Here is a 56,423-nt window from a genome sequence, read left to right as displayed (position 1 = left end):
GGCGCGCGGCAGGAAATCGTTCAGCCGCTCCCCGGCATCCGTCCCGCCCCGCGCGCCGCACTCGCCCGCGCCGCCGTGGCGCGCCCGCAGGCGGAAAAGGTCGCGAAGGCCGCGCCGGTCGCCGCGCCAAAGGCGTCGCGCGGCAGCTATTATGTCCAGCTCGGCGCCTATGTGAATGCCGGGGTGGCGCAGGATGCGTGGCGCCGCCACGTCCGCAGCGTCCCCGCGCTGGCCAGCACGACGCCGCAAGGGGCGCAGGTCTCGACGCGGGCGGGCAAATTCTATCGCCTGTCGGTCGGCGGCTTCGCGCGCGCCGATGCCGACGCGATGTGCCGCCAGGTCAAGGCCGGCGGCGGCGCCTGCTTCGTGCGCGCACAGGCCGGCGACGCAGTGGCCGCCTGGGTCCGGCGCGGCGGCGCGCAGGTGGCGGCGCGCTGAGGCGCGGGGCCGTCCCCCAAAACACGCCGTCGCCCTGAACTCGTTTCAGGGCCCAACCATCGACGGGCGAAAGTCTCGCCTGTTGCCCGGTGGATGCTGAAACAAGTTCAGCATGACAGATGGGCAGGGCGGCTTTCGCACGTATAGCGGGTCTTTTGTACGGTCACTCGACCGGCGCGCCGCCCTTGTACAGCCCCAGCACCTTGCCCTGCACCGGCAGCCCGTCGAACGGCGTATTGTTCTCGCGCGCGACCATCTGTTCCGCGCGGATCTGCCACGGTGCGCCGGGGTCGAGCACGACCAGGTCGGCGGGCATCCCCACCGCGAGCGTGCCGGCGTTGAGGCCCAGCACCCTGGCCGGGTTCGCCGCCAGCAGCGCGAACAGCCGCTCGATCGGGATCAGCCCGTCGCGCACCAGCCCCAGCGACAGCGCCAGCAGCGTCTCCGCGCCCGACATGCCCGGCGCCGAATCGGCGAAGGGCAGGCGCTTTGCCTCCGGCCCGCGCGGATCGTGGCCCGATGCGATCACGTCGATCGTCCCGTCGCGCACCGCCGCCAGCGCCGCCTGCCGATCGCTTTCGTCGCGCAAGGGCGGGGAGAGGTGGGCAAAGGTGCGGAAATCGCTGGTCGCGATGTCGGAGAGCAGCAGGTGCGCCGGCGTGATGCCGCAGGTGACGGCCACGCCCCGGCGCTTGGCCGCGCGGATCAGGTCGAAACCCGCCGCCGTCGTGACCTGCCGGAAATGGATTCGCGCGCCGGTTTCCTCGGCCAGCATCAGGTCGCGTGCGATCGCCAGCGCCTCGGCAACCGCGGGGGCGGAGGGCAGGCCCAGCCGCGTCGCCGTCTCGCCCGCCGTCGCCACCGCGCCGTCGGTCAGCCCGCCATCCTCGGCATGGGCGATCACGGTCATCCCGCATTCGCGCGCATAGCCCAGCACCTTGCGCATCATCCCCGACGACGCGATCCAGCGCCGCCCGGTCGCGACCGCGCGCGCGCCGGCAGAGGCGTTGATCGCCATCTCGGCAAGGTCCAGCCCCTCCAGCGCGCGGGTGGCAGCGGCCATCGGGTGCACCCACAAGGCGGGCTTGCCGCTCAGCGCCGCGCGGCGGACGATGCCGGGGTCGTCGAGCACCGGCGACTGATCGGGCATCAGCCCGACGCGGGCGATCCCGCCGGCGCGGCACGCCGCCCGGTCCACCGCGAACACGCCCAGATCGATCAGCGCAGGCGCGATCGTCTTGCCGTTCAGGTCGATGCGCTGGGCGTCTGCGGGCACGGCGAACGCGCCGACTGCGGCGATGCGGTCGCCCTCCACCAGCAGCCCGCCGGTGGAGACGCCGCCCTGCGGGCAGACGATCTGCGCGTTGAGGAATGCGGTCTTCATGCCCAGCCCTCCACGCCGCGGCTGGCGCGGGTCAGTACGTCCAGGCACGCCATGCGCACCGCCACGCCCATTTCGACCTGTTCGGTGATCGCGCTGCGCGTCGGATGGTCCGCCACGCTCGAATCGATTTCCACGCCCCGGTTCATCGGACCGGGGTGCATCACCAGCGCATCGTGCTTGGCCCGCGCCAGCCGTTCGGGGGTGAGGCCATAGCGCTGGTGGAATTCGCGCGTCGACGGGATGTACCCGCCCGACATCCGCTCGTTCTGGACGCGCAGCATCATCACCACATCGGCGCCCTCCAGCGCGGCATCGAAATCGGCATAGGGGGTGACGTACATCCGCTCGATCGCGGCGGGCATCAGCGTGGCTGGGGCGACGACGCGGACCTCGGCGGCCAGCGCCGTGAGCGCGAGCATGTTCGATCGGGCGACGCGGCTGTGCAGGATGTCGCCACAGATCACCACGCGCTGTCCCGCCACGCTGCCCCGGCGGCGGCGGATGGTGAGTGCGTCGAGCAGCGCCTGGGTCGGATGTTCGTGCCAGCCATCGCCGGCGTTGAGCACCGGGCAATCGACCTTCTCGGCGATCAGCTCGACTGCGCCCGAGCTCGAGTGGCGGATCACGATCACATCGGCGCGCATCGCGTTGAGCGTCACCGCCGTGTCGATCAGCGTCTCGCCCTTCTTCACCGAGCTTTGCGCGGCGTGCATGTTGACCACATCGGCGCCCAGCCGCTTGCCGGCGATTTCGAACGACAGCAGCGTGCGGGTGCTGTTCTCGAAGAACGCATTGATCTGCGTAAGCCCCTCCAGCCGCTTGTCGCTCTTGGCGCGGGTGCGGTTCGCGTCGACCCATTGTTCCGCCTCGTCGAGGAGGAACGTGATCTCATGGGGCTGGAGGCCCGCAATGCCGGTGAGATGCCGGTGCGGGAAGACGGCGCGGCCGGGAAGCTGCGCCGCGGGACTGTGATCGGAGGGTTGCATTAAAGGCGCGGCCTAATCCCCGATCTCCCACGGCGCAAGCCATGCGCCGCCTATTCCGCCGTGTCGGGCGGCACTGCGGCGGCGGCGAGGGCCTGCAATGCCTTCACATGGCTGGCAAACGCCTTTTTTCCCGCACGGGTCAGCGCCACCCAGGTGCGTTGCCGCCCGCCCAGCGCCGCCTTGCGCAGCTTCACATAGTCCGCCTCTTCCAGCTGCTTGATGTGCTTGGACAGCACCGAGTCGCTGACCTCCAGCATGTCGCGCAGCGTCGCGAACTCGACTTCGTCGGCGGAGGACAGGATGGCGCAGGCCTGAAGCCGGGCAGGGGCGTGGATGACGGGATCGAGGGCCGCCGCGCTCATGCCGCGCGCTCCAGATCGGCCTGATAGGCCTTGTCCCACAGCCAGTCGCCCAGCGCGGCCACGACGAAGGCGAGCAGCGCAGCCTGCCATACGGTCAGGAATTGCCTGGCGGGCTCGGCGACCGGCGCGGTGGTGAACAGGATGGCCACCATCGCCGCGAGTAGTCCCACCGCTACCCAGCGGGTGCGCCCGGCGCGGTATCCGTTGCTCCACCGCCCGGTCGCATTGCGGCGCCAGCGATACAGCATCACGCCCAGCGCCAGCGTTGCAGCGATAATGGCCACGCGCCGCCAGCCGCCAAAGCCGAGCTGGAGGATGATGCCCGCCATCACTGCGCCGAAGCCCAGATGGTAGAGCCAGCCGAGCCGCCCCGTCCGGCCCATCTTGCGGCGGGCGTCGCGAATTGCGTTGAGCGCCGCTTCGGCCTCGTTCGGGTTCAATGTCATCGAGCAGTCCCTTTCACTTTCCAGTGTGGAAAGGGATGCCCATCATTTTCCGATTCGGCAAGTGATAACTTTCCAATATGGAAAATTAGTCGCGTCGGGGTCGCCTCACGCATTCACCAGCGCGTCGATCGCGGCCTGCAGGATGTGCGCGGCGGCCATCTTGTCGATCGCCTCGGCGCGCTTGGCGCGGCTCATGTCCTGTTCGATCAGTACGCGCTCGACTGCGACGGTCGACCAGCGCTCGTCCCACATCAATATGGGGAGCCCCATGTCGATCAGGTTACGGGCAAAGGCGCGGGTGGATTGGGTGCGGGGGCTGTCGGTGCCGTCCAGGTTGAGGGGGAGGCCGACGACCAGCCCCTTTACCTGCTGCGCCGCCATCAGCTCGGCCAGCGCGGCCTTGTCCTTGGTGAATTTGGTGCGGCGGATCAGCAGCGCGGGGCTGGCGAAGCTCCAGCCCGCATCGCACAGCGCGGTGCCGATCGTCTTGGTCCCCACGTCCAGCCCGATCAGCCGCCCGCCATTGGGCAGTTCGGCGCGGAAGGTGGCGGCGTCGCTGGTAATCACTTGGCAAAGGCTCCCAGCCGTCGCGCCGCGTCCTGGCGCAGATTCGCCCAGAACAGGCTGTAGTCGAATACATGGTAGTTGTTGCCCGGCAGCACATATTGCCCGAACTCGGGCGGGTTCGCGCCGATCGACACGAAACCGCGCCCCTCGCAGCGCGCGGGCACCTGGCCCACCACCATCGTCGCGGTGGCGAAATCGCGGCTGGGGACGAGCGTGCCGCGATTGGCCTGTGCGGGCGCGCTGCCCCCGGCGGCCCCGGTCAGCGGATTGGTGCAGACCATCGCCGTGCCCTTGCGCGGCTGTCCGGTGAAGCCGGTGCTGGCGTCGAACGTGTCGAGGATCAGCGACGTGTCGGCGGGCTCGCCGAAGCTCTGCCACGACAGGATACACCCGGCCTGATCAGCGCGCGCGCACGCGGGCAGCCCCATGCGCGGCAGGTCCGCAGTCACCGAGATCGGCCAGCCGACGATATAGGCGGCGACCACGCGCTTCGCGAGCGGCGTGCCGGCAATGCGGTCCACCATCAGCCGCGACAGATGCAGCGCCCCCTGGCTGTGCCCGGCAAGGATAATGGGCCGGTCGCCCGCCTCCTTGATGAACGCATCGAACGCCGCCAGCACGTCGCGATAGGCGAAGTCGAGCGCCTGCTGCGCCTGCTTCTTGCTGGTCAGGAAGGCGCCGAACGTCGCCTGGCGATAGCGCGGCGCCGAGATCGCGCCGACTTCGTTGAACGCGCTCGCCTGTCCGCGCAGGAACAGCGCGGCGCGATCATTGGCATCGGCATTGTCGAGCGGCGCGTTCCACATGCCCGTGTCCAGGAACGAGGTCGGGTGGATGAAGAACACCGCCGCCTTGGCCGCTGCGGCCGGCTTGTACCCGTCGGGGGCCCAGAGCGCGGGGTTGCCCGGCTTGTCGGGCCGCGCGATCCACATGTCGGCGCGCGCATAATCGCCGGCCGCCACGGGCGGCAGCGCCACGATCTCGGCACTGGGCACCATGAACCGGCGCATCAGCTCTATGCCATAGAGGCGATAGGCAAAGACGCCCGCGATCACCAGCACGACCAGGACCGCGACCAGATACAGGAATTTCCGGGCCAAGCCCCATCTCCATCGTGCAGGACCGCAGGATCGTGCGGCGGCAATGCCATTCCCGTGGCCCACGCATGGGGCGGATGCAACCGCATTGACGCGGCGGGCGTGCGATAGGATGGTCGCGGCACAGCGGGGGGAGCATGATGGCAGGCAGCATCTGGAACGAAACGCCGGAGGACCCGGCGCTTGTTGAGCCGGCCCCGCGCGCATGGCCGCTGCGCCCCCTGGTGCTCGGCGCGATCGGGCTGGCGGCGGGGCTGCTGGCGCATGCGATCATCGGCAAGGCCGCGACGCTGAGCGCGTGGCAGGCCAGCCTTTTGCTCGCCGTCACGCTGGGCGCGATGCTGATCGGATTCACGCTGGAGCGGCGGCTATGGTGGGCATCGCTGCTGTTCTCGGCGGGCGTCGGCATGGTCGGCGGCGCCGTGATCTGGTGGAACGGCGCGCCCGGCGGATGGAGCGCGGGCGAGACGTGGCGGATGGTCAGCCTGTTGCTCGCCGCCGCCATTGCCGCCCCGCTGTTTCAGGCGGCGCGTGACCAGGAGCGGCTGCGCGCACCCTATGCGGTGGTGCACGATCATGCCTGGACCAATGTGGTGCTGTTCGGCGCGTGCTGGCTGTTCGTCGGCATCGTCTTTGCGATGGCATGGCTGCTCGCGGCGCTGTTCGGGCTCATCAAGATCGAGTTCGTCCGCGAATTGCTGGAAAAGGACTGGTTCTGGCGGGGACTGATCGGGCTGGCGTTCGGCGCTGGGCTGGGGCTGTTGCGCGAGAATGACCGCGTCGTCCGCCTGCTCCAGCGCGTCGTGGCGACCGTGCTGGCGGTGCTGGCGCCGGTGCTGGCATTGGGACTGGTGCTGTTCCTGCTCGCGCTGCCCTTTACCGGCCTCCAGGCGCTGTGGGACGCGACCAGCGCGACGACGCCGGTGCTGCTCAGTTGCGCGATCGGCGCGCTGATCCTCGCCAACGCCGTGATCGGCAATTCGGCGGCGGAGGAAAAGCGGTTCGCCCCGCTGCGCTTCGGCGCGATGGCGCTGGCGGCGACGATCCTGCCGCTGGCGGTGCTCGCCACGATCGCGGTTTCGCTGCGGACCGGCCAATATGGTTTCACCCCCGAACGGCTCTGGGCCATCGTTTTCGTCGCGCTCGCCTGCCTGTATGGTGCCGCCTATTGGCTCGCACTGGGACTGGGGCGCTTGCGGTGGGCGACGCGGGTGCGCCCGCTGAACCTCGTGCTCGCCTTTGTCGTCTGTGCAGTGGCGCTGGTGCTGGCGACGCCGCTGGTGAGCTTCAACGCGATAGCCACCCGCGATCAGGTCGCGCGGCTCGAATCGGGCCGGCTCACCCCCGACAAGTTCGACTGGCGCGCGCTGGCGTTCGATTTTGGCGCGCCGGGCAAAGCGGCGCTGGCGCGGCTGAAGGCGTCTGCGAATATCGCGATCCGTGAGCGCGCGGCGCAGGCGGGCAGGGCGGAGAGCCGCTGGGATGTGGACGACGTGCCGCGCCCGCGCGCCGAGCTGGTGAAGCACCTGCGCGTGCTGCCTGCCGGATCGCCACCGCTGCCCGATGCGCTGCTCGACCGGCTGGCGCAATCGGGGTGCGGTGCTGCGGACGATGGCGGATGCACCGTAACGATGCTTGCGCCGGACAAAGCGCTTTTGCTGCGCGATTCGTGTTTCGGAAGCCGGTTCGGAAACCTGTGCGACGATACGGACGTGCTTTTGAGAAATGACGGGAAATGGGTGCCGCAAGGCATGCGGGAGATGCGGATCTCCACAGCGCCCACCGACGAGGCAAAGGCCCACGTCGCCGCCCAGCAAAAAGCCTATGCCGCCGGCCAGATCCAGGTCCGCCCCGTCCAGCGCCGCCAGGTATTCGTCGGCGGCCAGCCGGTCGGCGACCCGTTTGAATAAGCAGGCGCTTGAAGGGGCGGGGCGCGGCTGATAGTCGCGGCTCCATGTCCGTAGATACCGCCACCGTGAAAAAGGTCGCGAGCCTAGCCCGCATCGCGATCACCGACGCCGACGCCGAGAAATTGGCGCCGGAGCTGAACAACATCCTCGGCTGGATCGAGCAGCTTGGCGAGGTCGACACATCGTCGGTCGAGCCGATGACCGCCGTGATCCCCAACATCCTGCGCCTGCGCGAGGATGTGGTGACCGAGGGTAACCAGCGCGACGCCATCCTCGCCAATGCGCCGCAGGGCGAACATGGCTTTTTCACCGTCCCCAAGGTGGTCGAATGAGCGCGCTCTTCCTCCACCCCGTTCGGCCTGAGCTTGTCGAAGGCCACTCCACCACGCGCGCTGCCGGGGGCAAGACGCCCTTCGACAAGCTCAGGGCAAACGGAATTTCCTGTGAGTGAACTAACCGATCTGGGCATTGCCGCCCTGCGCGACGGCGTGCGCGCCAAGACCTTTTCCGCGCGCGAAGTCGCCGATGCGTTCATCGTCAAGGTGAGCGCGGCGAAGGCGCTGAACGCCTTCATCGTCGAAACCCCCGAGCATGCGCTGGAAGCCGCCAAGGCTGCCGACGATGCTGTTGCGGCGGGCGATACGCTCAAGCCGCTGGCGGGTGTGCCCATTGGCATGAAGGACCTGTTCGCGACCAAGGGCGTCCAGACCACCGCCGCCAGCCATATCCTGGAGGGGTTCAAGCCCGTCTATGAATCGACTGTCTCGGCCAAGCTGTGGGATGCGGGCGCGGGTATGCTGGGCAAGCTGAACCTCGATCAGTTCGCGATGGGCTCGTCGAACGAGACCAGCTATTTCGGCAATGTCATTTCACCCTGGCGGCGTGGCGGCGGCGACAATGCGCCGCTGGCACCCGGCGGTTCGTCGGGCGGCAGCTCGGCGGCGATCGCGGCGCGGATCGTGCCGGGTGCTACCGGCACTGACACCGGCGGATCGATCCGCCAGCCTGCCGCCTTTACCGGCATTTCGGGCATCAAGCCGACCTATGGCCGCTGCTCGCGCTGGGGCGTGGTCGCCTTCGCCTCGTCGCTCGACCAGGCGGGGCCGATGGCGCGCAGCGTCCAGGATTGCGCGATCCTGCTGGAAAACATGGCGGGCTTCGATCCCAGGGATTCGACCTCGCTCCAGCTGCCCGTGCCCAATTGGGAAGCGGCGCTGAACGCCGATCTGCGCGGCAAGAAAGTGGGCATTCCCGCCGAATACCGCGTCGAGGGCATGCCCGAGGAAATCGCCGCGCTGTGGCAGCAGGGCATCGATTGGATGAAGGACGCAGGCGCCGAGATCGTCGACGTATCGCTGCCCCACACCAAATATGCGCTGCCGGCCTATTACATCATCGCGCCGGCAGAGGCTTCGTCCAACCTCGCCCGCTATGACGGCGTCCGCTATGGCCTGCGCGACTTGCCCGATGGGGCGAACCTGCAGGACATGTACGCCGCGACGCGCGCGGCGGGGTTCGGCGACGAAGTGAAGCGCCGCATCCTGATCGGCACCTATGTCCTGTCGGCGGGCTTCTACGACGCCTATTACACCCAGGCGCAGAAGGTGCGGACGCTGATCGCGCAGGATTTCGAGAATGCGTTCACGTTGTGCGACCTGCTGCTGACCCCGACCGCGCCGAGCGCCGCCTTCGCGCTGGGCGAGAAGACCGATCCGCTGGCGATGTACCTCAACGACGTGTTCACCGTGCCGTCCAGCCTGGCCGGGCTGCCCGCGATGAGCGTGCCGGGCGGGCTCGACAAGGGCGGACTGCCGCTGGGCCTCCAGATCATCGGCAAGCCGCTGGACGAACAGGGCGTGCTGAACGCAGGCCTCGCGATCGAACAGCGCGCAGGGTTCACGGCGCGGCCCGAGGCTTGGTGGTGAGCAATCCGCCTCTATGCTATATGCGAAGGCTGGAGGTCGACTATGAACGCCCCGCATAAGATAGAAATCGGTGAAGTCCGAAGCGATGGCGCGATCGTCATCCCGCAGGCCATGCGCGATGCGATGGGCCTCACGGTGGGTGGCCATTGCCGGCTGGTGATGGAAGACGGGCGAATTGCCATTCTACCGGTCGAGCTGACACCCGAGGAGGTGGCCCGCCGTACAGCGCAGTTCGACGCGGCGCTCGCCGCAGTCGCGGGGAAATATCCGTTCGGCGCCCGAACGGATGACGTGATCCGCGACCTGCGAGGCGACTATACGCCGTGATCCTGGTCGATTCTTGCGTATTGATCGACGTCTTCAATCGCGATCCGGAGTGGTTTGACTGGTCGCGAGGCCAGTTGGCGCGGGCTGCGTCGGGTGCCTATCTCGCCATAAATCCGATCGTAACCGGCGAGATTTGTTGGCGTTTCGAAAGCCTGGATCAGTTTCAGGCAATCACGTCGGCACTGTTGATCGGTTTCGAACCCCTGGACATGCGGGCGGGTTACTTTGCTGGCGTGGCGTTCCGTCGCTACCGCGAGCGCCGCGGTCCGGGTACGCCCAAGCGTCCTCTGCCCGATTTTCTGATCGGCGGCCACGCATTGTTTGCCGGCGCCACCATCCTTACGCGCGATCCCCGATTTTACCGGGCTTATTTCCCGGACGTACCCCTCATCACACCCGAGACAGACCATGGCTGAAACACCCACCTACCGCATCCAGGGCGACACCGGCGAATGGGAGGTCGTGATCGGCCTCGAAGTCCACGCCCAGGTCACTTCCAACGCCAAGCTCTTTTCGGGCGCGGCGACCGAATTCGGCGCGGAGCCGAACAGCCAGGTGTCGCTGATCGACGCGGCGATGCCGGGGATGCTCCCCACGCCGAACAAGGAATGCATCCGCCAGGCGGTGCGCACGGGCATGGCGATCGGCGCGGTCATCAACAAATGGTCGCGCTTCGATCGCAAGAACTATTTCTACGCCGATTTGCCGCAGGGCTATCAGATCAGCCAGCTCTACCACCCGCTGGTGGGCGAGGGGCGGATCGAGATCAGCCTGGACGAGAAGGACCCCGAGGCCTTCACCAAGACGATCGGCGTCGAGCGTATCCATGTCGAGCAGGACGCGGGGAAGCTGATGCACGATCAGCATCCCAGCCGCTCCTATGTCGACCTCAACCGTGCGGGCGTCGCGCTGATGGAAATCGTCAGCCGGCCGGACATGCGTTCGCCTGCGGAAGCAGGGGCTTACGTCAAGAAGCTGCGCTCGATCCTGCGCTATGTCGGCTCGTGCGACGGCAATATGGAAGAAGGCTCGATGCGCGCCGACGTCAATGTCAGCGTGCGCAAGCCGGGCGGCGAACTGGGCACGCGGACCGAGACGAAGAACGTCAACTCGGTGCGCTTCGTCATGGCCGCGATCGAATATGAGGCGCGCCGCCAGGTCGAAGTGCTGGAGAGCGGCGGGCGGATCGTCCAGGAAACCCGCCTGTTCGATCCCGACAAGAACGAGACGCGGTCGATGCGGTCGAAGGAAGACGCGCATGATTACCGCTACTTCCCCGATCCCGATTTGCTCCCGCTCGAACTGGACGACGCGTTCCTCGATGCGTGCCAGGCCAGCCTGCCCGAACTGCCCGACGCCAAGCGCCGCCGGTACGAGGAATCGCTGGGGCTCAGCGCCTATAACGCCGCCGTGCTGACCGCGGAGGCCGAGACCGCGCGGTGGTTCGAGGCGCTGCTGGCGGAAAGCGCGCGCGTTCAGGCCAAGGGCGAGCAGGAAGTGGCGCGTGCGGCGGCCAACTGGCTGATTTCGGACCTGTACGGCGCGCTCAACCGGCTGGGCAAGAACGTGGATGAGAGCCCGGTCAGCCCCGAACAGGGCGCCGAATTGCTGGCACTTGCGGCGGACGGCACGCTGTCCGGCCCGCTGGCCAAGCAGGTGTTTGAGATCATGCTGGAAACCGGTGACGCACCCGCCAAGATCGTCGAGGAACGCGGGCTCAAGCAGACCAGCGACACCGGCGCGATCGAAGCCGTGATTGCCGAAGTCATGGCCAAGAACCCCAACCAGCTCGAACAATATCGAGGCGGTAAGGAAGCGCTGTTCGGCTTCTTCGTCGGCCAGACGATGAAGGCGATGGGCGGCAAGGCCAACCCGGCGGTGGTCAACGAACTGCTCAAGAAGGCGCTGGCGTAAGGAGACGGGTGATGCGGGGATTGCTGCTGCTGCTACTGAGCCTGTTCGCGCTCCCCGCATCCGCCCAGACCGCGCCGCCGGCTCCCGCCACGGTCCGTGTCGCAATCGACACGACGGCGGGGCGCTTCGTGCTGGAACTTGAGACGGCGAAGGCGCCGATCACGGCACGGAATTTCCTGCGCTATGTCGATGCCAAGCGCCTGGACGGCATCGTCTTTTACCGGACCGTGAAGGTGGCTGACCATTTCGGGTTCGTGCAGTTCGGCGTGCAGAACGCGCCGGCCAAGCTGTTCCCGCCGATCAAGCATGAGCCGACCACGCTTACCGGCGTGACGCATGTCGACGGCGCGATCTCGGTCCCGCGGCTGGCGCCGGGCACCGGGCGCGGCGAGTTCACGATCAGCGTCGGCGCTCAGCCCTCGTTCGATGCCGATCCGGCGCGATCCGGCGACAATCTCGGCTATGCCGCGTTCGGCCGCGTGGTCGAGGGGATGGACGTGGTGCTCAAGATCTTCGACGCTCCCACTTCGCCGACCAAGACGCTGCAAGGCAGCTTCAAGGGTGAAGTGCCGGCAGTTCCCGTGAAATTGCTGACGGCGCGGCGGGTTGGCGGCTGAGTCATTCTGACCATTGTTTTGTAATGCAGAAGAAATAACCTCCTTCGCTTAGGCTCGATTCGTCAGGGCCGATTTGGGGGGAGGGGATAATGGAAAGTGTTTTAGGCGCGGCATTTGCCGTGGCCGTGGGAACGATTGTCGCGGCGCCGCCGGCATCGGCGCAGGACGCGGCGCCGACCACAGCCGCTTCGCCTGCCGTGTATCTGGCGGACAGCGCATCGCCCTTCGGCGCGCCCGATAGCGCGGACGCGGCCAAGGTGACGATGCCGGCGCTGGCCTTTACCCCGCAGCCCGAAGATGCCGGGAACTACGACAAATATTATTATTTCCACCGGCCCGACACTGACTTCGCGACGGCCTATGCCGACATTCGCGAGTGCGATGGCTATGCGCGCGGGCTCACCAGCGGCATCGGCTATGCGCAGGTGCCCTATCCCTATGCCGGCACCATGGCCGGCGCGGTCGGCGGGGCGCTCGGCAATCTGATGGCGGCGGCGATCTTCGGTTCGGGGGAAAAGCGCCGGTTGCGGCGGGTGAACATGCGCACCTGCATGCATTTCAAGGGCTATGAGCGCTACGGACTGTCCAAGGCGCTGTGGAACGATTTCAACTTCGAGGAAGGGCTGTCGGGGGTCAGCCCCGAAGAGCGCACGCGCGCCTTGCAGCAACAGGCACTGGTCGCATCCTCGGCACAGCCGCAGCAAAAGGGGCTCGGGCTATGAAGCGCATCCTGCTGAGTCTCCTCGCCGCGACGCTCGCCGCCGCTCCGGCCGCCGCCCGCGACAAGCATCCGCCCTTTGTCGTCGCCAAGCCGGTCAAGGACGCGCCCGCCGTGGCGCTGGACCCGAGCAAGGCGTATCTGCTGCTGCGAAGCGACGCGCCGTCGTCGCTGTACCTGATGCGCGTGCCGAGTGCCGAGGATCAGGCCGCCTATGCCCTGCGGCGCGCCGAAGCGCTCGCCGATGCCCGCAAGAAATATCAGAGGAAGCGGGCCGACTATGATCGTGCGGTGGCCGAAGCAGCGAAGCTGCCAAAGGGAACGCCGGCCCCGCGCCTGCCCGAGGCGCCGATCGAGCCGACCGAGAGTAATTTCGAGTTCACGCCCTTTGGCATGATGGCCGCGTTCGGCATCGGTCCGATAAACCGCTTCGCAAAGGGCAAAGGGGGAATGTCGACCTATCTCCACGAAGTCACGCCCGGCGAGTATCGCATTTACGGGCCGCTCACGATCGCCGCCGGGGCCGCGCCGGTCGGGATGTGCTATTGCATGGGCAGCGTCAAATTCGCAGCGCGGGCGGGCGAGATCACCGACATGGGCGTGATCCTGTCCGACGGGGTGGCGCCGGCCAAGGCGACGGAGGGCGATTCGTCGATGCCGTTGCTCGCCGACATTCCCAATTATCTCGGGCCGGCCCCGGCCGACATGGTGCTCGATCCCCGCCTCGCCAATGCCAGGGTCCAGCGGGCGGCGTATCGCCCGGTGGGGAAGCTGCCCAACTATTTCGGGGTCACAATTGGCCGGATTTCCGCGATGCCGGGCGTGTTGCGCTACGATCGCGACCGGATCGTCGATCTGACCGCCGCGCAATAGGGGGAAGGGGCGGGCGCGTCGGTTCAGCGCGCCCGCTTTTCCAGATACAGGTAATCCGGGTCGAACTCGGCGATTCGGCGCAGCGCCGCCATGTCGCCGATCGACACCCGGCCGCCGCGGAACTCCACTACGCCCGCCTCGCGCAATTCCTTGAGCACGCGGTTCACATGCACCGAGGTGAGGCCCAGGCACTCGGCCAGCTCGGCCTGCGTCAGCGGAAAGGCATAGCCGTGCTCGTCGCTTTGCCCCACCACGCCCAGCCGCGCATGAAGCTCGCAGAACAGATGCGCCGTCCGCTCGATCGCATTGCGCCGCCCGAGCGAGACGACCCATTCGCGGTGGATCGCCGCGTCGAGATTGGTCGAGAACCAGAACAGGCGCGCCAGGTGCGGGTGAGTCTCTGTCACGCGCAAGATCCTGTCGTGCGGCGCCTTGGCGATGGTGCACGGCGTGAGCGTCAGCACCGAATGGTCGAGCCGCTTGAGCGTGAAGCCGTGGAGGTCCGCGAAATCGCCGGGGACATGGACATGCGTGATCTGCCGCTCGCCGTCGCTCAGGTCCTTGTAACGGGCCAGGAAGCCGTCCAGCAGCAGCGTGGAGTAGGTAAGGTCCACGCCCCGCGCCGCGATCACCTTGCCGGCGGGGACTTCGACGATCTCGCTGATGCACGCGCGGATTGCGGCTTCCTCCGCCTCGTCGACATCATCGCGCAGGCGCAGCTTCAGGAAATGGGTAGCGAGCATGAACCCTCGGATATGGTGCGCCGCAGGATAGTGCGTCCCGGCATGCGCTGCGTATCACGATCGCGCATGCCGGGGCGATAGTCCTGATCTCAACCCATGACCGGCTGACCCGGCGCCACGCCCGGATCGCCGCCGGGCTGCGGGGCGGGCACGTCGATATCGGGCGTGGGCGGCTCGATCTCCGGCGGCGGAGTCGTCGGCTCTGCGGGTTGCGGCGCGCCGGGGGCTTCGTCGGGGGCCGGGGTGGGCAGTCCGGGAATCGGCGGTTCTACGGGCATCATGCGTCTCCTTGATTACTTCCCCAACGCCGCGACATGCCCGCTGGTTGCTTGGTGCTTGCTCCTTGACCCACGCCTGCTATAGAGCCCGCCGACCGGCGGTGCCCTAAGCGGGCGTGGCGGAATTGGTAGACGCGCCAGATTTAGGTTCTGGTATCGTAAGGTGTGGGGGTTCGAGTCCCTTCGCCCGCACCAGCACCGCCGCTCACCCCTTGCGCTGGACGCCGTTACCCCTTTTCACAGTTGGAAGCCCTAGAGAAATGCAGACTGTCGAGACGTTGAACGAGGGCCTGAAGCGCGCCTACACGCTGAAGATCGCCGCCAAGGACATTGATGCCAAGGTCGATGCCGAAGTGAAGCGCGTAGCCCCGCAGATCCGGATGCCCGGTTTCCGTCCCGGCAAGGTGCCCACCAATCTGGTCCGCAAGATGCACGGCGAGGCGATTGCCGCCGACGCGCTGAACAACGCGATCCAGGAAGGCGTGCAGGCGCTGATGGCCGAGCACAAGCTGCGTCCGGCGATGCAGCCTTCGGTCCGTCTCGAGGGTGAATATGCCCCCGGCGGCGACGCCGAAGTCGCGGTCGAGCTGGAAGTGCTCCCCGACGTGCCGACTCCGTCGATCGACGGCCTGAAGCTCGAGCGCCTGACCGTCCCGGCCGACGATGCCGCGGTCGAAGAGCAGCTCAAGCAGCTCGCCAGCAACCAGAAGAGCTGGAACGACGCGGACGAGGGCCATGCGGCTGCCGAAGGCGACCAGGTCACGATGGACTTCGCCGGCACGGTCGACGATGTCGCCTTCGATGGCGGCACGGGCACCGACATGGTTGTCGAAATCGGCACCGGCCGTCTGATCCCCGGCTTTGAAGAGCAGCTGGTCGGCGTCAAGGTTGGCGACGAAAAGACGATCGACGTGACCTTCCCCGAGGATTACGGCGCCAAGAACCTGGCCGGCAAGCCCGCCAAGTTCGCGCTGAAGATCACCGCCGTGAAGATTGCGGGTGAAACCGTGATCGACGACGATTTCGCCAAGGCGCTGGGCCTCCAGAGCCTGGAGCAGCTCACCGGCCTGCTCAAGGGCCAGATCGAGCAGCAGCTCAACGGCCTGACCCGCACCTACATGAAGCGCAAGCTGCTCGACCAACTCGCCGCCGGCCATGACTTCCCGGTTCCGCCGTCGATGGTCGAGGCCGAGTTCGACCAGATCTGGCACCAGCTGGTCCACGAGACCGAGCATGAGGCCGATCCGGCAGCGGCGCTGGCCGAACTGGAAGGCGAGCGTGACGACTACCGTGCGATCGCCGAGCGTCGCGTGCGCCTGGGCCTGCTCCTCTCCGAAATCGGCACCGCCAATGGCGTCGAGGTTTCGGGCCAGGAAATGAACCGCCTGATCGCGCAGGCCGCGCAGCAGTACGGCCCCGAGGATCGCCAGCGCTTCATCCAGTACATCCAGCAGGAGCCGATGGCGGCTGCCCAGCTGCGTGCGCCGCTGTTCGAGGACAAGGTCGTCGACTTCCTGTTCGAGAAGGCCGAGATCACCGACCGCGAAGTGACCCGCGAAGCGCTGGAAGCCGCGATCGAGAGCGAGGACGGCTTCGTCTCGGGCACGCACACCCACGACCATGACGATCCCAAGCCCAAGGCGAAGAAGGCGAAGAAGGCCGATGCCGCCGACGCCGACGCTGACGCGCCCAAGGCCGAAGAGCCGGTGAAGAAGGCTGCCAAGAAGGCCAAGGCCGACGCGCCGGCGGAAGCGGCCAGCGACGAAGCGGTCGCCGAGGAGCCGGCGAAGAAGCCTGCGGCCAAGAAGGCAAAGGCCGCCGAGCCGGCAGCCGAAGGCGAGGCCGAAAAGCCCGCCAAGAAGCCGGCAGCGAAGAAGAAGACCGAGGCGTAAGCTTCGACCCCCTCTCTCCCGTCACGGGGGAGAGGGGTTTCGCACGGCATGGTGCCGTGCACACTGGTTTCCCCCGTTCCGCCGCGAACGGGGTTGGGGGCGACGTTGGCGGAACTCAGGATCGCAGTTCTTCTGCCCTGTTATAACGAGGAAGCCGCGATCGCGCAGACGATCGCCGGATTCCGCGCCGCGCTGCCCGGCGCCACCATCTATGTCTATGACAACAACAGCCGCGATCGCACGATCGAGGTCGCGCGGGCGGCAGGCGCCGTCGTGCGTGTCGAGCGGATGCAGGGCAAGGGCAATGTCGTCCGCCGCATGTTCGCCGATGTCGATGCCGACGTCTATGTGATGGCCGATGGCGATGCGACCTATGACGCCGCCGTCGCGCCGGCGATGGTCGATCGGCTGACGCAGGAGGGCCTCGACATGATCGTCGGCACCCGCGTCCATGAAGCCGCCGAGGCCTATCGCCGGGGCCATGTGCTGGGCAACCGCGCGATGACGGGGTTCCTTGCCGGGCTGTTCGGGCGCAGCTTCACCGACATCTTCTCCGGCTACCGCGTATTCTCGCGCCGCTTCGTCAAGAGCTTCCCGGTGCTGTCGGCAGGGTTCGAGATCGAGACCGAGATCAGCGTCCACGCGCTGGAGCTGAAGATGCCGGTCGGCGAAGTCGAGACCGCCTATTTCGCGCGACTCGAGGGGTCGCATTCGAAGCTGAATACCTATCGCGACGGGCTGCGCATCCTGCGGACGATCTTCACGCTGTATCGATTCGAGCGGCCGCTGCTTTTCTTTGGCTGGATCGCGTCGCTGTTCGCGACCATTGCGGTGGTACTCGCGATTCCGCTGGTCATCACCTATGCGCATACCGGACTCGTGCCGCGTTTTCCGACGGCGGTTCTGACGACCGGGCTGATGATCCTCGCGTTTCTAAACCTTTTTTCCGGGCTGATCCTCGACACCGTGGTGCGTGGGCGGCGCGAGATCCGCCGGCTCGCCTATCTGGCCCAGCCCGGTCCGTTTCGCGATTCCTGACACCGGGCGCGCAGGTTACGCACAGCCCCGGCCAACTCCCCCCTTGCACCTGCCTTGCCGAGCGCCGATGTTACGGCTGGGCAAAACAACAATATGAGATTTCCCGACATGCATCCGCTTTCTGGTCAGATGACCATCGACCCCGTGACCGGCGGTCTCGTTCCCATCGTCATCGAACAGTCGAGCCGCGGTGAGCGCAGCTTCGACATCTATTCGCGGCTGCTGCGCGAGCGGATCGTGTTCGTCACCGGTGCGGTCGAGGATCACATGGCCTCGCTCATCACTGCACAGCTGCTCTTCCTCGAGTCTGAGAACCCGAAGAAGGACATCTGGATGTACATCAACTCGCCGGGTGGCGTGGTGACCGCCGGCATGGCGATCCACGACACGATGCAGTATATCCGTCCGCGCGTCGGCACGGTCTGCATCGGCCAGGCCGCGTCGATGGGCAGCTTCCTGTTGGCGTCGGGCGAGCCGGGCCTGCGCGTGGCGCTCACCAACGCCCGCATCATGCTCCACCAGCCTTCGGGCGGGGCACAGGGCATGGCGTCCGACATCGAGATCCAGGCCAAGGAAATCCTGCGCATCCGCGCCCGGATGAACGGCCTGTATGCCAAGTACACCGGCCAGCCGATCGAGAAGATCGAGACGACGATGGATCGCGACTCGTTCTTCGAGGCAGAGGAAGCCAAGGCGTTTGGCATCGTGGACGAAGTCTACGAAAAGCGCCCGATGCCGTCGGACGATGCAGCCAACGCTTAAGATTGTTCGTATAATGGATGGCCCGGGGCGTTCTTCCCCGGGCAATACGGAACCGCCGATGGGCAGGCCGATTTTAGATTGCCGGAATGACGCCCGCGTGTAGGATGGCGGGTGGCGATACGCGTCCGGCGCGTAAAGGATGGATTGAATGACCAAGCTCAGCGGCGGCGACTCCAAGAGCACGCTTTACTGCTCGTTCTGCGGCAAGTCGCAGCACGAGGTTCGCAAGCTCATCGCCGGGCCGACCGTTTTCATCTGCGACGAATGTGTCGAGCTCTGCAACGACATCATCCGCGAGGAAACCAAGTCGGCTCTGGTGAGCAAGAAGGACGGGGGCGTCCCCACGCCGCAGGAAATCTGCGACGTTCTGGACGACTATGTCATCGGCCAGAAGCAGGCGAAGCGCGTCCTGTCGGTGGCGGTGCACAACCACTATAAGCGACTGAACCACGGCGCGAAGGGCGCGGACGTCGAGCTGGCGAAGAGCAACATCCTGCTCGTCGGCCCCACGGGCTGCGGCAAGACGCTGCTGGCGCAGACGCTGGCGCGCATCCTCGACGTGCCGTTCACCATGGCGGATGCCACCACGCTTACCGAAGCGGGCTATGTCGGCGAGGACGTGGAGAACATCATCCTCAAGCTGCTCCAGGCATCCGACTATAATGTCGAGCGGGCGCAGCGCGGGATCGTGTACATCGACGAAATCGACAAGATTTCGCGCAAGGCCGAGAATCCCTCGATCACGCGCGACGTCTCGGGCGAGGGCGTGCAGCAGGCGCTGCTCAAGCTGATGGAAGGCACCACCGCGAGCGTGCCTCCCCAGGGCGGCCGCAAGCATCCCCAGCAGGAGTTCCTGCAGGTGGATACGACGAACATCCTGTTCATCTGTGGCGGTGCGTTCTCGGGCCTGGAAAAGATCATCGGCGATCGCCTTCAGGGCAAGTCGATCGGCTTCGGCGCCTATGTGGCCGCTCCCGAAGAGCGCCGCACCGGCGAACTGCTGCGCCAGACCGAGCCGGAGGATCTGCTCAAGTTCGGCCTGATCCCCGAATTCGTCGGCCGTCTGCCGGTGATCGCGACGCTCGAGGACCTCGACGTGACCGCGCTCATCAAGATTCTGACCGAGCCGAAGAACGCACTGGTCAAACAGTATCAGAAGCTGTTCGACATGGAGCAGGTGAAGCTCGGCTTCACCGAGGACGCGCTGACGGCGGTGTCGAAGAAGGCGATCGAGCGCAAGACCGGCGCCCGCGGCCTTCGCTCGATCCTGGAAGCGATCCTGCTCGACACGATGTTCGACCTGCCCGGCATGGACGGGGTGGACGAAGTGATGGTCGACAAGGACGTGGTGGAGGGCCGCAAGGACCCGGTCCGCGTCTATACCAAGAAGGAAAAGGCCGGCGGCGCCGCCTGACGCGCGCCTTCAGGCCCTTGCAAACAACGGACCCGGCCTCGCCCCACGGCGATGGCCGGGTTTTTGCTGTGTGCCGGGTTTTCACTGCGTAGAGTCCCGCGTTGCACAGACGGGCCCCCGCTGCCTATCGTCGTGCGTGACTGGCTTCGATCCCGTGCTTCGTGTGCTTGCGGCGGCGCTTGGCGTCGGGCTGCTGATCGGGCTTGAGCGTGGGTGGCGCCAGCGTGAGGCGTCGGACGGCACGCGCGTCAGCGGGTTTCGCACGTTCGGCCTGATCGGCCTTGCCGGCGGACTTTCCGCGCTGCTCCCCGGTGCGATCGGCGCGGTGGTGGCGGCGGGCACGATCCTCAGCGTAGTGATCGGCTATGGCGTGATGCTCCAGCGTCAGGCGAGCCTGTCGATCACGACCAGCATTGCCGCGATGATTACCTTCGGGCTTGGCGTGCTGGCGGGGCAGGGGATGGTCACGGAGGCGCTGGCGGCGGCGACCGTGGTGATGGCCGTGCTGGCATCGCGCGACCGGCTCCACGCGATGCTGAAGGGCATGTCGGAGGCCGAAGTCGAATCGGTCGCCCGCTTCGCGATCGTCGCGTTGCTCATCCTGCCGCTGCTGCCCGATCGCAGCATGGGCCCCTATGGCGCGTGGAATCCGCACGACATCTGGATGGTGGTGGTGCTGGTCCTCGGCCTGTCCTTCATCGGCTATGTCGCCGCGCGGCGGTTCGGGAGCGAGCGCAGCGTGCTGGTGCTGGCCGTGACCGGCGCGCTGGTGTCGTCCACCGCCGTGACTGCCAGCTATGCGCGGCAATTGCGATCGACCGAGGGGAATGACGCGGCGCTGACGGCGGGCATCGCACTCGCGTCGCTCGTCATGTTCGTCCGCGTCCAGCTGGTAACGTTCGCGCTGGCACCGATGGCGAGTGCGTCGCTGGCAGTGGCGATGGCGCCTGCGGTGTGCGTGGCGCTGGGCATGGCGCTATGGACGCTGCGCCGGAAAGAGGCGGGCGGGCAAAGTGCCGTGACGCTCGGCAACCCGCTCGATTTCGGTCCTGCGCTGCTGCTTGCGGGGCTGGTGGCCGTGCTGTCGGTCGTCGCCCGCTGGGCACAGATCGCGTTCGGGAATCAGGGGATCGCGGTGCTGCTGGGCGTAACGGGGATGATGGACGTGGATGCCGCCGTCCTGACGCTGGCCGGGTTCCCGCCGGGCGCGATCGACGGGCGGACGGCGGGCATCGTGCTTGCGGCCCCGATCCTTGCGAATACGGCGATCAAGGGCGTGATGGCGCTTACCATCGCCGGCGGGCGAAAGGGCGTGCGGGCATCGGCGCCGCTGTTCGCCGCCGTGGCGGCCTCGGCTGCCGGGATCGGAATCGCGGCAGCCCTGGCGTGAGCCGAAGCGCGGCTCAGTCGCCGCCACGCATCCGATATCGCTGATAGGCCTCCACTGCCGCCGACCGTTTCAGGATTCGCGATTGCGGATCGACAACGACATGCGCGCCCACCGGCACCGCTACCGAACCCTTGCCCCCGGTCATCGCCACGGTCTGCACGGTGCCGTCGACTGCGACTTCGACGGGCAGGGGGAAGGGCCTGCCGTTCGGCGTCTTCCACTGGAGCTGGAGCATCCCGTCGCTGCGCGTCTCGACCAGGTCGGGCAGCGCCGCCTCGCGCAGATACACGTCGAAGAACCAGTTCAGGTCGCGCCCGGTGACCTTGTTGACGATGGCGATATATTCCGGCGTTGTGGCGAAGCGCGGCTGGAAATTGCCCGGCCTGGGGTCCGGGCGGCCATAGATCAGCCGAGTCGTGATTTCCCAGAATGCCCGGTCGCCCACCAGGTTGCGCAGCGTGTGCAGCACCCACGCGCCCTTGTCGTAAATATCGCTGCCCGGGCCGCCATTGGCGGTTTCGTACACCTGCTCCTCGGTCATGATCCGGCCCGAGACGATCGGCGCGCTGTTCATGATCTGGTTGCGGAAATCGTCCATCATCGCGGCATAGCGCGCCTCGCCTTCGCGCCAGCGGCCGTAGAGCGGCTGCATATACTGGGCGTACCCCTCGTGCAGCCAGTAATCGTCCCAGTTCGCAGCCGACATCTGGTTGCCGAACCATTCGTGCGCCAGCTCGTGCTGGAAAATCTCGTCGAACCCGCTCGGCGTCTTCTTGTAGTTGTTGCCATAGGCGTTGATCGTCTGGTGCTCCATGCCCAGATGCGGCGTCTCGACGACGCCGACCTTCTCGTCATGCCACGGGTAAGGCCCGATATTGGCCTCGAAGAAATCGAGCGCCGGGGCGAACTCGGCGAACAGCGCGGTCGCCTTGGCGTCGCGGCCCGGCAAATACCAATAGGCCATCGGCACGGAGTAGCCGAAACGGCTGTTATAGGTACCGCTCACTTCCTTGTACGGCGCGATATTGAGCGCGACCGAATAGGGATTGGGGCTCCGCGCCTTCCAATGCCAGGTGGTACGCCCGTCGGGCAGCGTCTCCACCCGCTGGAGCACGCCGTTGGAGGGCGCCGAAAGCCCCTTGGGCACGGTGATGTGCAGGTCGACCGAGGCAGGCTCGCCCTGCGGGAAGTCGAGACAGGGCCAGAACAGGTCGCAGCCATAGCCCTCCGCCGTCGTGGCGACCCAGGGCTTGCCGTCAGGCGTCTTCGCCCACACGATGCCGTCATCCCACGGCGCGCGCACCGCGACGTGCGGGGTGCCGCCATAGACGATGCGCAGCGTCGCCCGCGCGCCCGCAGCCAAGGGGCTGGGCAGGGTTACCGCCAGCCGCCCTTCGGGGTTGGACCACGCCGTGGCGGGCAGCGCCGCGCCGTCCAGGCTGATCGCGCTGACCGGCAGATTCTTGTCGAGGTCGATCAGCAATCGCTTCTGGGGCGCGGCGGTGCGTAGCGTCAGCGTGCCCACCCCCTGCAACTGATAGGTGTCGGGCAGCACTTCGATCGCCAGATCGACATGCTCCAGCGTCAGCGCCGCCCGCTCTGCGTCGATCGGCCCTCCCGACACCTTGGTGGTCGCCGTGATCGGCGGCAGGCCCGGAGTCATCTGGGCGAACACAGGCTGTGCGACGACGAGCGCAAGCGCCATCGCTGTGGTGGCGCAGGCGCGGCGTTTCATGATGTGGTCCATCTCAGCGCTGCGGCCGCTGGCCGGCGCGCCATGCCTGTAAGGCCTCGACTGCAGCGGAACGCTTGAGAATCTTCGACCACGGATCGACGATCGCATGCGTGCCCGAGGGTACGATGATCGATCCGGTCCCGTCGGCCATGGCCAGCGTGTGGATGGTGTCGCCCACCTGCACCTCGACGGGCATCGGGAAGGGTTTGTCCCCCGGCACCTTCCAACGGAGCGCCAATTGATCGCCGCTGCGCGTCTCGACCAGTTCCGGCAAGGCGCCCTCGTACAGATACACGTCGAAGAACCACTGATAGTCCTTGCCCGTCGTCTGCTTCACAAAGGCGATGAATTCCGGCGTCGTGCGGTACAAGGGCTTGAAATTGCCCGGCCTGGGATCGGTGCGGCCATAGACGGCAAGGCGTATCGCGTCGAAAAAGGGCTTGTCGCCGATCAGGTTGCGCAACGTGTGGAGTGTCCACGAGCCCTTGTTGTAGATATCGCCGCCGCGACCATTGGGGTCTTCGTACACTTGCTCCGCGGATTGCGGTTTGCCGGCCACGATCGGCGATTTGGCACGGATGCCGTTGCGGGAATTGAGCATCATCGCCGTGTAGCGGCCCTTGCCCTCGCGCCATTCGCCGTACAGCGGCTGCATGTAGCTGCCGGTGCCCTCGTGCAGCCAGAAATCGTCCCAGTTGCTTACCGTGAGCTGGTTGGCGAACCATTCGTGCGCGAATTCATGCTGGAACAGATCGTCGAAGCCCTCCGGAGTCTTCGCATAGTTGTTGCCATAGGCGTTGATCGTCATGTGCTCCATGCCCTTGTGCGGCGTTTCGACCACGCCGAGCTTCTGGTCGCCAAAGGGGTAGGGGCCGATCACGCTTTCAAAGAAGTCGAGGGTGGGGGCGAATTCCGCGAACAGCCCCTTCGCCTTGGCTTCCTCGCCGGGGAGATGCCAGTAGAACATGGGTATCTCGTTTCCGAACCGGCTTTTGTAGATGCCGGAAATTTCCTCGTAAGGGCCGACGTTCAGCGCGATGCCGTACAGCGTCGGGTTGGTGACGTGCCAGTTCCAGGTGGTGCGGCCGTCGGCGAGCGTATCAACGCCCTTCAGCACCCCGTTCGACGGCGCCTTCAGCCCCTTTGGCACGGTGATGTGGAGGTCGATGAAATCGGGCTCATAGGTCGGATAGTCGATGCAGGGCCAGAACAGGTCGCATCCTTCCATCTGCACTGCCGTGGCGACCCAGGGCTGCCCAGCCGGCGTCTTTGCCCAGACGAAGCCGCCGTCCCATGGCGCACGCACGGCGATATGCGGCGTGCCGCCATAGGTGATCGCGGCGGTCACCTTCGCTCCGGCAGCCACGGTCTTCCCCAGCGCGATGGTAAGCCGGCCTTGCGGATTGCTCCAGCTGCCGGGCTTGAGCGCGCGACCGTCGATCGAGACCGCAGTGACGGGAAGATTGCGATCCAGATCGATGACCAGCGACCGGACCGGGGCCTTTGCGACGAAGCGGAGCGTGCCGACGCCCCGAATCGACTGGCTGTCCGGAAGAATCTCTATCCGCAGATCCGCACTCGCGAGGCGCAACTTTTCCTGCACCGGGTCCAGCGGCCCGCCCGAACTGCTCGTCTGCGCGGTGATGGGCGGCTCTCCCGGCTTTATCTGTGCTTCGGCCGGGGCGGCTACTCCTGCGAGGATCGATGCCGCGAGCGCTAGAGTCGTACGAATCATTGCGTCCTTCGTTCTGGTGGGCGGAGTGGGGCCGTGCGGCCCCGCCGGGGTGGCGTGAACAGCAAAGCGAGCGACGTTAATGCGCATCACGATTGATGCGGCTGGCGCGGCACCCATATATAGTGGAAACAAGGGGCCGCTCGGGCCCGGGAGTATTCATGAAGCAGTCTTATCCTGTCCTGCCGCTTCGCGACATCGTCGTCTTTCCGCACATGATCGTGCCGCTGTTCGTCGGCCGCGACAAGTCGGTGGCGGCGCTGGAAGCGGCAATGGCCGACGACAAGGAGATTTTCCTGGTCGCACAGCTCGATCCGGCCGAGGACGATCCTGGTCGCGAGGACCTGTACGACACCGGCGTCTCCGCCGAAGTGCTCCAGCTGCTCAAGCTGCCCGACGGCACCGTGCGCGTGCTGGTGGCGGGCAAGGAGCGCGGCCAGCTCCGCTCGGTCGAGGAGACGGGCGCGTACCTCACCGCCACGGTCGATTCGGTCGCGGAAGAGGAAGCCGAGGGTTCCGAGGTCCAGGCACTGATGCGCTCGGTCGTGGACCAGTTCGAGAATTACGCGAAGCTCAACCGCAAGCTGCCGTCCGAGACGGCGGTGCAACTGGGCGAGCTCGACGATGCGTCGCGCCTGGCGGACGCAGTCGCCGCCAACATCGCGGTCAAGGTCGCCGACAAGCAGTCTCTGCTGGTCGAGGCCAATCCCCAGAAGCGGCTCGAGATGGTGTTCGCCTTCATGGAGGGCGAGCTGGGCGTGCTGCAGGTCGAGAAAAAGATCCGCAGCCGCGTGAAGCGCCAGATGGAGAAGACCCAGCGCGAATATTACCTCAACGAGCAGTTGAAGGCGATCCAGCGCGAGCTGGGTAACGAAGGCGAGGAAGGCGATGGCGACGAGGTCGCCGAGCTGACGCAGAAGATCGCCACGCTCAAGCTGTCGAAGGAAGCCCGGACCAAGGCGACCGCCGAGCTGAAGAAGCTCAAGACCATGGCGCCGATGAGCGCCGAGGCGACGGTGGTGCGCAACTATCTCGATGTGCTGCTGGGCCTGCCCTGGGGCAAGAAGTCGAAGCTGAAGCGCGACCTGGTCGAAGCCGAGGACGTGCTCAACGGCGATCATTATGCGCTGGAGAAGGTCAAGGACCGGATCATCGAGTATCTCGCGGTCCAGGCCCGCACCAACAAGCTGAAGGGGCCGATCCTGTGCCTCGTCGGGCCTCCCGGCGTGGGCAAGACCAGCCTGGGCAAGAGCATCGCCAAGGCCACGGGCCGTGAGTTCATCCGCCAGTCGCTGGGCGGCGTGCGTGACGAAGCCGAGATTCGCGGCCACCGCCGCACCTATATCGGCTCGCTGCCGGGCAAGATCGTGACGAACCTGAAAAAGGCCGGCACCGCGAACCCGCTGTTCCTGCTCGACGAGATCGACAAGCTGGGCCAGGATTTCCGCGGCGATCCGGCCTCGGCGCTGCTCGAAGTGCTCGACCCCGAACAGAACAGCAAGTTCAACGACCATTATCTGGAGATCGACATCGATCTGTCGGACGTGATGTTCGTGTGCACGGCCAACTCGCTGAACCTGCCCCAGCCGCTGCTCGATCGCATGGAGATCATCCGGCTGGAGGGCTATACCGAGGACGAGAAGGTCGAGATCGCCGAGCGGCACCTGATCGCGAAGCAGATCGACGCCCATGGCCTGAAGGAAGGCGAGTTCACGCTCACCAACGATGGGCTGCGCGCTCTCATCCAGAAGTACACCCGCGAGGCGGGCGTGCGCACGCTGGAGCGCGAGATCGCCCGGCTGGCGCGCAAGGCGCTGCGCCAGATCCTGGAGGGCAAGCGCGAAAGCGTGAAGATCACGCCGGAGAACCTGCATGAATATGCGGGCGTGCCCAAGTTCCGCCACGGGCTGGGCGAGGAGGAGCACCAGATCGGTGCGGTCACCGGGCTCGCCTGGACCGAAGTGGGCGGCGAATTGCTGACCATCGAAAGCGTGACCGTTCCCGGCAAGGGCGCGATCAAGACCACGGGCAAGCTGGGCGACGTGATGAAGGAATCGGTCGAGGCCGCGTTCAGCTTCGTCAAGGCACGCTCGCCCTCCTACGGGATCAAGCCGAGCCTGTTCGGGCGCAAGGACATCCATGTCCACTTGCCCGAAGGCGCGGTGCCCAAGGACGGACCGTCGGCGGGCATCGGGCTGGTCACGTCCATCGTCTCGACGCTCACCGGCGTGCCGGTGCGGCGCGAAGTCGCGATGACGGGCGAAGTGACGCTGCGCGGCCGCGTGCTGCCGATCGGTGGGCTGAAGGAAAAGCTGCTCGCCGCGCTGCGCGGGGGCATCAAGACCGTGCTGATCCCCGAGGAGAACGAGAAGGATCTCGTAGAAATCCCCGCCAACATCCGGGAGGGGCTGGAGATCATTCCGGTGAAGCATGTCGACGAGGTTCTGCGGCTGGCGCTGACCGGCCCGCTGACCGCGATCGATTGGACCGATGCCGACGATCTGGCGGCGCAACCGCCGGCGGGCGTGCCCAGCGTCGGAGACGCCGTGCACCACTGAGTTCGTCGTTTACCATTGAGGTCGCCCATCTTTTTCGACAAGATGCGTGGCCCAAGGGTTTGACAGCGGCGGCACCGGCGTGCTGACTGGCACACCGGCTTGCCGCCGCGACTCATTCACGCACGCACACGACTCAGGGGGATCCATCCACATGAACAAGCAAGAGCTGATCGGTCAGGTTGCCGACACGTCCGGGCTGGGCAAGGGCGATGCGAGCAAGGCTGTTGAAGCCGTGTTCGACGCCATCTCCGCCGCGCTCAAAAAGGGCGACGAAGTGCGCTTGGTCGGCTTCGGCACCTTCTCCGTCAGCAAGCGCAAGGCCTCGACCGGCCGCAATCCCCGCACTGGCGAGGAAATGACGATCAAGGCATCCAACCAGCCCAAGTTCAAGGCCGGCAAGGGCCTGAAGGACTCGGTCAACTAATCCGACGCGGGCAGGGCGGGCGCGTCGTTTCCAAAAACGACGTGAAGGGGCTGGACAGACCTTTTCCCTCCGCCTAAAGGCCCGCTTCCCGTTTCGGTCGCAAGACCAACGGGCGCGTAGCTCAGTGGTAGAGCACTGTGTTCACACCGCAGGGGTCGCTGGTTCAATCCCAGCCGCGCCCACCATGTACGGAAAAGCCCGTTGATCCCCGGATCGGCGGGCTTTTTTGTGCTTCATCGCGCCTATCGCACGGCGCGCCCGCCCGGTAAGCGGCGCGCGGATCCCGCGCAGCGTTGCGCGGGAGTGGCAGGGGGTTTGCGCGTGGTATTGGCCTGGGCAACGGCGACGGTGGTGGCATCCGCGTTTCAGGTGGGGCGCAACGCGCTTCAGCGCGGGCTTGTGTCGCGCACCGGGCCCTGGGGGGCGACGCTGGTGCGCTTCCTGTTCGGGCTGCCCTTCTCGCTGGCCTTCACGCTGGGCGCGGTGGTGATGAGCGGCGCGCTTCATCCGCAGTTCGGCTGGCTCTTCTGGTGGCCCGCGCTTGCCGGTGCGACGGCACAGGTGCTCGCGACCGCCGCGCTGTTGATGGCGATGCACCATGCGGGTTTCGCGGTCGGCACGGCGCTTCAGCAGAGTTCGGTGCCGCTCGCGGCGCTGGCCGGGTTGCTGGTGTTCGGCGACAACCTCAGCGCGCTCGGCTGGGCCGGGGTGGCGGTGACCACGGCCGGCCTCGCCATCCTGGTCTGGCCGAAGCGGCTGGACGAGGGGGCGCATCCCCTGCGCGGCATCGTGTACGGCGTGGTTTCCGGGCTGTGCTTCGGCTTTGCGCTCAATGCGTTCCGCCATGCCGGGGTGCGGCTCGAGCCCGCGCACCCGTTCTTCGCGGCGGTCGCGTGCGTATCGATCGTCCAGGCGATTCAGGCACTCGCCCTGACGGCGTATCTGGCGGCGCGCGATCGCGCGGCGCTGATCGCGGTGTTCGCGGGCTGGCGGGAGTCGCTCGGCGCGGGCTTTTGCGGAGCATGCGCATCGACGGGCTGGTTCTTCGCGCTCAACCTCGCCCCGGCGGCGGCGGTGCGCTCGCTGGGCGTCGTGGAAATGCCGATGGCGGCATTCGCCGGGCACCGCCTGTTCCGCGAAGGGCTGACGCTGCGGCAGGTGGTAGGGGTGCTGACCGTAGCCATTGGCGTGGCGATGACTGCGGGGCTCTAACGTGCCTTAAAGAGCGTTTGGAAATTCGCGAAAGAGCGAAATGCGCCACGGCGCATTTCCACACAGGCGCTCACCGGCCCCTCCGCACGATTTGTATAATCTGCGCACGCGGCGCCCTAACGGAGCGTTGCGTTCGGGCAACACTGCCATCGTACTGTAATATTACAGACTTTTGTTTGTCTCCAAACACTCGCCGTCGAGTCATGCAAGCCCCGTAGCGCGGCCCTCGAGATCGACAGGGGGCAACCGAGTCGATCCCGTCCAATCGCCCACCGCGCAAAACCGGCGTCCGCCGGAACGGAGAATTTATGGCAAGCTTCAAACGCCTCGGCCTTATCCTGATGACCAGCTGTGCGGGCGCCGCGCTTTCGGCGTGCGACGGCGCGCTGAGCGTCGCGTCGCCGGGCGAAGGCGTCGTTGTCGTTCCCGCGCCGGCACCGGCCCCCGCGCCGACGCCGACCCCTGCAACCCCGACCCCGACCCCGGGTACGCCTGCGGCTTCGTGCCCGACCGGCTACACCGATGTCGGCGTGATCGGCAGCTTCCGCGGGTGCCGCCTGCCGTCGCTCATCACCGGCAACACCACGCTGGCGAAGCTTCCGGGCGTTGCGTACGAAATCAACGGTCGCGTCGATGTGGGCATCGACCTGGGCGGCGCGGGCAGCGCACCGGGCGGCCAGAGCGCCATCCTGACGATCCAGCCGGGCGTCGTGCTTTATGCCAACACCACCAACGCCGATAACGACTTCATGATCGTCAATCGCGGCTCGCGCATCCTGGCCGAGGGCACCGAGACGCTGCCGATCATCTTCACGTCGCAGCAGAACATCGCCGGCACCGCGACCGACGAGTCGCAGGGCCAGTGGGGCGGCGTCATCCTCGCCGGTCGCGCGCCGATCTCGAACTGCAACCTGTCGGGCGTCACCGGCGGCACTGCGGCGTGCGAGAACGTCGTGGAAGGCACCGGCACCGCACTGTACGGCGGCAACGCGCCGGCGGACAACAGTGGCACGTTCCGCTATGTCCAGATCCGCTATTCGGGCAGCGTGATCGCAGAGGGCGTCGAGCTGCAGGGCCTGACGCTGGGCGGCACCGGCTATGGCACGACGATCGACCACGTCCAGGTCCACAACTCGTCGGACGACGGCATCGAGATCTTCGGTGGCCGCACCAACCTGAAGAACCTGGTCATGACCGGCGCGGACGACGACAGCCTCGACTATGACGTCGGCTATCGCGGCCTGATGCAGTTCGTTCTGGCGGTGCAGAAGCCGACCAACACCCAGACCGACAACTACATGATCGAAGTCGATTCGAACGGTGGCGAAGACGCGCTGCCCCGCACCTGGGGCCAGATCGCCAACTTCACGTTCATCCAGACGACGAGCGCAACCAACGCCTCGATGCGGATCCGTGGCGGCGCCGACAATCGCCTGGTCAACGGCATCGTCGTGACGCCGAACGCCTGCCTCAACATCGTTGCGGGCGCCGATGCCGGCGGCAAGACCACGATCCGCGCCGCGGATTCGACGCCGTCGACCACGTCGCCGAGCGCGGCGGAATCGCTGGGTGCGCTTCAGGACTTCGGCCCGCCGATGTTCAACTCGATCTACTTCGCCTGCGGCACCAACAAGTATGCGGCAAGCACCGTCAACGGCGTGACCGTGAGCGCGGCCGAGCAGCAGGCGATCGTCGAGGCAGCGGCCAACAACGTCACCATCGGCGGCACGTCGGCCGACGCAGTGACCGGCGGCTATCTGCGCGGCACCGGCGCGGCGGCGATGACGGCGGTCAACCCCGCCAACTACAACCCGCAGCCGGCGTCGGGCCTGGCGGCGTTCTTCGTTCCCACCACCTTCCTGGGCGCGATCGGCCCGGACAGCACGGCGAACGATTTCGACACCTGGTACCAGCGTTGGACCTGCAACTCGAACCGGGCGAACTTCGGCTCGACCAGCGCGAGCTGCACGGCCGTTCCGAACTGAACCCGAGCGGACTGAGCGGAGCGGCGCCGCGTGCGCCGCTCCGTTTCCGTACCTTTTTTCCGAACTCTTCGACCCGGAACCAGACATGAGAACCCAGCTCGCATTCGGAAGCCTGCTCCTCGCCACGTCGCAGATGGTCGCGCCCGCGGCACTCGCGCAGGCGGCCGGCGGTGCCCAGACGACGCCGCCCGCAACCAGCGTCGCGGCCCCCACCACGCCGCAGGAAAGCAGCGCCGAATCGACCGAGCAGCAGGTTGAGACCTCGACTCCGGGCGTGGAGCTGAACGACACGCAGGACATCGTCGTCGTCGGGCGCAACGTGCCCAACGTGGTGCGCGCCACGCCGCAGGTGGTGTCGGTGCTGTCGACCCAGGATATCGCACGCACGGGCGAAGGCGACATTGCGGGCGCGCTCCAGCGCGTCAGCGGCCTTTCGGTCGTCGGCAACGGCTTCGTGTTCGTGCGCGGCCTGGGCGACCGCTATTCCTCGTCGCTGCTCAACGGATCGCCGCTGCCCAGCCCCGAGCCGCTGCGCCGCGTGGTGCCGCTCGACATCTTCCCGACCAACGTGATCGCGTCGGCGCTGGTGCAGAAGAGCTATTCGGTCAATTATCCGGGCGAATTCGGCGGCGGCGTCATCAACCTGACGACGCGCGCGGTGCCCAAGGAACGTTTCTTCCAGATGGGCGCCTCGTTCGGCTGGGATACGTTCACCACCGACAATCACGGCTATACCTATGACGGCGGTCGCGCCGACTGGTTCGGCTATGACAGCGGCGAGCGCAAGGTGCCGCAGGTCATCAAGGACGCCGGACGCAATCGCACCGCCGTGCTCAAGTCCAGCCAGATCCTCGACCTGACCAACGCGCAGACGACGCTGGTTTTCGATCACCCACACATCCCGCCCAACCTCAGCTTCGAGACCAGCCTGGGCGGTTCTGCCGATATCGGTTCGGTGCGCGTCGGCCTGATCGCCGCAGGCGGGCTGAACAATTCGTGGCGCACCCGCGACGCGATCCAGCAATTCTCGATCGACAATGACGGCCAGCTGTCGCGCGATTTCCACACGATCACCACCGACAACCGCGTGATCGTCAACGGGCTGGTCGGCCTGGGCGCCGAGTTCGGCGAACACAAGGTCCGCTGGACCAACCTGTACATCCACGACACGATCAAGCAGGCGAGCATTGGCGTCGGCGGGCAGGGCAACAACTTCGACGTCGTCAACGGCAAGCAGCCTTTTTACGACCAGAACACTGCCTGGTTCGAGCGCCAGCTGATCAATTCGCAGCTTGCGGGCGAATTCCGCTTCGACGACCTCAGCCTCGACGTGCGCGGCGGCTATGCCAACACCAAGCGCAAGGCGCCGTACGAGCGCAGCTTCCGCTATCAGTATCTGCAGTCGATCTTTTCGACTCCGGTGAACGATTATGTGAACACGCTCAGCACGCTGACCCCCGCGACGATCGCGTTCAGCGACCTGAACGAGGATCTGTGGTCGGGCCAGGCCGATCTGAGCTACAAGCTCGACGTCGGCTTCCCGATGTCGCTGTCGTGGGGCTATTATTACAGCGACACGAAGCGCACTTCGAGCCGCTACCAGTTCCAGTATTTCGGCCCGAACGGCTCGTCGCTGCCGCTGGTGCTGGGCCAACTGCGCCCCGATTACCTGCTGTCGGACGACACGATCCTGAACGGCTGCACGCGCTTCATTCCGGGCTATACCGATGCGGGCAACTGCATCGAGCTGCGCAACACCACCGCGAATTCGGGCGCGGCGGAATATACCGCCGGGCTGCGCGTTCAGGCCGGCTATATCCAGACCGAGATCGAGCCGATCGACCGCATCCGCGCCACGCTGGGCGTGCGCTATGAGGACGGGCGCGAGACGGTGGACACCAACACCGCGCTCAACACGCGGCTGAACAACGATTACTGGCTACCCGCCGCGACGCTGACCTGGACGGCGGCGCCCGACCTCCAGATCCGCTTCCACGGATCGAAGACGATCGCGCGCCCGCAGTTCCGCGAGCTCGCGCCGCAGCTCTACACCGATTACGAGAGCAACCGGCAGTTCTTCGGCAACCCGCTGCTCAACGATTCGAAGCTCTACAACCTCGAAATGCGCGGCGAATGGTTCTTCGCGCGCGAACAGCGCATCACGCTGGCCGGCTTCATCAAGAAGATCGACAAGCCTATCGAGACCGTCGCCTTCTTCCCCGGCGGCGCGACCACGCCGCAGGTCGGCTTCTCCTATGCCCCGAGCGCCCGGCTGTACGGCGGCGAGATCGAGGCAGTGAAGTACATCAACCTCGACGGGCTGGGTGACGGGCCGTTCTGGAGCGGGCGCCGCCTGATGATCCAGGCGAACTACACCTACACCAAGTCCGAGCTGCAGGTCGGCGACCAGCTGGTGCCGAGCCCGCTACAGGGTGCGGTGGCGAGCTATGTGAAGGCGAGCAACCTGTTCGTCGATGGCGACCCGCTGGTCGGCCAGTCGGATCACGTCGCCAATTTCCAGCTGGGGCTGGAGGATCGCGACGCGCTGTCGCAGCTGACCTTCCTGGTCAACTATGCCAGCAAGCGCGTGACCAATCGCGGCCCCGTGCCGCCGTCGGGCACCGGCATTCCCGAGCCGAACATCGTCGAGGATCCGGGCGTCCGCTTCGACGTGGTGCTGCGCCAGGGCTTCAAGCTGGTCGGCACCGAGTTCGAGCTGAAGATCGAAGCGCGCAACCTTACCGCGCAGCGGTATCAGGAATATCAGGTGTTCCCGAACGGCGTGCGCCGCGAAGTGAACACCTATGACCTGGGCCGCACCTTCTCGATCGGCCTCAGCGCGACCTTCTGATCCGCGTCACCGCGACGGAAAATGGCGGGGCGGGCATCCACCGGGATGCCCGCCCCGTGGTGTGTTAAGGCGTTCCTGCCAAGTGGGACGGATGAGACCGCATAACCCCTCATCCGTCACCCCGGCGAAAGCCGGGGTCCATTGGGGCCTAGCTGGCGGCGCTCGCGGAGACCTACAGGGGGCCGACCCCGGCTTCCGCCGGGATGACGCCGTCAGGCAGGGCGCGCCGTACCAACGCGCCCGGTATCACCACCCCCAGGGGCGCATCCGGAACCATTGGGTAATGACGTATTTCGTCCCCGCGCGGACTTTCATCGCATGGTGGATGGTCGAGGGGTTGGGGCTGCCGTCGGGCCGCAGGTTGTTCCACGCGAGCAGCTTGCCGACTTCGGGCTGGACCAGCTTGTCGATCGCCTTGAACCGCGTCGCGCCGCCCGCCTCGACTTCGTTGAGGTACAGCATCACCGTCCAGGTCCGCTGGCCCGACACGCTGCAATATTTCTCGTAATCCTGCCCCTGCGGCTCGAAATAGTCGGTGTGCGCCTTGAACTCCTGGCCCACGGCATAGCGCTGGCCCTGCATCGGCTCGCCATGCGTGGGATCGAGCCCGGTAAGCGCGATGATCCGCCGCTTCAGCTCGACGGTCAGCGCGTCCTCGGGGTCCAGGTCGCACGTCTCGCTGGTGCGGAAGGCATAGTCGCCATTGGCATCGGCGATCGTCGACGGGCGGCGCTTGGCGTCGATCCGCTGCATCAGCAGCGTGCACAGCTCGGGCTCGAGGAAATTCTTGGCGACGAACAGCGCGACCTTGGGGTTCGGCACCCGCTGGATGCCGGGCCAGCGCAGGATGTGTTCGATCACGGGCTCGGACGGGTGCCCCGGCCCCAGATTGGGGAGCGAAGGCGCGGTATCGGTCAGGCTCGACATGCGATCCTTTCTGCCCGCTTGCCGCGCCGGATTCCAGTGGGCGCAGCGTCGTCACGCATGCGTCATAATACCGCAAGATACCTGTCATAGCCTGTCCCTAGCCCGATAAGGTCCGGAAAAAGGGCGGAAGAAGGGGGACGCATGGACCTGGATCTCGACGCAGGCACAGCCGCCGCAGGACAGACTGCCGCGCAGCCGCGCCGCCGCGAGGGGCCGGTGGGGCAGGGGACGCTCGACATGCTGCTCGACGTGGCATTCGCGCGGGGTGCCTCGCACCTTCATTTCGAACCGACCGGCAAGGAACTGGTGGCCAGCGTCCGCGCCGGTGGGGCGCTCGCCGAACTCGTGCGGCTTACCCGCGAGGAAGCGCGGCGCGTGAACGACGCAGTGGCGACTCGCGTGGGGGCAGGCACGGGCATCGCGCATGATCGCGGGACGATCGGCTTTTCCGGGCTGGTGACGCGCGACGGCCTGCGCACCGTGTTGCGCCTGCCGGCGGCAGAGGCGGGTGATTCGACGCTGGCGGCGCTGGGCATGCGCGCGCCGATGGTCGCGGCGTTGCAGGGGGCGACGGCGCGCAGTGGATTGATCCTGCTTGCCGGCACGCCGGGTTCCGGCACCACCACGACGCTGCGCGCGCTGCTGCGCGGGCTGGCGGGCGGGCGGCGCACCATGTTGTCGATCGAAGCGGTGCCCGGCCCCCGAATCGCCGGCGTCGCGCAGGCGGCGCTGGGCGCATCGCTTTCCGCCGGCGAGGCGCTTCGCCAGGCGATCGACCACGATATCGACGTGATCGGCATCGACGGCATCGGCGATCGCGAAACCGCCGGGCTGGCGGTGGAGGCGGCGCAGGCGGGGTTGCTGGTGATCGCCACGGTCGCTGCCGCCGATGCCGTCAGCGCGATTCGCGCGCTGCGGGAGTGGCGAATCGGATCGTTCGCGCTCGCCTCCACGCTGAACGCCGTGGTCGCCCAGCGGCTGGTGCGGCGGCTATGCCCCGCGTGCCGGATTCCGGTGCAGGCGCAGGGATCGGTGTCGGCGCTGCTGGGATTCGATACCGGGGCAATCGTCTATTCGCCGGTCGGATGCCCGGCGTGCCGGGGCAGCGGCTTTGCCGGCGATGTCGCGGTGTTCGAGGCGATCCAGGTCGATCCGGCGATCCGTCGGCTGATCAACGATGGCGGCGACGAATCGATTCTGGCCCGCCATGCCTTTGTTCGCGCACCGAATCTTGGTTCGGCGGCGCGCGCGCTGGTGCGCGAGGGCGTGACCGTCCCCGAAGAGGCGGTGCGGGTTTCGCGCGGATAGAATGCGAAAAAGCTGCGCAACAACCTTGCGCAAAGCTTTTGCCGACGCTAAGCGCGCTTCCTCCACGGCGACCGTAGTTCAATTGGTTAGAGCGTCGGCTTGTGATGCCGGAAGTTGCGGGTTCAAGTCCCGTCGGTCGCCCCATTTCTTCCACAGCCTCGGACCCGCCCATGCTCACCGACTGGGGTTTCCCCGATTTCGACGACCATGAGGGCGTCCACCTGTTCACCGATCGCGAATCGGGACTGAGCGCCGTCATTGCGGTACATTCGAGCGCGCTGGGGCCGGCCGCCGGAGGCGTGCGCTTCTGGCACTATGCCGACCATCGCGCCGCGATCACCGACGCGCTGCGCCTGTCGCGCGGCATGAGCTACAAGAACGCGATGGCCAACCTGCCGATGGGCGGGGGCAAGGGCGTGGTGCTGGCCGACAAGCCGGGCGCCGAGATCACCACCGCGCAGCTCGAGGCATTTGGCCGCGCAGTCGAATCGCTGGGCGGGCTGTATGTGACGGCCGAGGATGTCGGCATGTCCGAAGCCCGGATGAAGGTCGTCGCGACCCAGACCAAGCATGTCTCCGGCCTGCCGGTGGCGGCGGGCAGCGCGGGCGGCGATCCCGGCCCGGTGACGGCGCGCGGCGTCTATCTTGGCATCTGCGCGGCGGCGAAGCGCGGGCTGGGCGCCGCGTCGATGGCTGGCGTGCGCGTCGCGATTCAGGGCGTGGGCTCGGTCGGCGGCGGCGTCGCCCGGCTGCTCGCGGCGGACGGCGCGAAGCTGGTGCTGGCCGACGTCAACGCCGAGCGGGCGAAGGCGCTCGCGGCGGAACTGGGCGCCGAGGCCGCCGACGCGGCGGCGATCGCCACGCTGGAAACCGACATCTTCAGCCCCAACGCGCTGGGCGCGATCCTGACCGAAACGTCGATCCCGGCACTGCGGTGCAAGGTCGTGGCGGGCGGCGCGAACAACCAGCTCGCGACGCGCGCGGACGGCAAGCTGCTGCACGATCGCGGCATCCTGTACGCGCCCGACTATGTCATCAACGCCGGCGGCATCATCAATGTCGGGCTCGAATATCTGGGCCAGGGCGACCGCGCCGAAGTCGACGCGCGCGTCAGCCGCATCCCCGATCGCCTGGTCGAAGTGTGGGACGAAAGCGACCGCACCGGCGACCCGCAGAGCGACGTCGCAGACCGGATCGCGCAGCGGCTGATCGGCCGGGGCTGATCGCAGGAAAATCGAAAAAGGGGCGGGCAGGGATATCTGGCCGCCCCTTTTTCATTCAATACTTTCGCTTCCGCCCTGCGGCAGGGAATGCTCGGGATGCATCCGGGATTGAACCGCCTGAGATCCCGGCTTTCGCCGGGATGACGGGGTTGGTGGCGTCCGTCCGTCGCCCGCTTGCGGGACTCTGTCCCCCTCCCGCACGCGGGAGGGGTTAGGGGAGGGGCCGCGACTTCGCGGCGCTTCTTCTACCTCAGGCCCTCCCCGACCCTCCCGCAAGCGGGAGGGGGGAAGATCTGCCTGATCGCATCCGCGAAACTGCTTACGGCAGCATCCGCACGCTCGGCTCGCGGTCCCAGAAGCGCTTGGCCGCCGCGTCGATGAAGCCGTCGTCCAGCCCCGTCACGCCCGCATCGGGCTCCACCCCTGCCTTGTCGAGCAGCGGCTTGGCCGCGTCGCTCGCGCCGATCGCCTTCAGATGGCCGAAGGCGTCCATCACGAACTGCACCGCCGCCGCTTCCTTGAGCAGCATTGCCGTACCCTCGGCCGACAGCGACAGCGCGACCGCATCGGCGAGCACCGAAGGATAGCCCGCCAGCTGGGCATCCGCCTTGAGCAGCGACCCGTCGGACAGCTTGGCCCCGCCGATCCTGGGCGCGACCACCACGGCGCGGGCGCCCGCACCCTCGATCGCGCCGATCAGCGCGTTCGTGGCCTCGGCATCCGAACCGTCGGCCACCAGCACCGCAATCGAGCGGCCTTCGATGTCCTCCGGCTCCAGCGGCCCGTCGATGATGCGCAGCGCGGGCGACAGGTCGAGATCCTGCACCGGCGCGGAGGTGTCAGACGCCTTGGGCAGCGGCATGTTCAGCCCGTCCGCCACGCGCTTCGCCAGCTCGGGGTCGACGTTCAGCAGGTTGGACAGGATGCGGGTGCGGACATGCTCCAGCCCGACCTTGGAGAGTTCGAACACCAGTGCGCCGGCCAGATGCGCCTGTTCGGGCGCGGCGAGCGAGCGGAAGAACATCCGCGCCTGGCTGTAATGGTCGGCGAAGCTCTCCGGACGGATACGCAGCTTGTCGCCCTGTTCCTGCTCCGCCGCACGGCCGGGGTGCGTGGTAAAGCCCTTTACCGGGCATTCGCGCGGTCCGCCTTCCTCGCCGGCCTGTGACAGGCTGTTGGGCTCGTAATTGGCGCGGCCCTTGGGCACCGCCATTTGCATGTGTCCGTCGCGCTGGAAGTTCATCACCGGGCATTTGGCGGCGTTGATCGGGATCTGGTGGAAATTGGTCGATCCCAGCCGCTTGAGCTGCGTATCGAGATACGAGAACAGCCGCCCCTGGAGCAGCGGATCGTTGCTGAAATCGATGCCGGGGACGATGTTCGCCGGGCAATAGGCGACCTGTTCGGTCTCCGCGAAGAAATTGTCCGGATTGCGATCCAGCACCATCCGCCCGATCATCCGCACCGGCAGCAGCTCTTCCGGAATGATCTTGGTCGAATCGAGTACGTCATAGGGAAGGCTGTCGGCAAATTCCTCGTCGAACGCCTGGATGCCCAGCTCCCATTCGGGGAAATCGCCCATGTCGATCGCCTCGAACAGGTCGCGGCGGTGGAAATCGGGGTCGGCCCCGGCGATCTTGACCGCCTCGTCCCACAGCGTCGACTGCACGCCCTGCTTGGGCTTCCAGTGGAACTTGACGAAGGTAGACTTGCCCTCGGCATTGACGAAACGGAAGGTGTGGATGCCGAAGCCCTCCATCGTCCGCAGCGAGCGGGGGATGGTGCGGTCCGACATTGCCCACATGATCATGTGCGTCGATTCGGGCATCAGCCCGATAAAGTCCCAGAAGGTGTCGTGCGCGGAGGCCGCCTGCGGATAGCCCTTGTCCGCCTCCATCTTCACCGAATGGATCAGGTCGGGGAACTTGATCGCGTCCTGGATGAAGAACACCGGGATGTTGTTGCCCACCAGATCCCAATTGCCTTGCTGGGTGTAGAACTTGACCGCAAAGCCGCGCACGTCGCGCGGCGTATCGACCGACCCGGCACCGCCCGCGACAGTCGAAAAGCGCGTGAACACCGGCGTGCGCTTGCCCGCCTCGCTGAACAGGTCGGCGCTGGTGAGGTCCGACAAGTCCTCATAGGATTCGAAATAGCCATGCGCAGCGGAGCCCCGCGCGTGGACGATCCGCTCGGGGATACGCTCGTGATCGAAGTGGAAGATCTTCTCGCGAAGGACGAAATCCTCGAGCAGCACAGGGCCGCGCGCGCCGGCTTTCAGCTGGTTCTGGTTGTCCGAAACCGGAATGCCCTGATTGGTGGTCAGCACGTCCGCCTGCGCGGTCTGATGCGTCTCGCCACCGTTGCCGGTGGTGAAGGTGTCGTCTTTAGCCATGTCGCCGCTCCTGGAGTTTGCTGCTCAACGGATCGCGCGACGCTTGTGTCCGCACAATTATACGAAGGGGGTGGGGGGCGGTGGTTTTGGGGTGTTTGCGGCTGAAGGTCTGAGACTGGTGGTTCGCTGCTGTTGCCAAGGTGCGCGGATGGCGCTTTCTTTGATCCTCCCCCGGAGGGGGAGGGGGACCAGCCGTAGGCTGGTGGAGGGGTAGTCTCCGCATGCTCTATGGCTCGAAGAGAGCGCAGGATTTTGCGCGCTCCGCATCCCCGCGCCGATAATCCTGTCCGGTTTTGAAGCCGCGATCCGCCACATTCTTGTTATCGCCCGCGGCGACTACCCCTCCGGCAGCCTCGGCGGGAAAGCCCACCAGTAAAGTGGTATACCAAGAAAGGCCGACGCGCGGACAAGTGTCGTTCTGTTCATACATCCGTTATGCTTTAAGGATCGACAGGAACGAACGTCCGTTTGTGGGCGGGAGCCGCCAGTGCGGGATCTCGCATTCTGGTGGAGAGCGGACATTGCGCCCGCCACCGCCGAGTGACAAGCTGGCAAGATGATGAAGCCTTCCGCGACGGACGTCGCACAATCGTTTCTGAGTGTCCTTTGGGCGGACGTGCCGCCCACTGATGCGCAGTTGCTCGTTGCCGTCGATCGCCTTCTGGCAGCAGTTCACGACGTCCCGAACACGGAGCCCAGTGACGCCGACGTCAACCTGCCCGAGCGTAATTGGACTTCTGTGTATGAGCAGATCGCCACGCGCTTCCCTGCTTACGGACTTTACGCTGTCGCAAGCCCACTTGCGTTGGAAGAAGCAACCATGACTGGCGACGCTATCGACGACCTCGCTGATCTAACAGGAGACTTGCGTGAGGTTCTCTGGCGCGGCGAGCGGAGCGGCGCTGATGAGGCAGCGTGGTATCTTCGCTTCCTGTATGAGGCGCATTGGGGACGTCGCGCGAGAGAGTTGGCGCTGTTCCTGCACGCGCGCCTCGCAGAGCGGGTGAGCTGAACGACCGCCTTTGGGCGTTTCTCGCCCTTTCGCATCACGATTCCGCAACCAAGGGAACCGTGCCGGGCCCATTGGGCTGCTTCCCGCGCACACCACACCCCATCCGTACCTGTGGCATCTACTTAACACCGGGTAATGGATTCCGGCGGCGAACCCGGCTACTCCCGCGCTCGTGCCTGTCCTTCATGCCCTTGCGAATCCAGCGCGGTTTCTGAAGATCGCGAAGCCGTTGACGCCGATCCTGTTCTGGCTGGGAGTCGCGCTGGCGGCGTTCGGCGCATGGGCGGGGCTGGTGCTGACGCCGGCGGATTATCTTCAGAAGGAAACGGTGCGCATCCTGTACATCCATGTTCCCGCCGCCTGGCTGGGGATGGGGGGATGGACCGCGCTTGCCGCGTCGAGCCTGGGCTATCTGATCTGGCGGCATCCGGTGGCGAGCGTCGCCGCGCGCGCCATCGCGCCGGCGGGGGCGACCTTTGCCGCGATCTGCCTGATCACCGGCGCGATCTGGGGGCGGCCGACCTGGGGCACCTGGTGGGAATGGGACGGGCGGCTGACCAGCATGTTGCTGCTGTTCTTCATCTACATCGCTTATATCGCGCTGGCGCGTGCCGATGCCGATCGCGGTGGCGACGGGCGCGTGCCCGCGCTGTTCGGCGTGGCGGGTTCGGTGCTGCTGCCGATCATCCGCTATTCGGTGGTGTGGTGGAACACGCTGCACCAGGGGCAGAGCATCGGGCTTACCGGCTCCAGCATCGACTCCTCGATGCTGTGGCCGCTGTTTTTCACCATGGGCGGCTTTTCGCTGCTGTTTGCCGGCGTCGTGCTGATGCGGATGCGCGCGGCGCTCGCCACGCAGAAACTGGAGGCCCGTATGAAGCGGATGGCGGCACGATGAACCATTGGGCGTTCGTAACGGCGGCCTATGCAGTGACGCTGATCGGCACCGGCGGGCTGGCGCTGGCCAGCTTCCTCGCGATGCGCCGTGCCGAGGCGGCCGCCGAATCGCTGCGGCGCGACCGATGAAGGCAAAGCATCAACGGCTGGTACTCGGCCTGCTCGCGCTGGCCGCGATCGGCGGCGCATCGGGGCTGGCGTTGTCGGCGCTGCAGGACCAGGCGGCGTTTTTCTATGCCCCCGGCGATGTCCAGGGCAAGCCGCTCCCGCTGGGCAAGGCAGTGCGGCTGGGCGGGATGGTCGAGGCGGGATCGCTGGTGCGCAAGCCCGATGGCGTGTCGGTGGCGTTCACCGTCACCGATGGCAAGGCGCGCGTGCCGGTGGCGTTTAGCGGCGTGACGCCCGACCTGTTCAAGGAAGGATCGGGCGTCGTCGCCGAAGGCCGGTTCAATCCCGACGGCAGCTTCGCCGCCGATAACCTGCTAGCCAAGCACGACGAACGCTATATGCCGCCCCAGATGGCGGGGAAGATGCACAAGACCGAGACGCTGGAAAAATGATCGCCGAGGCAGGGCTGGCCGCCTTATGGCTCGCGGCGGCGTTCGCGTTGGTGCAGATCCTGCTCGCCTGGGGCGCCGCGCGCGCGGAAAAGGCCGGGCACGGCGTCGCCCCGATGATGACGGCACTGCGCCGCACCACGCTGGTCCAGGGGCTGCTCGCGCTGCTGTCGTTCGCGCTGCTCATCACGCTGTTCGTGCAATCGGACATGTCGGTGAAGCTGGTGGTCGAGAACAGCAATTCGATGAAGCCGCTGTTGTACAAGGTCGCCGGCGCATGGGGTAACCATGAAGGGTCGATGCTGCTGTGGGTCACCGTGCTGGCCGCGGCGGGCGCGGGCGTCGCGCTGTTCGAGCGGCAGTTAAAGCCCGGCACGCTGGCGGCAACGCTGGGCGCGCAGGCGGCGATCGGGCTGGGCTTCTATGCCTTTCTCGCCTTTGCCTCGAACCCGTTCGTGCGGCTCAATCCTGCGGCGGCGGACGGGCAGGGGCTGAACCCGCTGCTCCAGGACCCCGGCCTCGCTTTCCACCCGCCGACCCTGTATCTTGGCTATGTCGGGCTTTCGATCGCATTCAGCTTCGCGGTCGGCGCGCTGCTGATGCGCGACGTGGGGCCCGCCTTTGCCAAGGCGATGCGGCCCTGGGTGCTGGCGGCGTGGATTTTCCTGACGATCGGGATCACGGCGGGCAGCTATTGGGCCTATTACGAGCTGGGCTGGGGCGGCTGGTGGTTCTGGGACCCGGTCGAGAACGCCTCGCTGATGCCCTGGCTGGCGGCGACGGCGCTGCTCCATTCGGTGACCGTGCTGGCGACGCGCGACGGCCTGCGCGCATGGACGCTGATGCTGGCGGTGGTCGCGTTTTCGATGTCGATGATCGGCACCTTCCTGGTGCGCTCGGGCATATTGGTGAGCGTCCATGCCTTTGCCGTGGATCCGACGCGGGGGACGTTCATCCTTGCGCTGCTCGGCATCTATATCGGCGGCGCGCTGGCACTGTTCGGCGCGCGGGTGGCGACGGTGACGCAGGGCTCGACCTTCCGCCTGGTCAGCCGCGAAGGCGCGCTGGTGCTCAACAACCTGTTGCTGTCGGTGATCCTGGGCATCGTGTTCCTCGGCACGCTGTACCCGCTGGTCGCGCAGGCGATGGGGGTGCAGCTTTCGATCGGCGCGCCGTTCTTCAACAAGGCGATTGCGCCGGTCGCGCTGGCGCTGGTCGCGGCGACGGCGGCGGGGCCGCTGCTCAAATGGCGGCGCGATACGTGGAACGCGCTGTTCGGCAAGCTGCTGATCCCGGCGGCGGGGGCGGGGATCGCCTTTGCGCTGCTGTTCGCCTTTACCGGCACCGCGCACCTGATGTCCGCGCTGGCCATCGCGCTCGCGGTCGGCCTTGCCATCGCCAGCGTCGTGCCGCTGGCGCGCCGCAATTTGCGCCGCACGCCGCTGCACATCTGGGGCATGGTGATCGCGCATCTGGGCGTTGCGGTCAGTATCGCCGGCATGGCGGCGGACACTGCGTTCAAGGTCGAGCGGCTGGCGGCGATTACGGTGGGGCAGAACGTCACCGTCGGCCCGTTCCGCGTCACGCTCGCCGAAGTGCGCCCGACGATCGGCCCCAACTGGTCGGCGCTCGAAGCGCGGCTGAGCGTGCAGCGCGGTGACGATGCGGCGTTCGAGCTGCTGCCGCAGCAACGCTTCTTCAGCGCGCCGCCCACCACCACCAACGAAGCGGCGATCAGCACGCTGCTCGATGGTCAGCTCTACACCGTGCTGGGGCAGGGCGACGATCAGGGCCGCTGGCAGCTGCGCCTGTGGTGGAAGCCGTTCGTGACGCTGATCTGGCTCGGCGGCGGGCTGATCGCGCTGGGGGGCGCGCTGGCGCTGGTCGGGCGCGTCCGCCGCGAGATGCGCGAACGCCGCGCGGCTGCGGAAGCGCAGGAGGTTGAGTATATATGAGGCGGCTGCTGATCTGGGCCCCGTTCGCGCTGTTCGCGGCGGTGTTCGCGCTGGTCTCCAGCGGGTTGCTCAAGCCCGGCGACCGGATGATCCACTCGGCGATGGTGGGCAAGCCGATGCCCGCGCTCAACCTGCCGCCGATCCTGCCGGACAAGCCCGGCATCGTGACGGCGCAGATGACGGGCAAGCCGCGCCTGCTCAACGTCTTCGCCAGCTGGTGCATCCCCTGCGTGGCGGAGGCGCCGCAGCTGATGAAGCTGAAACAGGCCGGGGTGGAGATCGACGCCATCGCGATCCGCGACACGCCCGAGGCGGTGCGCGGCTTCCTGGGCAAGAATGGCGATCCCTATAGCCGGATCGGCGACGACAAGGCGAGCGCGGCGCAGCTGGCGCTCGGCTCGTCGGGCGTGCCCGAGACGTTCGTGATCGATGCGAAGGGTGTCATCACCTATCAGCATATCGGCGACATCCGCGACGAGAATGTCGCCGAACTGCTCGCCCAGCTGGAGAAGGCCAAGTGAGGCGCGCGCTGGTGCTGGCGTTTGCGCTCGCGCTGGCGGGGCCGGCGGCGGCGGATTCCAGTCGCCCCCCGGCGGCGCTCGCCTATACCCAGCTGCCCGACCCGGCGCAGGAGGCGCGGGCCAAGGCGCTGATGGACACGCTGCGCTGCCTGGTGTGCCAGGGGCAGGCGATCAGCGATTCGGATGCCGAGATGGCGGGCGACATGCGCGCGCTGGTGCGCCAGCGGATCGCGGCGGGCGAAAGCCCGGAGGCGATCCGCGCATGGTTGATCCAGCGCTATGGCGACTACGTCACCTATGATCCGCCGTTCAGCTGGGTCACTGCGCCGTTGTGGATCGCGCCGATCCTGCTGCTGCTGATCGGCATCTTTCTCGCCCGGCGCACCTTCGGGAAGGAGCGCGACTGATGGGGTGGGTGCTCTTTGCCGGGCTGGCGATCGCGTGCGGCCTGTTGCTGTGGCTGACCGGCTTTCCCCGGCGGCTGTGGACGATCCCGGCCACCGCGCTGATGCTGGGGGCGGCGGGCTATGCGTGGCAGGGGTCGCCGGGGCTGGTCGGCCATCCGGTCGCCGCCGTCGAAAAGCCGGGCGAAGTCGATCCCGCGCTGGTCGCGCTGCGCGAGGCGATGTTCGGGCGGTTCAACTTCGACTACAGCTATTTCATGGCCGCCGACGGCATGTTGCGCGCAGGCGCGCCCGGCGCGGCGGTGAAGGTGATGCTCGGCGGGGTGCGCAAGGCGCCGCAGGATGCCGCGCTGTGGACGGGCCTGGGCCTCGTCCTTGCCGAGAATGACGCGATGCAGGTGTCGCCTGCGGCCAAGTTCGCGTTCGAGAAAGCGATCGCGCTGTGGCCGACGCATCCGGGGCCACAATTCTTCTACGGCCTCGCCTATGTCCGCGAAGGCAAGTTCGCCGAGGCGCGCGCGCACTGGGCCCGCGCCTATGAACTCGCGCCGCCCAAGGCGAGCTATCGCGATGAGCTGCTCGTGCGGCTGTTCCTGCTCGACAAGTTCCTGGAGGCGAAGGCCGCGCAGGAGCGGGGCGAGGCGGCACCCGCTGCGGCGCCCGCGCCGACGCCAGCCCAGCCCCCTTCACCCGCGCCGTCGCCCACCGCCAGCCCGACTGTCGCGCCGGCCCCGACCCCCAGCGCGTCGCTCGCTCCCAGCGCCCCGCCGATGCAACCCGTCCCGCAATCGGCGCTGAAGGCTGCGCGGGAACGCTGAGGGCTGATCGTCAATCGGTCAGCCAGTTCGCGCTGATCGACCCCCGATGCCCCTCGGGCGCCAGCGCGTCGCGCAGTGCTTCCAGCAGCGGCGGCAGCGCCTGGGTGAAGGCATAGGGCGGATTGACGATGAACAGCCCCGCGCCGTTATAGATGCCGGCCTGGTCGGCATCGTACAGCCAATGCTCGATCGACAGCAGCTTCGGGATGCCGAGGGCGCGCAGCTTGTTCTTCCACTGCTGATGCGTGGTGCGGTCCTTCAGCGGATACCAGATCACCGTCACGCCATGCGCCCATTTGCGGTGCGCGGCGGCGAGGGTGGCAGTGATGCGGGCACGTTCGTCGGTCTGCTCATAGGGCGGATCGACCACCACCACGCCGCGCGGCGTCCGGGTCGGCAGCATCGCCAGCCACAGCTCATAGGCATCGCGCGCGTGTACGGCGGTAGGCGACCCGCGCATCACGCGGCGCAGTTCGCCCGCGTCCTCGGGATGCTTTTCGTTGAGGATCAGCACGTCCTGCGGCCGCAGCAGCTGCGCCAGGAACTGCGGCGATCCGGGATAGAGGTTCGGCTCCCCCCCGGCATTCACGGCCCGCACGGCGGCGCGATAGTCGTCGAGCAGGGTATTCGCATCGGCAAAGGCCCGCACCACGCCCTGCGCCGCCTCGCCGGTGCGCTGCGCCTGCTCGCCGCCAAGGTCATAGAGCCCGCAGCCGGCATGGGTATCGATCAGCGTCAACGCCCCCGGCTTTTGCTGGAGAGCGCGGATCAGGGCGATCAACAGGCTGTGCTTCACGACATCGGCACTGTTGCCGGCATGGAAGGAATGGCGATAATTCATTGAAATTCCAGAAACCTGCCGACTGGCCTTGGTACGTTAAGCGGGAAAGGACACCGATCGCGAGACGAGGGAAGAAACCCATCCGGCGTTGATAGGCGCCGGTCAAGGCGTCAACGCGCCGCTAATCGAGGCCTCAATCAGCTTTGGCGCTCGACGGCAACTGCCCGGAAGCGGACTCTGGAAGCCGTTGTCATTCCTCCCCCGGAGGGGGAGGGGGACCGGCGAAGCCGGTGGAGGGGTAGTCGCCGCGGGCGGTAGCGACGATGTGACGGATCGCAGCTTCTACGTCGGAAAGTATGATCTGTGCGGGGATGCGAAGCACCCGAACGCCCTGCGTGCAAAGCCAGCTGTCGCGGATCGCGTCTCGATCTGGCCGATCGCCACGCGCATGCGCTTCCCCATCGATCTCCACGGCAAGTTTGCAAGACGGACAGAAGAAATCGAGGACATAGACGCCTGCCGGATGCTGACGGCGAAACCGCAACCCTTCGGGGCGGGCTCGAAGCGCCTGCCACAGTAGAACTTCAGGCAAAGTCATACGCTGCCGCAGATGCCGGGCAAAATCCTGCGTTCTTTTCGAGCCGTGCAGCATGCGGCGACTACCCCTCCACCAGCCTGCGGCTGGTCCCCCTCCCCCTGCGGGGGAGGATCAAGGAAAGCACTGTCCGTGCACCTTGGCAATGTCACCTTCCAACGACCCTCGCCATCAGTCGCGTTGCCCAAAGCGCTCACCGCTTACCTCCGACCCGCAACCTCCACAAACGCCCCCGGCGCTATTCCTTCGACAGACCAGTCCCCGATCGACCAGCGGACCAGCCGCAGCGTGGGTAGCCCCACCGCCGCCGTCATCCGCCGCACCTGCCGGTTGCGCCCTTCGCGGATGGTGATTTTCAGCCAGCTGTCTGGGATCGACTTGCGGGCACGGGTCGGTGGATCGCGCAGCCACAGGTCCGGCGCGTCGATCCGCGCGACCTCGGCGGGCAGGGTCATGCCGTCCTTGAGCAGCACGCCCTTTCGCAAAGGCTCCAGGTCCGCGTCCTGCGGATCGCCCTCGACCTGGACGAGATAGGTCTTGGGCATCTTGAAGCGCGGGTCGGCAATCCGCGCCTGCAGCCGCCCGTCGTCGCACAGCAGCAACAGCCCCTCGCTGTCGCGATCGAGCCGCCCGGCGGGATAGACGCCCTTCACGTCGATGAAGTCCGACAGAGTCGCGCGCACCGTCGGCGATCCGCGATCGGTGAATTGCGACAGGACCCCATAGGGTTTGTTGAACAGGAGCAGCCGGGCCATCCCGCGCCCATAGCGCCGGGCCGGGGCTATGTCTCCAGCGCCCCGGTAGAACGGGGCCGAAGCAGCGCTCCGGCCCCCGCACACCTCATCCCGCCCAGGCCTCGAACGGCAGGTCCAGCGCTTCGGCCACCGCCGCGTGGCGGACCTTGCCGGCGGAGATGTTGAGCCCGTTGGCCAGGTGCCTGTCGGCGCGCATCGCCGCCTCGGCGCCGTGGTTCGCCAGCTTGAGCACGAAGGGCAGCGTCGCATTGTTGAGCGCGAAGGCGGAGGTGCGGGCGACGGCGCCGGGCATGTTGGCGACGCAGTAATGGATCACGCCGTCCACCTCGTACACCGGGTTGTCGTGCGTGGTCGCGTGGCTGGTCTCGAAACAGCCGCCCTGGTCGATCGCGATGTCGACGAGCACGCTGCCGCGCATCATCGTCTTGAGCATGTCGCGCGTCACCAGCTTGGGCGCGGCGGCGCCCGGGACCAGCACCGCGCCGATCACGACCTGCGCGGTCTTCACGGCCTCGGCGATCGCGGCCTTGCTGGCATAGGCGGTCTTGATCTGGCTGCCGAAATGCAGGTCCAGCTCGGCCAGCCGCTCGTTGTTGATGTCATAGATGGTGACGTCGGCGCGCTGGCCGACGGCGATCTGCGCGGCGTTGACGCCGGCCACGCCGCCGCCGAGGATCGCGACCTTGCACGGCGCCACGCCGGGCACGCCGCCCAGCAATTCGCCGCGCCCGCCCTGTTCCTTTTCCAGATAATGCGCGCCGACCTGGATCGACATGCGCCCGGCGACTTCGGACATCGGCTTGAGCAGCGGCAACGCGCCCGAGTTCGACGTCACCGTCTCATAGGCGATGCAGGTCGCGCCCGATGCGATCAGCCCCTCGGCCTGGGGCTTGTCGGCGGCGAGGTGGAGATAGGTGAACAGCAGGTGGCGCGGCTCGAGCAGGGCGATTTCCTGCGGCTGGGGTTCCTTGACCTTCACGATCATGTCCGATCCCGCGAACACCGCTGCGGCGTCGGGGGCGATCGTCGCGCCGACCGCCGTATAGGCGTCGTCGGCGAAATCGATGCCGCTGCCGGCGCGCGTCTCGACCAGCACGCTGTGCCCGGCCGCGACCAGTTCGGCGACCGAAGCGGGGGTCAGGCCGACGCGATATTCGTGATTCTTGATTTCCTTGGGGACACCGATGCGCATGACATTCTCTCCGGAATAGGTGGCCCAGCCTATGCCGAAAGGGCATGCCAAATCCCTGCAAAGTTGGGGCTCCGGCGATGGCGATTGCGCATGGAATCGCTATATTCGCGACAAATGCAGAGGAATTTTGCGTGATCGATCGAATCGACGGGGCAATCCTGAAAATCCTCGCGCGCGATGCCCGCGCGCCGGTCAGCCAGATCGCGACTCAGGTCGGGCTGTCGCAATCCGCCTGCACGCGCCGCATCCAGGGGCTGGAGGCCAGCGGCCACGTCACCGGCTATGGCGCCCGGCTGGGGCATCGGCGGCTGGGGTTCCGCATCACCGCGCTGGTCGACATCACGCTGGGCACCCAGGTCGAGGAAGACCTTGCCCGGTTCGAGCGCGCGGTGGCGACGATCGACGGGGTGGTCGAATGCGCGCTGGTATCGGGCGGGCAGGATTATCGGCTGAAGGTGGTGTGCCGCGACCTCGACGATTACGAGCGGCTGCACCGCGAACATCTGGGGCGCCTGCCGGGCGTGGTGACGATCAACAGCAGTTTCGTGCTGCGTTCGGTGCCGACTCGCACCGAGGCCGACGCCTTGTTCGGCGCGATACGTTGAACCCCGAGACCCGGTTGAAAATGCGCCGGAGCGCATTTCGCGGCACCAGCCCGCTCCCCCACCCGGCCACGCAACGCCAGTATTCTATGGGTGGCCGGGTGGGGGAGCGGGCTGGGGCCGCCTTGAAATTCGCCGTTTCGCGAATTTCCAAACGGACTCTCCAAAATCCTTGCCACGCCGTTGCGTCTCGTTACCGGACGTTGCCCGAGTTGCTAGCCGATGTTGCACGTGCTAACGGCGCGCCCACTTTGATGAAGACGAGAACACAGGTCGTATGACCAGGTCCGTTTACTTCCCTTCGCGTCAGCCACAGCGGTGAATATCACCGCCAGCGGGTCTGCGGACGCACACCCGGCAACCGAAGAGCCGCACGGCGCCCATGGCCATGGCCAGGATGGGCTGTTGAAGCTTGCCGTCGGTGCCGTGGGCATCGTGTTCGGCGACATCGGCACCAGCCCGCTCTATGCCTTCCGCGAGACCTTCGCGAACGAACACCACGCGCTGCCGCTGGATGCCCCGCACATCATGGGCGCGATCAGCCTGATGTTCTGGTCGATGATGGCGGTGGTGACGCTCAAATACGTCACGATCATCATGCGTGCGGACAACAAGGGCGAGGGCGGCAGCCTGGCGCTGCTCGCGCTGATTTCGGGGCGGGCAGGGCAGAAGCGCTGGACGGCGGGCATCGTCCTGCTCGGCGTGTTCGCCACCGCGCTCTTCTATGGCGATTCTATGATTACCCCGGCCGTGTCGGTGCTGTCGGCGGTCGAGGGGCTGGCGGTCGCGTCGCCCGCTTTTTCGGGCATGGTGCTGCCGATCGCGGTGGTCATCCTGGTCATGCTGTTTTCGATCCAGAGCACGGGCACGGCGCGCGTCGGGCTGTTCTTCGGGCCGATCATGCTGTTCTACTTCATCACCATCGGCACGCTGGGCGTCATCAGCATCGCGCACGCGCCCGACATCCTGTGGTCGCTCGATCCGCGCCATGCGGTGGAGTTCTTCTCGCTCAACCCGCTGCCCGCCTTCCTCGCGCTCGGCTCGATCGTGCTCGCGGTGACGGGGGCGGAGGCGCTGTACGCCGATATGGGCCATTTCGGGCGCAACCCGATTCGCGTGTCGTGGCTGTTCTTCGTCCTGCCCGCGCTGATCCTCAATTACATGGGGCAGGGCGCGCTGCTGATTCGTGAAGGCGCGGCGGCGCTGGAGAGCCCGTTCTACATGCTGGCGCCCGAATCGCTCCAGTTTCCGCTGGTGATCCTGGCGACGATGGCGGCGGTGATCGCGTCGCAGGCGGTGATTTCCGGCGCCTTCTCGGTCACGCAACAGGCGATCCAGCTGGGTTTCATCCCGCGCCTGCGCATCGAACATACCAGCGCGTCGACTGCGGGACAGATCTATATCCCGCTCATCAACTGGGCGCTGATGATCATGGTCATCGCGCTGGTGCTGTCGTTCAAAAGCTCGTCCAACCTCACGGCGGCCTATGGCATCGCCGTGACGGGCGCGATGCTGATCGACAATTGCCTGCTGGCAGTGGTGCTCTTCACGCTGTGGAAGTGGAAGAAGCGCTATGCGATCCCGCTGCTCGCGCTGTTCTTCATCGTCGATCTCGCCTATTTCACGGCCAACCTGACCAAGGTGCCCGATGGCGGCTGGTTCCCGCTGCTGATCGGGTTCCTGATCTTCACGCTGCTCACCACTTGGTCGAAGGGGCGCAAGCTGATGATCGCGCGGCTCCGCGAAAGCGCGATGCCGATCAAGATCTTCATCGATTCGGCCGCCAACGCCGCCACGCGCGTGCCGGGCACGGCGGTGTTCATGACCTCCACGCCCGAAGGCGTGCCGCATGCGCTGCTCCACAACCTCAAGCACAACAAGGTGCTGCACGAGCGGGTCATCCTGTTGACCGTGAAGATCAAGGACGTGCCCTATGTCCCCGATTCCGAACGGATGCGGGTCGAAGACCTCGGCAAGGGCTTCCACCGCATGATCCTGGGCTATGGCTTCATGCAGGAAGCGGACGTGCCCGCCGCGCTCAAGGAAGTCAGCGCGTGCGGCGCCGAGTTCAAGATGATGGAGACCAGCTTCTTCCTCGCGCGCCAGACGCTGTTGCCGTCGTCGCGGCCGGGGATGATGCTCTGGCGCGAAAAGCTGTTCGCCTGGATGCTGCGCAACGCCGAAAGCGCGATGGAGTTCTTCAAGCTGCCCACCAATCGCGTGGTCGAGCTGGGGAGCCAGGTCGAGATTTGAGCGCCGCGCCGGGCCCCGCCGCGCCGCTGATCGTCACGGCGTTGTTCGGGCGGCAGGACCAGGCGTTCTTCAATGCGAAGCGCCAGGAACATTATCCGCCCGACCGCAACGTGCTCGACGCGCATCTGACGCTGTTCCACCATTTGCCCCCTTCGGTCGCCGAGGAACTCAAGCACCGGCTGGCGCAGGAGACGCGCGGCATCCGCGCCCCGCGCGCGCAGGTGAGCGGGCTGATGTCGCTGGGGAGGGGCGTGGCCTATCGAATCGAGGCGCCGGCGCTGACGGCGATTCGCGACGGGCTGATGGAGGCGTTCGCGGGCATGCTGACGCCGCAGGACGCGGGCCGCTGGCGCCCGCACGTCACCGTGCAGAACAAGGTCACGCCCGCGCTGGCCAAGGTCGTGCTGGGCGCCTTGTCGCGCGATTTCACGCCCCGCACGGTGGAAATCGCGGGTCTGGCCAGCTGGTGGTATCGCGGCGGCCCCTGGGAATTGCATTCGCGTCACATGTTCGCTTGACCACTCGAAAAGTGCGACCTATGTGGCCCCCTCGCCCGAACGGGTCGCCTTGGTAGGGCGGAGTAGCTCAGTTGGTTAGAGCACGGGAATCATAATCCTGGGGTCGGGGGTTCAAGTCCCTCCTCCGCTACCATTCTTCTTCCTCGATAGTGGGAAGCCTCCAGACTTTTGTGGGAATATCGCCACCGCACGGCTAGGCTGCGGGGCTTGGCTGAACCTGCAATGGAGCCGAAGAATGGGTAATCCCGCAAACCCGCGATGGCTCCGGTGGCTGCATCGGATTGGCTATCTCACCACGGGTCTGGTCGCGATCCAACTGTGCATGGTGGCCGTCGTGCTGGGGCGGGACTGGCTTCGCCAATATGAATGGCGCAAGCAAGAGATCGAAGAGAGCCGAACGCACGAAACGCCGCTGCTTCCCACCAGCGATCAATGGGTTCGCGGCACCGCGATCAACCGGTTGGGCAAGATGACACCGCTCGCCGATCTGCATGGGGATGGCTTGCGTTTCGTGGCGATGCCCTCTTTCGGCAGCATGGAGTACGGTGTGGTGCTGTCGCTGCCTCGATCGGATTCGGAGAGCGCAACGGGGGCGATCACGACGTTCGACAAGGCCGACCCCGGAGCGGTCAGGCACCGGACGTTCGACATGCCCGCTGCCGAATACCGCAAGCTGACATCGCAGATTGACCATCTCACCGATGGCTGGCCCGGCAACGGCGATGTTCGTTGCCTTGACGGTACGCCCGCTGGGTTCGAGCGGGTGCGCGCGGCAAGGATTACCTCGGGCATCGGCAATTGTGGCGAGCACTATGAGCGCTTGAAGTCATTGATGCTCGTCGCCGTTCGCAAATATGCGCCGGGGAAGGACCTGCCGACCGAAGACGATTGGCGCCGATTCGAGCCCGAAGGGCAACCGGGTCCGCGCTAATGCGCGCCCGATAAGGGCCGCCGCCTTCCTTTCCACTCGACAGCCGGGCGGGACGTACGCACCATGCCCCCAAGCGCGATCAACGCGCATCTGGGGAGAGGGCGATTGGCGGCAAGCGATAGTCAGGAGTCGAGCATAAGCGCGCGGCCGCTCGATGGGGTTCGCGTGGTCGAGCTGGAGGGGATCGGGCCGGGGCCCACGCTGGGCATGTTGCTCGCCGATTTCGGGGCGGAGGTTCTACGCGTCGCGCGGCCGGGCTATGCGGGCTATGCCGATCCGGTGACCGGGCGGGGCAAGGCGACGCTTTCCGCCGACCTGAAGACGCCCGAGGGCGCCGCATCGGTGCGCGATGCCATTGCCGCCGCCGATGTGCTGATCGATCCGTTTCGCCCCGGCGTGCTCGAACGGCTGGGGCTGGGGCCCGATGCGATGCTTGCCGCCAATCCGCGCCTCGTCTTCGCCCGGCTGACCGGCTGGGGGCAGGATGGTCCGCTGGCGCAGCGTGCGGGGCACGACATCACCTATATCGCGCTCACGGGCGCGCTGGAGGGCGTGGGGAGGCCCGGCGAGCCGCCGACGCCTCCGCTCAACCTGATCGGCGACATGGGCGCTGGCGCGGCGCTGGCGGCGTTCGGGATCTGTGCGGCGCTGATCGAGCGGACCCGCTCGGGCCGGGGGCAGGTGATCGACGCGGCGATCGTCGATGGCACCGCGACGCTGATGGCGATGTTCCACGGCATGCGCCTGCCGGTGTCGCGCGATTCGAGCATGCTGGGCGGCGGCCAGCCCTTTTACGACAGCTATGCCTGTGCCGATGGCCGCCACATCGCGGTCGGCGCGCTGGAGCCGCAATTCTGGGACGCGCTGGTCGCCGCGATCGACTTGCCGGAACGCTATCGCAATCGCGGCATGGTGCCCCCGGCGGAGCTGCGCCAGGCGCTGGCGGACATCTTCGCCACCCGCCCGCGCGATGCCTGGGCCGCGCTGCTGGAGCCGCTGGACGCCTGTGTCGCGCCGGTGCTGGCGATCGGCGAGGCGGCGGGGCATCCCCATGCGGTGGCGCGCGGCATGTATGTCGAGCGCGGCGGGCGCACCCATCCCGCACCGTCGCCCCGGCTGTCGCGTACGCCTGCGCGGATCGGCGATGCGGCGGGCGAGGGGGCGGCGCTGCTCGAACGCTGGCGGAGCGATTGCCGTTAACGTAAAGAGGGTCGGCAAACCAAGGCGGGAGTGGAGTATGAGCGAGGCACCATCGGTACGCTGGGACATGGACGAAAGCGTCGCGATCGTGCGGCTCAACCGCCCGGAGCGGCTGAACGCGCTGACCCCGGAAATGCTCGATACGCTACGGCATACGCTGGTCGCGGCAGTGGGCGACGGCGCCCGCGCGATCCTGCTGACCGGCGAGGGGCGGGCATTCTGCGCGGGCGCGGACCTGACCGCCAGCCAGGCGAGCATGGGCCGGCGCGACCTGGGCGATTCGCTGCGCGACCATTACAACCCGCTGACGCGCACCTTTGCCGAACTGCCGGTGCCGGTGGTGACGGCGATCAACGGCGCGGCGGCGGGGGCGGGGGTTTCGATCGCGCTGTCGGGCGACATCATCGTCGCGGCGCGTTCGTCGTACCTGTTGCTCGCCTTTGCCAATATCGGGCTGGTCCCCGATGCGGGCGCGACCTGGCTGATCGCCAAGGCGGCGGGGCGCGCGAAGCTGCTGGAGATGGCGCTGCTCGGCGAGCGGCTGCCCGCCGAAGAGGCGCTGGAGGCCGGGCTGGTGACGCGCGTGGTCGACGACGAAATGGTGTTCGGCACGGCGCTCACGCTGGCGCGCAAGCTGGCGGCGATGCCCACGGTCGCGCTGGGGCTGATCCGCAAGCAGGTGCGGGTCGCGCTGACCGGCGGGCTCGACGAACTGCTCGAGGTCGAGGCCGATCACCAGGCGATCGCCGCCAGCACCGCCGACTTCCGCGAAGGCGTGGCGGCGTTCCTGCAAAAGCGCGCGCCCAGCTTCACCGGGCAATAACGAAACTATCCCCCGCGGGCATTGCGCGCGCCGATGCTGCGCCCATGTTGCATCGGACCGCCGCCTGCCCCTAGAGGCGGGGGCAACAGAGTTTTCGGAACCTATCATGACCGCCACCCATTCGACTCGCATGCTGATCCTCGGATCGGGCCCCGCCGGCCTTTCCGCCGCCATTTACGGCGCGCGCGCCGGGATGGCGCCGATCGTCGTCCAGGGCATCCAGCCCGGCGGCCAGCTCACCACCACCACCGATGTCGAGAATTATCCCGGCTTTCGCGAAGTGATCCAGGGCCCGTGGCTGATGCAGGAAATGCAGGCCCAGGCCGAGCATGTCGGCGCGCAGATGATGTGGGATTCGATCGTCGAGGTCGATGTGACCCAGCGTCCGTTCCGCATGGTGGGCGACAGCGGCACCGTCTATCTGGGCGACGTGCTGGTCATCGCCACCGGCGCGCAGGCGCGCTGGCTGGGCCTCGATTCGGAGGAACTGCTGAAGGGGAAGGGCGTCAGCGCCTGTGCCACCTGCGACGGGTTCTTCTATCGCGGCAAGAAGGTCGCGGTGATCGGCGGCGGCAATACGGCGGTGGAGGAGGCGCTGTACCTCACCAACCACAGCCATGACGTGACGCTGATCCACCGGCGCGACACCTTGCGTGCGGAAAAGATCCTCCAGGAGCGGCTGCACGCCAATCCGCGCATCAACGTTCTGTGGAACAAGGCAGTCGAGCGCTTCATCGACGGCGGCGGCGTGGCCGGGCTGGTCGGTATCGAACTGCGCGATACGGTGACGGGTGAGCTGTCGACGCTGGACGTCGATGGCGGCTTCGTCGCGATCGGGCACCACCCCGCGACCGAGCTGTTCCGGGGCCATATCGCGCTGGACGAGGACGGCTATATCGCGGTGGAAAAGGGCACGACCCGCACCAGCGTCCCCGGCGTGTTCGCCTGCGGCGACGTGATGGACAAACATTATCGCCAGGCGATCACCGCCGCCGGCACCGGCTGCATGGCCGCACTCGACGCCGAACGCTTCCTTGCCGAAGCGGATTTCGAAACGGTCGCGCAGGCGGCGGAATAAGGCAGGGCTTCTGCCAGCCCACCGCGCCGGGTAGAAGCGGCGCGGCGGTCTCACCGCCATTCCAGTCATGCTGAACTCGTTTCAGCATCCAACGCGCCGC

At 66.8% G+C, this 56,423-nt stretch carries 54 protein-coding genes and 4 tRNA genes (1 of these 58 cut by a window edge); 41 read left to right on the top strand and 17 right to left on the bottom strand.

Features of this window, described 5'->3' with window-relative positions; translation table 11 throughout:
• Positions 1-438, top strand: partial view of an SPOR domain-containing protein gene (locus ACG3SL_RS10720; RefSeq protein ID WP_448661095.1) — the end only. It extends 930 nt beyond the left edge of the window; 438 of the gene's 1,368 nt are visible here — the last part of the coding sequence; its start codon lies off the left edge, out of view; its stop codon occupies positions 436-438.
• 163 nt (positions 439-601) lie between these two features.
• On the opposite strand, the gene ACG3SL_RS10715 is transcribed toward ACG3SL_RS10720, so the two are convergent.
• The 6 genes from ACG3SL_RS10715 to ACG3SL_RS10690 all read right to left on the bottom strand — a co-directional run bounded on the left by ACG3SL_RS10715 (position 602) and on the right by ACG3SL_RS10690 (position 5,283).
• Positions 602-1,822 (bottom strand): dihydroorotase, encoded by a 1,221-nt coding sequence (locus ACG3SL_RS10715; protein ID WP_448661094.1) that lies wholly within the window; start codon positions 1,820-1,822, stop codon positions 602-604.
• Positions 1,819-2,808, bottom strand: coding sequence for an aspartate carbamoyltransferase catalytic subunit (locus tag ACG3SL_RS10710; RefSeq protein ID WP_448661093.1), 990 nt, complete (start codon positions 2,806-2,808; stop codon positions 1,819-1,821). The genes ACG3SL_RS10715 and ACG3SL_RS10710 overlap by 4 nt, the downstream gene beginning before the upstream one ends.
• A gap of 50 nt (positions 2,809-2,858) precedes the next feature.
• Positions 2,859-3,170, bottom strand: coding sequence for a transcriptional regulator (locus ACG3SL_RS10705; RefSeq protein ID WP_448661092.1), 312 nt, complete (start codon positions 3,168-3,170; stop codon positions 2,859-2,861).
• On the bottom strand, positions 3,167-3,616 hold the full coding sequence (locus ACG3SL_RS10700; RefSeq protein WP_448661091.1) for a hypothetical protein: 450 nt from the start codon (positions 3,614-3,616) through the stop codon (positions 3,167-3,169). The genes ACG3SL_RS10705 and ACG3SL_RS10700 overlap by 4 nt, the downstream gene beginning before the upstream one ends.
• Positions 3,617-3,721: 105 nt before the next feature.
• Positions 3,722-4,183 carry a Holliday junction resolvase RuvX gene (gene ruvX / locus ACG3SL_RS10695; protein ID WP_448661090.1) on the bottom strand — a complete coding sequence of 154 codons (462 nt, stop codon included), beginning with the start codon at positions 4,181-4,183 and terminating at the stop codon, positions 3,722-3,724.
• Positions 4,180-5,283: a DUF3089 domain-containing protein gene (locus ACG3SL_RS10690; RefSeq protein ID WP_448661089.1), complete on the bottom strand. Its 1,104-nt coding sequence runs from the start codon at positions 5,281-5,283 to the stop codon at positions 4,180-4,182. The genes ruvX and ACG3SL_RS10690 overlap by 4 nt, the downstream gene beginning before the upstream one ends.
• A 134-nt stretch (positions 5,284-5,417) precedes the next feature.
• Between ACG3SL_RS10690 and ACG3SL_RS10685 the strand changes: the two genes are divergently transcribed.
• From ACG3SL_RS10685 to ACG3SL_RS10645, 9 genes are all read left to right on the top strand, one after another.
• Positions 5,418-7,190: a DUF4153 domain-containing protein gene (locus tag ACG3SL_RS10685; RefSeq protein ID WP_448661088.1), complete on the top strand. Its 1,773-nt coding sequence runs from the start codon at positions 5,418-5,420 to the stop codon at positions 7,188-7,190.
• Positions 7,191-7,234: 44 nt separating this feature from the next.
• Complete coding sequence (gatC, locus tag ACG3SL_RS10680; RefSeq protein ID WP_448661087.1) at positions 7,235-7,522, top strand: Asp-tRNA(Asn)/Glu-tRNA(Gln) amidotransferase subunit GatC; 288 nt, start codon at positions 7,235-7,237, stop codon at positions 7,520-7,522.
• Positions 7,523-7,633: 111 nt separating this feature from the next.
• Positions 7,634-9,115: an Asp-tRNA(Asn)/Glu-tRNA(Gln) amidotransferase subunit GatA gene (gene gatA, locus ACG3SL_RS10675; protein ID WP_448661086.1), complete on the top strand. Its 1,482-nt coding sequence runs from the start codon at positions 7,634-7,636 to the stop codon at positions 9,113-9,115.
• A 42-nt stretch (positions 9,116-9,157) separates the two neighbouring features.
• A complete protein-coding gene (locus ACG3SL_RS10670; protein ID WP_448661085.1) occupies positions 9,158-9,442 on the top strand; it encodes an AbrB/MazE/SpoVT family DNA-binding domain-containing protein in 285 nt (94 codons plus the stop codon).
• A complete protein-coding gene (locus ACG3SL_RS10665) occupies positions 9,439-9,858 on the top strand; it encodes a type II toxin-antitoxin system VapC family toxin (RefSeq protein WP_448661084.1) in 420 nt (139 codons plus the stop codon). The genes ACG3SL_RS10670 and ACG3SL_RS10665 overlap by 4 nt, the downstream gene beginning before the upstream one ends.
• A complete protein-coding gene (gatB, locus tag ACG3SL_RS10660; RefSeq protein WP_448661083.1) occupies positions 9,851-11,356 on the top strand; it encodes an Asp-tRNA(Asn)/Glu-tRNA(Gln) amidotransferase subunit GatB in 1,506 nt (501 codons plus the stop codon). The genes ACG3SL_RS10665 and gatB overlap by 8 nt, the downstream gene beginning before the upstream one ends.
• An 8-nt stretch (positions 11,357-11,364) precedes the next feature.
• Complete coding sequence (locus tag ACG3SL_RS10655) at positions 11,365-11,973, top strand: peptidylprolyl isomerase (protein WP_448661082.1); 609 nt, start codon at positions 11,365-11,367, stop codon at positions 11,971-11,973.
• Positions 11,974-12,062: 89 nt separating this feature from the next.
• The gene (locus tag ACG3SL_RS10650; protein WP_448661081.1) at positions 12,063-12,695 is read left to right on the top strand and encodes a hypothetical protein; all 633 of its coding nucleotides are present in this window, start codon (positions 12,063-12,065) and stop codon (positions 12,693-12,695) included.
• On the top strand, positions 12,692-13,564 hold the full coding sequence (locus ACG3SL_RS10645) for a hypothetical protein (protein ID WP_448661080.1): 873 nt from the start codon (positions 12,692-12,694) through the stop codon (positions 13,562-13,564). The genes ACG3SL_RS10650 and ACG3SL_RS10645 overlap by 4 nt, the downstream gene beginning before the upstream one ends.
• Positions 13,565-13,587: 23 nt before the next feature.
• Here ACG3SL_RS10645 and ACG3SL_RS10640 read toward each other — a convergent pair whose 3' ends face one another.
• Together ACG3SL_RS10640 and ACG3SL_RS10635 are read right to left on the bottom strand one after the other, a co-directional pair.
• A complete protein-coding gene (locus ACG3SL_RS10640) occupies positions 13,588-14,307 on the bottom strand; it encodes a Crp/Fnr family transcriptional regulator (protein ID WP_448661079.1) in 720 nt (239 codons plus the stop codon).
• 89 nt (positions 14,308-14,396) lie between these two features.
• Complete coding sequence (locus tag ACG3SL_RS10635; RefSeq protein ID WP_448661078.1) at positions 14,397-14,585, bottom strand: hypothetical protein; 189 nt, start codon at positions 14,583-14,585, stop codon at positions 14,397-14,399.
• 110 nt (positions 14,586-14,695) lie between these two features.
• Here ACG3SL_RS10635 and ACG3SL_RS10630 point away from each other — a divergent pair.
• From ACG3SL_RS10630 to ACG3SL_RS10605, 6 genes are all read left to right on the top strand, one after another.
• A tRNA-Leu gene (locus tag ACG3SL_RS10630) sits at positions 14,696-14,780 on the top strand.
• A 65-nt stretch (positions 14,781-14,845) separates the two neighbouring features.
• Positions 14,846-16,477 carry a trigger factor gene (gene tig / locus ACG3SL_RS10625; protein WP_448661077.1) on the top strand — a complete coding sequence of 544 codons (1,632 nt, stop codon included), beginning with the start codon at positions 14,846-14,848 and terminating at the stop codon, positions 16,475-16,477.
• A gap of 105 nt (positions 16,478-16,582) precedes the next feature.
• Entirely contained in the window at positions 16,583-17,515 is a 933-nt protein-coding gene (locus tag ACG3SL_RS10620; protein ID WP_448661076.1) for a glycosyltransferase family 2 protein, read from the top strand.
• Between the two features lie 108 nt (positions 17,516-17,623).
• On the top strand, positions 17,624-18,277 hold the full coding sequence (locus tag ACG3SL_RS10615) for an ATP-dependent Clp protease proteolytic subunit (protein WP_448661075.1): 654 nt from the start codon (positions 17,624-17,626) through the stop codon (positions 18,275-18,277).
• 148 nt (positions 18,278-18,425) lie between these two features.
• The gene (gene clpX, locus ACG3SL_RS10610; protein WP_448661074.1) at positions 18,426-19,691 is read left to right on the top strand and encodes an ATP-dependent Clp protease ATP-binding subunit ClpX; all 1,266 of its coding nucleotides are present in this window, start codon (positions 18,426-18,428) and stop codon (positions 19,689-19,691) included.
• Positions 19,692-19,845: 154 nt separating this feature from the next.
• Positions 19,846-21,081, top strand: a complete 1,236-nt coding sequence (locus ACG3SL_RS10605; RefSeq protein WP_448661073.1) for an MgtC/SapB family protein — start codon at positions 19,846-19,848, stop codon at positions 21,079-21,081.
• 13 nt (positions 21,082-21,094) lie between these two features.
• Here the strand turns inward: ACG3SL_RS10605 and ACG3SL_RS10600 are convergent, their stop codons facing one another.
• Positions 21,095-22,786, bottom strand: coding sequence for a M1 family metallopeptidase (locus ACG3SL_RS10600; protein ID WP_448665114.1), 1,692 nt, complete (start codon positions 22,784-22,786; stop codon positions 21,095-21,097).
• A gap of 43 nt (positions 22,787-22,829) precedes the next feature.
• Positions 22,830-24,551 carry a M1 family metallopeptidase gene (locus tag ACG3SL_RS10595; protein ID WP_448661072.1) on the bottom strand — a complete coding sequence of 574 codons (1,722 nt, stop codon included), beginning with the start codon at positions 24,549-24,551 and terminating at the stop codon, positions 22,830-22,832.
• A 158-nt stretch (positions 24,552-24,709) separates the two neighbouring features.
• On the opposite strand from ACG3SL_RS10595, the gene lon reads away from it, so the two are divergent.
• The 6 genes from lon to ACG3SL_RS10565 all read left to right on the top strand — a co-directional run bounded on the left by lon (position 24,710) and on the right by ACG3SL_RS10565 (position 33,578).
• Positions 24,710-27,106 (top strand): endopeptidase La, encoded by a 2,397-nt coding sequence (gene lon, locus ACG3SL_RS10590; RefSeq protein WP_448661071.1) that lies wholly within the window; start codon positions 24,710-24,712, stop codon positions 27,104-27,106.
• Positions 27,107-27,257: 151 nt separating this feature from the next.
• Positions 27,258-27,530 (top strand): HU family DNA-binding protein, encoded by a 273-nt coding sequence (locus tag ACG3SL_RS10585; protein WP_187726877.1) that lies wholly within the window; start codon positions 27,258-27,260, stop codon positions 27,528-27,530.
• 110 nt (positions 27,531-27,640) lie between these two features.
• Positions 27,641-27,715 (top strand) — tRNA-Val (locus ACG3SL_RS10580).
• Positions 27,716-27,851: 136 nt separating this feature from the next.
• Complete coding sequence (locus ACG3SL_RS10575) at positions 27,852-28,742, top strand: DMT family transporter (protein ID WP_448661070.1); 891 nt, start codon at positions 27,852-27,854, stop codon at positions 28,740-28,742.
• A 308-nt stretch (positions 28,743-29,050) separates the two neighbouring features.
• The gene (locus ACG3SL_RS10570) at positions 29,051-30,727 is read left to right on the top strand and encodes a hypothetical protein (protein WP_448661069.1); all 1,677 of its coding nucleotides are present in this window, start codon (positions 29,051-29,053) and stop codon (positions 30,725-30,727) included.
• An 85-nt stretch (positions 30,728-30,812) separates the two neighbouring features.
• A complete protein-coding gene (locus ACG3SL_RS10565; RefSeq protein WP_448661068.1) occupies positions 30,813-33,578 on the top strand; it encodes a TonB-dependent receptor domain-containing protein in 2,766 nt (921 codons plus the stop codon).
• A 246-nt stretch (positions 33,579-33,824) separates the two neighbouring features.
• Here ACG3SL_RS10565 and ACG3SL_RS10560 read toward each other — a convergent pair whose 3' ends face one another.
• Positions 33,825-34,505 carry a prolyl hydroxylase family protein gene (locus ACG3SL_RS10560; protein WP_448661067.1) on the bottom strand — a complete coding sequence of 227 codons (681 nt, stop codon included), beginning with the start codon at positions 34,503-34,505 and terminating at the stop codon, positions 33,825-33,827.
• A gap of 141 nt (positions 34,506-34,646) precedes the next feature.
• On the opposite strand from ACG3SL_RS10560, the gene ACG3SL_RS10555 reads away from it, so the two are divergent.
• The 3 genes from ACG3SL_RS10555 (at position 34,647) to ACG3SL_RS10545 (ending at position 37,036) form a co-directional block, all read left to right on the top strand.
• Positions 34,647-35,813 (top strand): GspE/PulE family protein, encoded by a 1,167-nt coding sequence (locus ACG3SL_RS10555; protein ID WP_448661066.1) that lies wholly within the window; start codon positions 34,647-34,649, stop codon positions 35,811-35,813.
• A gap of 67 nt (positions 35,814-35,880) precedes the next feature.
• Positions 35,881-35,957: transfer RNA gene (locus ACG3SL_RS10550), tRNA-His, on the top strand.
• Positions 35,958-35,983: 26 nt separating this feature from the next.
• Positions 35,984-37,036 carry a Glu/Leu/Phe/Val family dehydrogenase gene (locus ACG3SL_RS10545; RefSeq protein ID WP_448661065.1) on the top strand — a complete coding sequence of 351 codons (1,053 nt, stop codon included), beginning with the start codon at positions 35,984-35,986 and terminating at the stop codon, positions 37,034-37,036.
• A 319-nt stretch (positions 37,037-37,355) separates the two neighbouring features.
• Here the strand turns inward: ACG3SL_RS10545 and ACG3SL_RS10540 are convergent, their stop codons facing one another.
• Together ACG3SL_RS10540 and ACG3SL_RS10535 are read right to left on the bottom strand one after the other, a co-directional pair.
• A complete protein-coding gene (locus tag ACG3SL_RS10540) occupies positions 37,356-39,431 on the bottom strand; it encodes a catalase (RefSeq protein WP_448661064.1) in 2,076 nt (691 codons plus the stop codon).
• A gap of 226 nt (positions 39,432-39,657) precedes the next feature.
• A complete protein-coding gene (locus ACG3SL_RS10535) occupies positions 39,658-39,861 on the bottom strand; it encodes a hypothetical protein (RefSeq protein WP_448661063.1) in 204 nt (67 codons plus the stop codon).
• A 126-nt stretch (positions 39,862-39,987) separates the two neighbouring features.
• Between ACG3SL_RS10535 and ACG3SL_RS10530 the strand changes: the two genes are divergently transcribed.
• The 8 genes from ACG3SL_RS10530 (at position 39,988) to ACG3SL_RS10495 (ending at position 45,595) form a co-directional block, all read left to right on the top strand.
• Entirely contained in the window at positions 39,988-40,443 is a 456-nt protein-coding gene (locus ACG3SL_RS10530) for a DUF5063 domain-containing protein (protein ID WP_448661062.1), read from the top strand.
• A 172-nt stretch (positions 40,444-40,615) separates the two neighbouring features.
• Positions 40,616-41,341, top strand: a complete 726-nt coding sequence (gene ccmC / locus ACG3SL_RS10525; RefSeq protein WP_448661061.1) for a heme ABC transporter permease CcmC — start codon at positions 40,616-40,618, stop codon at positions 41,339-41,341.
• Complete coding sequence (gene ccmD / locus ACG3SL_RS10520; RefSeq protein ID WP_448661060.1) at positions 41,338-41,469, top strand: heme exporter protein CcmD; 132 nt, start codon at positions 41,338-41,340, stop codon at positions 41,467-41,469. Before ccmC ends, ccmD begins: the two co-directional genes overlap by 4 nt.
• On the top strand, positions 41,466-41,900 hold the full coding sequence (gene ccmE / locus ACG3SL_RS10515) for a cytochrome c maturation protein CcmE (protein WP_448661059.1): 435 nt from the start codon (positions 41,466-41,468) through the stop codon (positions 41,898-41,900). The genes ccmD and ccmE overlap by 4 nt, the downstream gene beginning before the upstream one ends.
• Positions 41,897-43,852 carry a heme lyase CcmF/NrfE family subunit gene (locus ACG3SL_RS10510; protein ID WP_448661058.1) on the top strand — a complete coding sequence of 652 codons (1,956 nt, stop codon included), beginning with the start codon at positions 41,897-41,899 and terminating at the stop codon, positions 43,850-43,852. Before ccmE ends, ACG3SL_RS10510 begins: the two co-directional genes overlap by 4 nt.
• Positions 43,849-44,373 (top strand): DsbE family thiol:disulfide interchange protein, encoded by a 525-nt coding sequence (locus tag ACG3SL_RS10505; RefSeq protein ID WP_448661057.1) that lies wholly within the window; start codon positions 43,849-43,851, stop codon positions 44,371-44,373. Before ACG3SL_RS10510 ends, ACG3SL_RS10505 begins: the two co-directional genes overlap by 4 nt.
• On the top strand, positions 44,370-44,780 hold the full coding sequence (locus ACG3SL_RS10500; RefSeq protein ID WP_448661056.1) for a cytochrome c-type biogenesis protein: 411 nt from the start codon (positions 44,370-44,372) through the stop codon (positions 44,778-44,780). The genes ACG3SL_RS10505 and ACG3SL_RS10500 overlap by 4 nt, the downstream gene beginning before the upstream one ends.
• Entirely contained in the window at positions 44,780-45,595 is an 816-nt protein-coding gene (locus ACG3SL_RS10495; RefSeq protein WP_448661055.1) for a tetratricopeptide repeat protein, read from the top strand. Before ACG3SL_RS10500 ends, ACG3SL_RS10495 begins: the two co-directional genes overlap by 1 nt.
• Positions 45,596-45,605: 10 nt before the next feature.
• Here ACG3SL_RS10495 and ACG3SL_RS10490 read toward each other — a convergent pair whose 3' ends face one another.
• From ACG3SL_RS10490 to ald, 4 genes are all read right to left on the bottom strand, one after another.
• Positions 45,606-46,436, bottom strand: a complete 831-nt coding sequence (locus ACG3SL_RS10490) for a 23S rRNA (adenine(2030)-N(6))-methyltransferase RlmJ (RefSeq protein WP_448661054.1) — start codon at positions 46,434-46,436, stop codon at positions 45,606-45,608.
• 190 nt (positions 46,437-46,626) lie between these two features.
• Positions 46,627-47,028 carry an endonuclease domain-containing protein gene (locus ACG3SL_RS10485; protein ID WP_448661053.1) on the bottom strand — a complete coding sequence of 134 codons (402 nt, stop codon included), beginning with the start codon at positions 47,026-47,028 and terminating at the stop codon, positions 46,627-46,629.
• A gap of 143 nt (positions 47,029-47,171) precedes the next feature.
• The gene (locus tag ACG3SL_RS10480) at positions 47,172-47,726 is read right to left on the bottom strand and encodes a pseudouridine synthase (RefSeq protein ID WP_448661052.1); all 555 of its coding nucleotides are present in this window, start codon (positions 47,724-47,726) and stop codon (positions 47,172-47,174) included.
• An 85-nt stretch (positions 47,727-47,811) separates the two neighbouring features.
• A complete protein-coding gene (ald, locus tag ACG3SL_RS10475) occupies positions 47,812-48,918 on the bottom strand; it encodes an alanine dehydrogenase (protein ID WP_448661051.1) in 1,107 nt (368 codons plus the stop codon).
• 131 nt (positions 48,919-49,049) lie between these two features.
• Between ald and ACG3SL_RS10470 the strand changes: the two genes are divergently transcribed.
• The 8 genes from ACG3SL_RS10470 to trxB all read left to right on the top strand — a co-directional run bounded on the left by ACG3SL_RS10470 (position 49,050) and on the right by trxB (position 56,323).
• Complete coding sequence (locus ACG3SL_RS10470) at positions 49,050-49,523, top strand: Lrp/AsnC family transcriptional regulator (RefSeq protein ID WP_448661050.1); 474 nt, start codon at positions 49,050-49,052, stop codon at positions 49,521-49,523.
• Between the two features lie 315 nt (positions 49,524-49,838).
• Positions 49,839-51,773, top strand: a complete 1,935-nt coding sequence (locus ACG3SL_RS10465; RefSeq protein ID WP_448661049.1) for a potassium transporter Kup — start codon at positions 49,839-49,841, stop codon at positions 51,771-51,773.
• Positions 51,770-52,291 carry a 2'-5' RNA ligase family protein gene (locus ACG3SL_RS10460; protein ID WP_448661048.1) on the top strand — a complete coding sequence of 174 codons (522 nt, stop codon included), beginning with the start codon at positions 51,770-51,772 and terminating at the stop codon, positions 52,289-52,291. The genes ACG3SL_RS10465 and ACG3SL_RS10460 overlap by 4 nt, the downstream gene beginning before the upstream one ends.
• Positions 52,292-52,347: 56 nt before the next feature.
• Positions 52,348-52,424 (top strand) — tRNA-Met (locus ACG3SL_RS10455).
• A gap of 102 nt (positions 52,425-52,526) precedes the next feature.
• The gene (locus ACG3SL_RS10450; protein ID WP_448661047.1) at positions 52,527-53,222 is read left to right on the top strand and encodes a hypothetical protein; all 696 of its coding nucleotides are present in this window, start codon (positions 52,527-52,529) and stop codon (positions 53,220-53,222) included.
• 105 nt (positions 53,223-53,327) lie between these two features.
• A complete protein-coding gene (locus tag ACG3SL_RS10445) occupies positions 53,328-54,422 on the top strand; it encodes a CaiB/BaiF CoA transferase family protein (protein ID WP_448661045.1) in 1,095 nt (364 codons plus the stop codon).
• A gap of 37 nt (positions 54,423-54,459) precedes the next feature.
• Positions 54,460-55,245 (top strand): enoyl-CoA hydratase-related protein, encoded by a 786-nt coding sequence (locus ACG3SL_RS10440; protein WP_448661044.1) that lies wholly within the window; start codon positions 54,460-54,462, stop codon positions 55,243-55,245.
• Between the two features lie 106 nt (positions 55,246-55,351).
• On the top strand, positions 55,352-56,323 hold the full coding sequence (gene trxB / locus ACG3SL_RS10435; RefSeq protein WP_448661043.1) for a thioredoxin-disulfide reductase: 972 nt from the start codon (positions 55,352-55,354) through the stop codon (positions 56,321-56,323).
• Positions 56,324-56,423: the final 100 nt, after the last annotated feature.

It is taken from the genome of Sphingomonas degradans (genome assembly GCF_053502645.1).
The sequence above is the reverse complement of the archived record's forward strand: the minus strand, read 5'-3'. Positions and strand labels throughout refer to the sequence as shown.

Coding starts and splice junctions, on each gene's coding strand:
- ACG3SL_RS10450 (WP_448661047.1), top strand. CDS start 52,527: ATGGGTAATCCCGCAAACCCGCGATGGCTCCGGTGGCTGCATCGGATT.
- lon (WP_448661071.1), top strand. CDS start 24,710: ATGAAGCAGTCTTATCCTGTCCTGCCGCTTCGCGACATCGTCGTCTTT.
- ACG3SL_RS10570 (WP_448661069.1), top strand. CDS start 29,051: ATGGCAAGCTTCAAACGCCTCGGCCTTATCCTGATGACCAGCTGTGCG.
- gatB (WP_448661083.1), top strand. CDS start 9,851: ATGGCTGAAACACCCACCTACCGCATCCAGGGCGACACCGGCGAATGG.
- ACG3SL_RS10600 (WP_448665114.1), bottom strand. CDS start 22,786: ATGGCGCTTGCGCTCGTCGTCGCACAGCCTGTGTTCGCCCAGATGACT.
- ACG3SL_RS10505 (WP_448661057.1), top strand. CDS start 43,849: ATGAGGCGGCTGCTGATCTGGGCCCCGTTCGCGCTGTTCGCGGCGGTG.
- ccmE (WP_448661059.1), top strand. CDS start 41,466: ATGAAGGCAAAGCATCAACGGCTGGTACTCGGCCTGCTCGCGCTGGCC.
- ACG3SL_RS10615 (WP_448661075.1), top strand. CDS start 17,624: ATGCATCCGCTTTCTGGTCAGATGACCATCGACCCCGTGACCGGCGGT.
- ACG3SL_RS10700 (WP_448661091.1), bottom strand. CDS start 3,616: ATGACATTGAACCCGAACGAGGCCGAAGCGGCGCTCAACGCAATTCGC.
- ACG3SL_RS10545 (WP_448661065.1), top strand. CDS start 35,984: ATGCTCACCGACTGGGGTTTCCCCGATTTCGACGACCATGAGGGCGTC.
- ACG3SL_RS10495 (WP_448661055.1), top strand. CDS start 44,780: ATGGGGTGGGTGCTCTTTGCCGGGCTGGCGATCGCGTGCGGCCTGTTG.
- ACG3SL_RS10485 (WP_448661053.1), bottom strand. CDS start 47,028: ATGCTGCACGGCTCGAAAAGAACGCAGGATTTTGCCCGGCATCTGCGG.
- ACG3SL_RS10685 (WP_448661088.1), top strand. CDS start 5,418: ATGATGGCAGGCAGCATCTGGAACGAAACGCCGGAGGACCCGGCGCTT.
- ccmD (WP_448661060.1), top strand. CDS start 41,338: ATGAACCATTGGGCGTTCGTAACGGCGGCCTATGCAGTGACGCTGATC.
- ACG3SL_RS10510 (WP_448661058.1), top strand. CDS start 41,897: ATGATCGCCGAGGCAGGGCTGGCCGCCTTATGGCTCGCGGCGGCGTTC.
- ACG3SL_RS10710 (WP_448661093.1), bottom strand. CDS start 2,808: ATGCAACCCTCCGATCACAGTCCCGCGGCGCAGCTTCCCGGCCGCGCC.
- ACG3SL_RS10540 (WP_448661064.1), bottom strand. CDS start 39,431: ATGGCTAAAGACGACACCTTCACCACCGGCAACGGTGGCGAGACGCAT.
- ACG3SL_RS10480 (WP_448661052.1), bottom strand. CDS start 47,726: ATGGCCCGGCTGCTCCTGTTCAACAAACCCTATGGGGTCCTGTCGCAA.
- ACG3SL_RS10645 (WP_448661080.1), top strand. CDS start 12,692: ATGAAGCGCATCCTGCTGAGTCTCCTCGCCGCGACGCTCGCCGCCGCT.
- ACG3SL_RS10715 (WP_448661094.1), bottom strand. CDS start 1,822: ATGAAGACCGCATTCCTCAACGCGCAGATCGTCTGCCCGCAGGGCGGC.
- ald (WP_448661051.1), bottom strand. CDS start 48,918: ATGCGCATCGGTGTCCCCAAGGAAATCAAGAATCACGAATATCGCGTC.
- gatC (WP_448661087.1), top strand. CDS start 7,235: ATGTCCGTAGATACCGCCACCGTGAAAAAGGTCGCGAGCCTAGCCCGC.
- ACG3SL_RS10535 (WP_448661063.1), bottom strand. CDS start 39,861: ATGTATGAACAGAACGACACTTGTCCGCGCGTCGGCCTTTCTTGGTAT.
- trxB (WP_448661043.1), top strand. CDS start 55,352: ATGACCGCCACCCATTCGACTCGCATGCTGATCCTCGGATCGGGCCCC.
- ACG3SL_RS10555 (WP_448661066.1), top strand. CDS start 34,647: ATGGACCTGGATCTCGACGCAGGCACAGCCGCCGCAGGACAGACTGCC.
- ACG3SL_RS10650 (WP_448661081.1), top strand. CDS start 12,063: ATGGAAAGTGTTTTAGGCGCGGCATTTGCCGTGGCCGTGGGAACGATT.
- ACG3SL_RS10440 (WP_448661044.1), top strand. CDS start 54,460: ATGAGCGAGGCACCATCGGTACGCTGGGACATGGACGAAAGCGTCGCG.
- ACG3SL_RS10705 (WP_448661092.1), bottom strand. CDS start 3,170: ATGAGCGCGGCGGCCCTCGATCCCGTCATCCACGCCCCTGCCCGGCTT.
- tig (WP_448661077.1), top strand. CDS start 14,846: ATGCAGACTGTCGAGACGTTGAACGAGGGCCTGAAGCGCGCCTACACG.
- ACG3SL_RS10595 (WP_448661072.1), bottom strand. CDS start 24,551: ATGATTCGTACGACTCTAGCGCTCGCGGCATCGATCCTCGCAGGAGTA.
- clpX (WP_448661074.1), top strand. CDS start 18,426: ATGACCAAGCTCAGCGGCGGCGACTCCAAGAGCACGCTTTACTGCTCG.
- ACG3SL_RS10585 (WP_187726877.1), top strand. CDS start 27,258: ATGAACAAGCAAGAGCTGATCGGTCAGGTTGCCGACACGTCCGGGCTG.
- ACG3SL_RS10530 (WP_448661062.1), top strand. CDS start 39,988: ATGATGAAGCCTTCCGCGACGGACGTCGCACAATCGTTTCTGAGTGTC.
- ACG3SL_RS10490 (WP_448661054.1), bottom strand. CDS start 46,436: ATGAATTATCGCCATTCCTTCCATGCCGGCAACAGTGCCGATGTCGTG.
- ACG3SL_RS10670 (WP_448661085.1), top strand. CDS start 9,158: ATGAACGCCCCGCATAAGATAGAAATCGGTGAAGTCCGAAGCGATGGC.
- ACG3SL_RS10635 (WP_448661078.1), bottom strand. CDS start 14,585: ATGCCCGTAGAACCGCCGATTCCCGGACTGCCCACCCCGGCCCCCGAC.
- ACG3SL_RS10565 (WP_448661068.1), top strand. CDS start 30,813: ATGAGAACCCAGCTCGCATTCGGAAGCCTGCTCCTCGCCACGTCGCAG.
- ACG3SL_RS10560 (WP_448661067.1), bottom strand. CDS start 34,505: ATGTCGAGCCTGACCGATACCGCGCCTTCGCTCCCCAATCTGGGGCCG.
- ACG3SL_RS10640 (WP_448661079.1), bottom strand. CDS start 14,307: ATGCTCGCTACCCATTTCCTGAAGCTGCGCCTGCGCGATGATGTCGAC.